The sequence below is a fragment of the Micromonospora sp. NPDC005979 genome (assembly GCF_040614415.1).
GTDB lineage: Bacteria > Actinomycetota > Actinomycetes > Mycobacteriales > Micromonosporaceae > Micromonospora.
This window is the reverse complement of sequence record NZ_JBEXUR010000003.1, coordinates 57,199-113,659: the sequence shown is the minus strand read 5'-3', so window position 1 is coordinate 113,659 and position 56,461 is coordinate 57,199. Positions and strand designations below refer to the sequence as shown.

Sequence of the window (56,461 nt, the reverse complement as noted above, 5' to 3'; positions counted from 1 at the left end):
TGGGGTCGCTCAGTGTCGGCGTCCGGCTGCCGGGCAGGACGGTTCCCGGGTCGGCGAGGGCATGTTGGACGTCCACGGCGCGGGCGGCGGAGAAGGCGTCGCTGTCGGCGTACTGGGTGGCGACCCGGTCGGCGACGGCGGCCAGGTGGCCGGTGGCGCCGCGGACGGCGTACACCATGTCGGTCGTGGCCTGCTGCGTCTCGTGGTGGGCGTGCAGGAAGGTGACCAGTTCGACGAACGCGTCGCAGGGGTTGGGCACCTTCGCGGACATGTCTTCGGCGATGTACGGCAGGTGGGGCGCGTAGTTGCTCTCGACCTCGGCGGCGAGCCGGTCGGCGAACTCGCGGAGTTGACGGATGTCGGCCTCGATGCCGCCGTAGCCGTGCAGCCAGGGTGCCGGCTGGTCCTCTTCGGGGATCATCGACCCTCCCTGTCCGTCACCGCACCGTTTCCCTCAGTGAGGTTAACGGCTACGCGCCATCCTGGCAGCCCCCGGAATGGGAACCGGGGTCAGCGAGGCAGACCGGAGGCGCGCCAGGTGTCGGGGCGGACCGGCCGGCCGCTGCGCGCCCAGGCGGACGTGGGCGCCGGCGCGGGTGCGGTGGCCGGTCGGGACCGCACGATGACCGCCCCGACCAGGGCGGCCAACTCCTCGGCGGTGGGAACGCCGCGGACGACCCGGAACAGCGGCTCTTCGGCAGGCATGCCGCCAGGGTACGCGGCCCGAAGTCACGTCACACGCACAGTGGCGTGCCGGCGGTGTGACGGTCGGCGGGTCCGGGTACCGTCTCAGCGATGTCGAACGCGCTTCCCCAACTCGTCGCTGACCGATACCGGCTTCTGTCGCCGCTCGGCCAGGGTGGCATGGGTCGGGTGTGGAAGGCGCGCGACGAGGTGTTGCACCGCGACGTCGCCATCAAGGAGTTGGTGCCGCCGCCCGGCCTCACCGACGAGGAACGCCGCGAGATGCGGGAGCGGTCGCTGCGCGAGGCGCGGGCCATCGCCCGACTCAACCACGTCAACGTGGTACGCATCTTCGACGTCCTGCGCACCGACGGCGACCCGTGGATCGTCATGGAGTACGTGGCGTCGAAGTCGTTGCAGGACACCCTCGCCGAGGACGGGCCCGTGTCGGTGGCCCGCACGATCGAGATCGGCCTGGGCGTGTTGGGCGCGCTGAACGCGGCCCACAAGGCGGGCGTCATGCACCGCGACGTCAAGCCGGGCAACGTGCTGCTGGGCGACGACGGCCGGGTCGTGTTGACCGATTTCGGTCTCGCCACGATCCCCGGTGACCCGAATGTCACCCGTACCGGCATGGTGCTCGGTTCGCCCGCGTACATCTCGCCGGAGCGGGCCCGCGAGGGCACCGCGGGTCCGGAGGCCGATCTGTGGTCTTTGGGCGCGACGCTGTACGCGGCGGTGGAGGGCAAGTCGCCGTACGCGCGGCCGTCCGCGATCGCCACGCTCGCCGCCTTGGCCACCGAGCCGATGCCGCCGCCGAAGAACGCCGGACCGCTCAAGGCGGTGCTCACCGGGCTGCTCCAGAAGGACCCGAACGAGCGGATCACCGCCGAGGTGGCGGAGCGGCTGCTGCGCCGCGCCGCCGGGAAGCGGGCGCGGGGGATCTCACTGCTCGACGGCGTACGCCGGCCGGGGCCGAACGGTCCACGGGAGCCGCGTCCGCCGCTCGTCCCGGCACCGCGTCCCGCCGAGGAGGTCACCGACCGCCCGGCGTCGCCGCCTGCTCCGCGTACCTCGGGACCGGTAGCCGTTGCCGCGTCCGGCCCGGCGGTCGCCGACGCGACGCCGACGGAGGTCGTGCCGGCCGGCGCGGACGCCGAGCCGACGGCCACGGTCCCGGCCGAGCCGACCGCGACGATCGACCGCCCGGTGTCGCCAGCGGCCGACCCGACCGCCGTGGTGTCCGCCGGGGGCGATGCCGGCGGCGACGGTACGCCGGCGGGCGACGACGAGCCGACGGCCGTCGACGGCCCGCCGCCGGTCGCGCCGGAGCAGCGCAAACCCTCGACGCCCACGTCGGTCATGCCGCCGGTGGGTCCGGCCGGGCGCGCGGCGGTGCCGCAGTTCGAGGGTACGAAGCCGAACAACACCCGCCGGAACGTGCTGATCGGGGCGCTGGTGGCCCTGCTGCTGGTCGGCCTCGTGGTGATCGTGCCGATGCTGACCAAGGGCGACGACAACGAGAGCCCGCAGGCCGACCCGACGACCGGGGCGGCCGCGACGTCGGCCCCGGCGCAGTCCTCCGCTCCGGCGGCGCCTCCGGCCCCCACAGGCGCACCGAGTGCGACGCCCTCGGCCACGCCGTCGGCCGACCCGAATGCGCTGCCGGCCGGCTGGAAGCTGTACGAGGGGCCGACCTTCTCCATCCCGCTTCCACCCGGCTGGAGCGGCCGTCAGACCGGCTCGGACACGGCCGTCTTCAACCAGTCCGGCGGGCCCGGCAAGATGCTGGTCCAGTGGACCCCCAGCCCGAAGAAGGACGCGGTCGTCGACTGGAAGGGCCAAGAACCGTACCGTCGGGGTCTGGTCAGCAACTACCAGTTGGTGGGCAGCATCAAGGCCTGCGACTGGTATCGGACCTGCGCCGACTGGGAGTGGTTGGAGACCCGGGACAACACCCGCATCCACGTGCGCAACCGGGGCTTCGTAACCGCCAGCAACCGGGGCTTCGCCATCCGGTGGGAGATCGCGGAGAAGGACTGGCAGGCAAACCTCGCCAACTTCGACCAGATAGTCAAGGGCTTCAAGCCCGACCGGGTCAACTGACCGGCCTTCCGTACCTGCGCGAACCTCTCTCGCATGTTCTTGCGTCGTTTGGGGTATCTGATCTCCAACGACGGAGGGAGGTGCGACATGGGTTACCGATACAGGAACGCCCGGCCCCGGCTGGCACTGTGGATGCTCGTCGCACTCGGCGATGTGGCACTGCTGCTGATCAGCGTTGGGCTTCCGGTACTCGTCGCGCTGTTCGGCGTCGTCGCCATCGCCGTTGGTGCGGTGGGCGTCCGGCGGCTCAGCCGGCGGGACGCGGTCGTCCGCGAGGACGCTCCGGTGATGGTGCCGGCGATGAGCCGACGGCGGGCCTGACCCGTACGCGGTGGCGTGGCGGCAGCCGGACCGATTGTCGACCGTGAGGTGACCGTCGATCCCGCTGCCGCCAACCGCCCGATCAGGTGTTGTTGGCCAGCGCGATCAGTCGGCTCCGGTCGCCGTTCCAGTAGTTGCGGTCCACGTTGCCGCTGATCCCGGAGACGGCGCCGCTGCTGGTGTACTGCCAGAAGCTCCACACCGGCGCGCCGGCCGGCAGGGCGCCCGGGGTGCTCGACCAGCGGGCCAGCCAGAGCGGGTGGTTGGCCCACGGGCCGGTCCAGCTGCCCGTGCATTGGTTCCACCAGCTCGTGGTGGTGTAGATGACCGCGTACCGGCCGGTGCGCGAGCGGTAGGTGTTCAGGAAGTCCTGCACCCAGTTGCGCATGCCGGTCGTGCTGAGGCCGTAGCAGTAGCCGCCGCTGTACGGGTTCGCCTCGATGTCCAGCGCGGCCGGCAGGGTGCGGCTGTCCGCCGACCAGGCGCCACCGTTGGACGCCAGGTAGTTCGCCTGGGTGGAGCCGGCGGAGATGTTCGGTCGGGCGAAGTGGTACGCCCCGCGGATCACCCCGGCGTTGTACGAGTTGACGTAGTTCGCGTTGAACGCGGAGTCCTTGACGCTGGTGCCCTCGGTCGCCTTGATGAAGGCGAACTCGATGCCCGCGTTGCGGACGCTGGTCCAGTTGATGCTGCCCTGGTAGTGGGACACGTCGACGCCGGCGGTGGTGGCCGCCGCCGCCGGACCGGCGGTCGCGACCAGGACGGCCGCCGCGGTGGCGAGGACGGTGAGGCCGGCCGCGAGCGCGCGGCGCAGCGATGATCGGGTACGGGCCATGAGTGCCTCCAGGGACGGCGGTCTATTGACGCCCATCTTTGGAGGTAAGTGCCCTTGATCGCAAGGGCTCTTGAAGAAAGTTTCATCGACGAGTGTCCGTCGCCCCGCTGTCCGGCTGTGGGTGGCTCAGTCCAGCATGGCCGGGTCGAGCTGCCAGCGGAACGGCTCGACCAGGGTCAACGTCTCGCCGGCCTTGGCGACCTGGTCCTCGACGTAGTGCTCGCCGTCAAGCCGGTACAGGCGCAGCGAGTGACCGTCGCCGTCCTGCTCGACCAGCAGGTACCAGGGGATTCGCGCGATCGCGTAGAGCTGCATCTTGAGTAGGCGATCGGCCGCTGCATTGCCGGGCGAAACGACCTCACCGACCAAGGAAACCCGGCCTGCGTCGAGAAAGGTGCCTTCGTCGTCGACGTCAGTGACCACGAGATCCGGGATGGCGACTCGATCGATGCCGAGCCGGACATTGATTGCGTCGTAGACCAGCAAGCCGTGCGGTTCTGCTGCCGCCTCGATACTGTTCGCCAGCCGACGTGACACGCGTTGGTGCCGTCGACTCGGGGCAGGGCTCACCAGCAGGCTCCCGTCGAGCAGCTCGATCCGGTCAGGCGTCTCGCCCAGGGCGAAGTAGTCGGCCTCGGTCCAGAGGCCGATGTGCGGCTCCAGGGGCGCTGCGCTCACCTGCGTCCACCTTCCGCATCCCTCGCCACCCGATCAGTCTCACAGGATACGAGCCGGTGCCTCGGGAGCGACACGGAACGCCGCCGGTAGGCTCGCGCCCCATGATGTCGATCGACGGACTGGGCGAGATGTGGGACACGCTGTTCGGCGCGCAGCCGGACCCGCCCCCGCTGCTGGTGTTGATCACCGCGGCCGTCGCGCTGGTGGTGGTGTCCACCCGGCTGCCGTGGCGGATCGCCCGCAACGCCATCACCATCGCTCATGAGGGCGGGCACGCGCTCGTCGCTCTGCTCACCGGCCGCAAGCTGCGTGGCATTCGGCTGCACTCGGACACGTCCGGGCTGACGCTCTCCGCCGGTCGGCCCACCGGGCCGGGCATGATCCTGACCCTGCTCGCCGGGTACGTCGCCCCGCCGCTGATCGGGTTGGCCGGCGCCTGGCTGCTCGGCGGTAACCGGATCACCCTGCTGCTCTGGGTCGCGGTGGCGCTGCTGCTCGCCATGCTGGTGATGATCCGCAATGCGTTCGGTGTGGTGTCGCTGCTGGTCACCGGGGCGCTGGTGTTCGCCGTCTCGTGGTACGCGACGCCGCAGGTGCAGGCCGCGTTCGCGTACACCGGGGTGTGGTTCCTGCTGCTCGGCGGGGTGCGGCCGGTGGTGGAGCTGCAACGCCTGCGCTCGCGTGGCCGGATGCCCGCCTCGGACGCCGACCAGCTCGCCGGGCTGACCCCGTTCCCGGCGTTCTTCTGGGTCACGTTCTTCGCCCTGGTCAACCTGGTCGCCCTGGTAGCCGGCGCCCTACTGCTGACCGGCCCCATCCTCACCAACGCCGGCCTAACCCTCTAAGCCCCGGGCCCCTCCCCGTCGATCATGGAGTTGTGGTGGGCTACCAAAGCCGCAATCCCTTTGCATTCGGGCACCATGACTCCATGATCGACGGGGTACGGCGGGACGGCGGGCAGAATGGGCCCATGCGATACGTGATCATCGGGGCGGGCGCGGTCGGCGGGACCATCGGCGTACGGCTGGCGCAGGCCGACCGGGACGTGACCCTGGTGGCCCGCGGCGCGCACCTGGACGCGGTCCGGGAGCGCGGCCTGACGCTGCGGCAGCCCGACGGCGACGTGACCGCCCGGCTCGCCGCCGTCGACGGCCCGGATGACCGGCCGCTGCCGGCCGACACGGTGCTGATGCTCACCGTCAAGTCGCAGGACACCGAGGCCGCGCTGGCGACGTGGGTGGACGCCCCGGTCGCCGGCGGTGGTACGGCCGGCGAGAGACTGCCGCTGGTCACCGCGCAGAACGGGGTGGCGAACGAGCGGGCCGCCCTGCGGCTCTTCGCCGACGTGCACCCGGTCTGCGTCTGGCTGCCGGCCACCCACCTGGACCCGGGCGTGGTGGTGGCGAACGGACACCCGCACCCCGGCATGCTCCACATCGGCCGTTATCCGGGCGGCGCCGACGACACCGACCGGGCGATCGCCGCCGACCTGACCGCCGCCGGCTTCGTCGCGCCGGTTCGCGAGGACGTGCTGCGCTGGAAGTACGGCAAGCTGCTCAGCAACCTCGGCAACGGCCTTCAGGCGCTGCTCGGGGAGGACATCCCGGACGCTCTTGTCGAGCGGGTACGCGCCGAGGGCGTCGCCGCGCTCGCCGCCGCCGGTATCCCACACACCTCCCCGGCGGAGGAGCGGGCCGAACGCGGTGACCTGGTCCAGCAGCGCCCGGTCGGCGGCGCCGACCGGTCCGGCGGCTCCACCTGGCAGAGCCTCGCCCGAGGCACCGGCTCGACCGAGGTCGACCACCTCAACGGCGAGGTCGCGCTGCTCGGCCGGCTGCACGACGTACCGACGCCCGCCAACGTGGCCGTGCAGCGGGCGGTACGGAGAGCGACCCGGCAGCGGATCGCGGCCGGCGCGTTCCCGCTCGCCGAGCTGGAGAAGATGATCGCCTGAACCGGGCAACCGGAGGCCCCGCACGGCGCGTGTTCCCTGCGACCGACACGGGGAGGTAACGGGTGCCGGACGTCGACGGGTTCGACGAGTTCTACCGGGGGAGCCGACAACGGCTGCTCGGTTTCGTCTACGCCCTCACCGGCGACCGGGTCGAGGCCCAGGACGCGGTGCAGGAGGCGTACATCCGGGCCTGGCAGCGGTGGTCGACGATCAGCGGGTACGACGACCCGGAGGCCTGGGTACGGGTGGTGGCCAGCCGCGTCGCCGTCAGCCGGTGGCGCAGCCTGCGCAGTCGCGCCCGGGCGTACCTGCGGCACGGGGCGACCGAGAGCGTCCCCGGGCCGGGCACCGACACCGTCGAGGTGGTCGCCGCGCTGCGTCGGCTGCCCGAGGAGCAGCGTGTCGCCATCGCCCTGTACTACCTGGTCGGCATGCCGGTCGCCGAGGTGGCGCGGGAGACCGCCGCCCCGGTCGGCACGGTCAAGGCCCGACTTTCCCGGGGGCGTACCGCGCTCGCCGGCCTGCTCGCCGTCTCTGATCTGGAGGAGGCCACCGATGCATGACGACCCGACATTCGTCGATCGGATCCAGCGCGACCTGAATGACGTGCAGTGGCCGGAGCCGCAGGAGATCCGGGCCCGTGCCCGGCACCGCAGCCGTCGTACGGTCGCGCTGGCGACTGTCGCGGTCCTCGCGGCGGCGACGGGCCCGGCGTACGCCCTGACGGAACGCACCTCGGCGCCGCCCCCTGCCGCCGCCCTACCTGCGTCGACGCAGAGCCCTGCCCGGGCGGAGATCCCACTCGACTCCCTGCTGCCGGTCACCGAGGTGCCGGTCAAGGGCGTTGTGCAGTTGGGCGACGCCGGCCTCGGTGAGGTCGTCCGGTTGGATCCGACGTTGCAGAGGTGCGGTGACGACCGGGGCGTGCCGGCGGCCCCCGCGTACTCGCGTTACTCGCGGTCGCAGACCCTGTTGTCGCCGACGAAGGACGGCCGCGCTCCGGTGCGGGTCGAACTCAGCCAGGACGTCTACCGGCTCGACCCGCTGGTGAGCGCGCGTCTCTTCACTCATCTGAGGGCACTACTCGACGCCTGCCCGGAGTGGTATCTCGCCGAACGCGTCATGGTGGCAAATGAAACGACGCCGAACGAGAGCAAGCACGCGTGGGAGACGGCGGCGAGCAACTTTGCCGGTGACGAGTCGATTCTGGTGCGGCACGTGCCATTCGCCCCCGGTGGCCCGGCCGACGGAAGGACGCTCCAGCGCTCCAGCCCGTTCGGGATGACCGTGGTGGTCCGGGTCGGCGACCTGGTCACCGTCCTTGAGCCCAATCCGGACCTCAGGCTGCACGATGCGGACCTCGAGGCGCTGGGCCGCACGGCCGCCCGGCTGCTGTGCCCCGCTGCCAATCCGGGCTGCTGACTGTCCTTGATCCGCGCAACTTCGGGGATGTTGCTGCCTCCCGACGCCGGGAAGCAGCAGTTTCCCCGAAGTTGCGCGGATCAAGCCCGACCAGGGGAGCAACGGTCAGAGCGGGATGTTGCCGTGCTTCTTCGGGGGCAGGGTCTCGCGCTTCGTGCGCAGGACGCGCAGCGCCCGGACGATCTGGGTACGCGTCTCGTGCGGCGCGATCACCGAGTCGACGTACCCGCGCTCGGCCGCCACGTACGGGTTGGCCAGGGTGTCCTCGTACTCGGCGATCTTCTGGGCCCGGACCGCCGCCGGATCCTCGGCGCCGGCCAGCTCGGAGCGGTAGAGGATGTTCACCGCTCCCTGGGCGCCCATCACGGCGATCTGCGCGGTCGGCCACGCGAAGTTCAGGTCCGCGCCGAGGTGCTTCGAGCCCATCACGTCGTACGCCCCGCCGTAGGCCTTGCGGGTGATCACGGTGACCTTCGGGACGGTCGCCTCGGCGTACGCGTAGATGAGCTTGGCGCCCCGGCGGATGATGCCGTCCCACTCCTGGCCGGTGCCGGGCAGGAACCCGGGAACGTCGACGAAGGTCAGCACCGGGATGTTGAAGGCGTCGCAGGTGCGCACGAACCGGGCGGCCTTCTCGGAGGCGGCGATGTCCAGGGTGCCGGCGAAGTGCATCGGCTGGTTGGCGACCACGCCGACCGGCCGGCCCTCCACCCGGCCGTAGCCGATGACGATGTTCTGCGCGTAGAGCGGCTGGACCTCCAGGAACTCCCCGTCGTCCAGGACGTGCTCGATGACGGTGTGGATGTCGTACGGCTGGTTGGCCGAGTCCGGGATGAGCGTGTCCAGCTCACGGTCCTCGTCGGTGACGTCGAGATCCGCGTCAACGGAGAAGACGACCGGCTCGTCGAGGTTGTTCGACGGCAGGTACGACAGCAGCGCCTTGACGTAGTCGACCGCGTCGTCCTCGTCGCTGGCGAGGTAGTGCGCGTTGCCGCTGCGCGTGTTGTGCGTACGGGCCCCGCCCAGCTCCTCCATCCCGACGTCCTCGCCGGTGACCGTCTTGATCACGTCGGGACCGGTGATGAACATGTGGGAGGTCTGGTCGACCATGACGGTGAAGTCGGTGACCGCCGGGGAGTAGACCGCGCCGCCGGCGCAGGGCCCCATCACCAGTGAGATCTGCGGGATGACCCCGGACGCCCGCACGTTCCGGAAGAAGATCTCCCCGTACCGGCCGAGCGACACCACGCCCTCCTGGATGCGGGCGCCGCCGGAGTCGTTGATGCCGATCACCGGGCAACCGATCTTCATGGCGAGGTCCATCACCTTGACGATCTTCTCGCCGAAGACCTCGCCGAGCGAGCCGCCGAAGACGGTGAAGTCCTGGGCGAAGACGCACACCTGCCGGCCGTCGACCGTGCCGTAGCCGGTCACCACGCCGTCGCCGTACGGGCGGTTGCGCTCCAGTCCGAAGGCGGTGGACCGGTGCCGGGCCAGCTCGTCCAGCTCGACGAAGGAGCCCTCGTCGAGCAGCATGTCGATCCGTTCGCGGGCGGTCTTCTTGCCCCGGGCGTGCTGCTTCTCGACCGCGCGCGCCGACCCGGCGTGCACCGCCTCGTCGACCCGGCGCTCCAGGTCCGCCAGCTTGCCGGCAGTGCTGTGGATGTTGGTCCCGGTCTCGGTAGTCACCCAGGGAATATAACGATGGTTCAGGTGGGAGCGTCTGTGCAGTACGCCTCAACGCCGGCACCGGTCGCCGCCGTAGGCTGACGGAATGCCGGGCTCCCCGTACACCGATCTGGACCGACCGCCGCTGTCGGCGGCCCGGCTGCGGCGCGCGCTGGTCGCGCCGAACGGACCCTGGGCCCGCCTGGAGCTGCACGCCGAGACGGGCTCCACGAACGCGGACGTGTCCGAGGCCGCCGCCGGGGGCGAGCCGGAAGGGCTGGTCGTGGTCGCGGAGCGGCAGACCGCCGGGCGGGGTCGGCGCGGTCGGATCTGGCAGTCGCCGCCGCGCGCGGGCATCGCCACCAGCGTCCTGCTGCGGCCCGGCGAGGCCGCGCCGGACCGTGGGTGGGCGGCCGTCGCACCCACGGGGTACGGCTGGCTGCCGCTTCTCGCGGGCGTCGCGCTGGTCGAGGCGGTGGCCCGGCTGGCGGAGCTGGACGCCGCTCTGAAGTGGCCCAACGATCTGCTCATCGGCGACGCGAAGTGTGCCGGTGTGCTGGCCGAGGCGGTGCCGGGGCGCTCGCCGGCCCAACCGCCCGCCATAGTCCTCGGCATCGGCCTCAACGTGACCCTGCGGGCCGACGAGCTGCCGGTGAACCCGACCGGGTTGCCGGCCACCTCGCTGCAACTGGCCGGCGCGGCGGCCACCGACCGGGATCCGCTGCTCCGGGCGCTGCTGCGCTCGGTGGCGGACTGGTACGACCGCTGGCGCACCGCCGGCGGGGACGCCCAGGCGAGTGGCCTGCGCGACGCCTACCTGGAGTCCTGCGCGACGATCGGTCGCGAGGTACGAGTCCTGCTGCCCAACGGCGAGACCCAGACCGGCACCGCAACCGGAATCGACAACGACGGCCAACTCCAGCTGAAAACCCCCACCGAAACCCGATCCATCGCCGCCGGAGACGTCCTCCACCTGCGCTAACCCTCCCCGCGCGGCGATCTTGCACTTTCTGTCGTGGCGTACCTGGCTCAAGGCCGCGTAACGGCGACCGAAAGTGCAAGATCGTGGAAGCTCGGGTGGGGCCGCGTGGCGGATGTCGCCGAGTGGCTTTCGGGGATTACGGTCGGCGCGTCAAAGTAAAGGCGTTGGAGGTTGCCGTGGCGTTCCCCGAAGACGTGCTCACGAAGGACGAGCACGTCGTGCTGCACCTACACCCGCACTGGAAGGCTCTGGTCCGGCCGATCCTGGTGCTGGTCCTCGCCATCGCCGCCGTGGTGGTCGGCGTGCTCCTGCTGCCCGAGAGTTCCGGCGGTTCGATCGCGTTGGCCGTGATCGGCGCGATCGGCCTGATCGCGGTCCTCTGGCTCGGTCTGTGGCCGTTCCTGGTCTGGCGTACCACCCATTACCTGTTCACCAACGAGCGCGTGCTGTTGCAGCAGGGTGTGTTCTCCCGGGACCGCCGGGACCTTCCGCTCACCCGGATCAACGACCACTCGATGAACCAGCACTTCTTCGAGCGGCTGCTCGGCTGCGGCACCCTCACCATCGAGTCCGCCGGCGAACGCGGCCAGTCGGTACTCAAGGACGTACCGGGGGTCGGCCGGGTGCAGACCACCCTCTACGAACTCGTCGAGGCGCAGCACGACAAGCACTCGCTCGGCGACGGGGAGATGCGCGACATCCTCGCCGACATGCGCGAGGGCAAGCCGCTGCGCGACACCACGAGCTGAGCCGATCGGCGTTGACCACTCCGGCCCGAGGACCGGGTCGGAGTGGTCAGGTGTGCTGAGCGGCCCCGGCCGCCGCCGGCCCCGCCGGAGCCGGTTCCGCCCCAGCCTGCTCCGCCCCAGCCTGCGCAGCCGCAGCCGCAGCCGGTTCGGTCGAGGACGGCCCGGCCTCGGGGTCTGTCTCGACCGGCCGTAGCGCGAACCAGCCACGGAAGCGCGTCCGCAGCACCTCCTGCTCGGGCCGGTTGTCCGGGCCGAGGCGGAGCATGGTGCCGGTGAGGATGACGGTGCCGAGCCCGGCGCGAGCGTCCGAGGGGCGCGCGCCCATCACGTCGACCCGGACGGCGAGGCGGTCGCCGGCACGGACCGGGGCGAGCCACCGCAACTCCTCCAGGCCGGGGGAGGCGTCCGCCGCCGCGCGGGACAGCAGGTGATCGACGTACGCCCGCATGAACAAGCTGACCGTGTAGAAGCCGCTGGCGATGACCCCGCCGTACTGACTGGCCTCGGCCAGCTCCGGGTCGACGTGGTACCACTGCGGGTCGAAGCGCCGGGCGAAGGCGCGCATCTCGTCGCCGTCCACGGTCACCGTCCCGAGGTCGACGGTGAGTCCCGGGACGAGGTCCTCGAAGAACAGCTCGGCGGGCGCTCCGGTGCCGGAGCGGGAGGCGGGAGCGGTCACCGGCGGGGTGCGCGACGCGTACCGGCGTGCAGCTCCGCGGCGAGTTCCGCGTCCAGGTCGGCGGTCATCGGTCGCCCCTGCGCGGGAGCGGCGCCGGTCGCTCCGGGTGTCGGGTCGGGGCGGTCGGCGGACTGCGCCTCTTCCAGCTCGGAGACCGATTCGGCAAGCTCGGCGACCGGGTCCATCTCGGCCATGGTGTCCCACTCGTCGCGCGGGATGTCGTGCCAGGTGGGCTCGGTCTTCGTGGCGTCCGTGGCCGGTGTGACGGGCTGGAAGACGAAGGTCCGGTAGGACCAGAACCGGAACAGGGTGCCCAGCAGGACACCAGCGGTCTTCGCCACGTTCAGCGCCAGCAGGCCGTGCACGCCGAGCCCGTACTTGGCCGCCGCGACGGCCCCCAGCTCGATGAGCAGGCCGATCCCGTTGAACAGGAAGAACAGGACGTACTCCCGACGCATCGCCGATTTCGGGCGATCCCGGTACGTCCAGTGACGATTCATCAGGTACGACGTGATCGTCGCGACGAGGGTCGCGATCACGTTCGCCTTCAACTGACCGTTGACGAAAACGGTAAGTGCAAGGACATTGAACACCGCGTAATTGATGACGGTGTTCACGCCGCCGACGATGCCGAATTTGAGCGCCTCGTGGATGAACTTCTGCCAGCGCTCAGGCAGCAGACGGACAAGACGCATGCGAAACACCTTAGGGCAGTCGGTAGAGCCGGCGGTCACCGGCCGGACGAGGTGGGCGGCAGGTCACGCCCCGTGATCCCGGTCGTCCTCCACCTGCGGAACGACCGGAGTTCCCGCTTCGACGAAGACGAACCGCCGGTAGGACCAGAATCGGAACAGCGTCCCGAGGCCGGTGCCCACGACGAAGCTGGCGATGTTGTCGGCCAGCTGGGTCTGGAAGACGGCAGGCCAGATGCTGCCAAGCCCGTAGCGGCTGATCGCGAGGCATCCCACCGCGATCCCCAAGCCGACAGCGTTGAAGAAGAAGAACAGCGCGTACTCCCGCGCCGGGTTGCTGCGCTGACGGTGCCGCCAGGTCCAGAAGCGGTTGCCCAGGAAGGCGAAGGTCGCGGCGATCACGGTCGAGATGGTCTTGGCCGTCACCTGCTCCATGCCGCGCGCCGTCGTCAGGTAGTTGAAGAGCGCGAAGTCGACGAGGAAAGCGATCCCGCCCACCGTGGCGAACTTGCTCAACTCGCGCACGAGGTGACCGAAACGGTCGACCAGTGCGCGGACCAGACCTGGTCGGGTCTGCCGGGGGCCCGGTTGCTCCCCGGTCATCGTGGCGGCCACGGGGCGAGCCTACCGGCTGTGGAGGTGTCGGCGGGGGAGCAACGGCGAGGGGGGATCGTCGCCCATCGCGGCCCTGTCAGCCGGTGTGCCGCGGTTGAACGCAGCGTAACCAGAAGGGAGGACTGACGCGCCTCGGAACGGGAATCCGTGAACCGGTCGGCAGGGTGGGTTGACGGCCCGACCGCAACACGCGTCGACCGGGGGTGCACAACAAGATTTGCGTGAAACTGCGCAGGAAAGCGGGTATCAGATCGTGATGCCGCAGCGTGGCCGTACCTTGTGCAGTTCTTCACAACCAGTCCCACTGACTCGGAAGGCTGCCCGGTTTACGCTGAGCCCAATCCCAGGTTTCCACGAAGGCGGCGCTTCGCGTCGCTGAGACTCGTGCATCCCATAGATCGGTCAGCGTCGACCACAAGGAGATGTGTCATGGTTGCTCCGGCTGTAGTGCGGGGTATCGATCAGGCCCCGACGTCCCACCCGAAACTGCTTGCCTGGGTCCGTGAGGTCGCGGAACTGACCACCCCCGACCGGGTCGTGTGGGTGGACGGGTCCGACGAGGAGTGGCGTCGCCTCACCGATGAGCTGGTCGAGGCCGGCACCCTCATCCGGTTGAACCCGGAGAAGAAGCCGAACTCGTTCTACGCGCGCACCGACCCGTCCGACGTCGCACGGGTCGAGGAGCGCACCTACATCTGTTCCGTCGACGAGGCGGACGCCGGCCCCACCAACAACTGGATGGCGCCGGCCGAGATGAAGCGGACTATGACCGACCTGTACCGCGGATCGATGCGCGGTCGCACCATGTACGTCATCCCGTTCGTGATGGGCCCGGTCGAGGCCGAGAGCCCGATGTTCGGCGTCGAGATCACCGACAGCCCGTACGTGGTGGCGTCGATGCGCATCATGACCCGGATGGGCGCGGCGATCCTCGAGGCGATGGGCGACGACGCGGACTTCGTGCACGCGCTGCACTCGATCGGTGCCCCGCTCGCCCCGGGCCAGCAGGACGTGCCGTGGCCCTGCAACGAGACCAAGTACATCTCGCACTTCCCGGAGACCCGCGAGATCTGGTCGTACGGCTCCGGTTACGGCGGTAACTCGCTGCTCGGCAAGAAGTGCTACTCGCTGCGTATCGCCAGCGTGATGGGCCGGGACGAGGGTTGGCTCGCCGAGCACATGCTCATCCTCAAGATCACCTCGCCGGAGGGCAAGGTCCACCACATCGCCGGGGCCTTCCCGTCCGCCTGCGGTAAGACCAACCTGGCCATGGTGGAGCCGACCATCCCGGGCTGGAAGGTCGAGACCATCGGCGACGACATCGCCTGGATGCGGTTCGGCCCGGACGGCCGGCTCTACGCGGTCAACCCGGAGTACGGCCTCTTCGGCGTCGCGCCCGGCACCGACTGGAAAACCAACGCCAACGCCATGCGCACGCTGGACCGCGGCAACTCGGTCTTCACCAACGTGGGCCTCACCGACGACGGTGACGTCTGGTGGGAGGGCATGGGGGAGCCCCCGGCGCACCTGATCGACTGGAAGGGCAACGACTGGACGCCGGAGAGCGACAGCCTCTCCTCGCACGCGAACAGCCGGTTCTGCACCCCGATCACGCAGTGCCCGATCCTCGCCGACGAGTACTTCGACCCGAACGGCGTACCGATCGACGCGATCCTCTTCGGTGGCCGCCGCAAGGACACCATCCCGCTGGTGACCGAGGCCCGCGACTGGGTGCACGGCGTCTACATGGGCGCGACGCTCTCGTCCGAGACGACGGCCGCCGCGTCCGGCGCGGTGGGCGTGGTCCGCCGCGACCCGATGGCGATGCTGCCCTTCATCGGCTACCACGCGGGCGACTACTTCCGGCACTGGATCGAGATGGGCAAGGGCACCGACGGCGACGAGGCCAAGCTGCCGAAGATCTACTACGTCAACTGGTTCCGCAAGGACCCGGACGGCTCGTTCCTGTGGCCGGGCTTCGGCGAGAACTCCCGGGTACTCAAGTGGATCGTCGAGCGGATCGAGGGCACGGCCGACGCGGTCGAGACCCCGGTGGGCATGGTCCCGGCGCAGGACGCGCTCGACGTCGAGGGACTGGACATGACCCCGGAGGACGTCCGGATCGCGCTGAAGGTCGACCCGGACGAGTGGCGCAACGAGCTGCCGATGATCACCGAGTGGTTCGAGAAGTTCGGTGACAAGCTGCCCGGCGTGCTGTGGGCCGAGTTGGACGCGCTGCGCGCCCGACTGGACGCGGCGCAACCCCAGCGCCAGGTGTGAACGTCGCCCGCCGCGGGCAACAACGGATTCCATGAGGACGGCCGCCGAGACCGAGGTCCGGCGGCCGTCCGCCGTCCGCGCGCTCACCCTCCTGCTCGCGACGACAGCGGCGGCCACCGTCGTGGTCGAGCTGCTCAATTGGTGGTACGCCCCGGAGCAGGGCTTCGGTCTGGCCGTACGCACCGGCTGGGCCATGCTGCGCTCGTTCGGCTTTCTGCTGCTGATCGGGCACGTGCGAAGGGGCCGGACGGCGGCCCGCCCGTTCGGGTTGATCCTCGCGGTCACGACGATCTTCGCCGTCGGCCGGCTGATCGTGCCCCGGCAGGGAGTGCCGCCGCTGCCGGGACTGCTCGGCTTCGCCGCGCTCACCGCGCTGTGTGTGGCGGTGGTCTGGCTGCTCTACCGCTCGTCGGCGCTCGCCGGGCACCTGGTTCGGCACCGACCCCGACTGGTCATCGACAAGACCGGCATCTCGTGGCGGGAGACGCCTCCGCGCCGGCCGCAGGCGAGCGCGTGGTTGTTGACCAGCCGCGTGGCGGCGTTCACCTACAGCCCGCTGATGCTGGTGCCGGCGCTGGTGGCCGGGGGCGCCATCCTGGACGATCGCCTCTCCGCCGTGCCGGCCGTGCTGTTCTGGTTCGGCGCCGGCATCGCGGCCAGCTACGCCGTGCTGTTCTGCACCGCGTTCCTGATGCGCGGCAAGGACTGGGCGCGGAGCCTGCTGGTCGTCGTCACGTTGGGCGTACTCGCGGTGGACCTGCCGCTGTGCTGGTGGCTGCTGGGCCTGGACGGCCTGATCCGCGACGGCGCCCCGCTGGTGGCCGCCGCGGCCCTGGCCCTCTACGGCCTACGCCGGGCGGCGCGGGCGTCCGACGCCGCCATCCCCGTCTGAGAGCCCGCGCGAGGCATTGGGGCTGGCGGGTTGGTGCGAGCCCTGTCGGGTTGCCCCCAGCGCACCAGACGGCACGGGTGCCGGTGCGAACCCGCCGGTCCGGGCGACAGGTCACCCGGTCGCGCCCGGGGGTGCGGGTGGTGGGTGCGCACCCTTTGCTCTGCTTCAACGGGCGCAACACCTGGCGTCCGGTAATCGGACGCGAAGTGTTGCGTGGGGGGAAGCAGAGCAAAGGACGACGGGGAGGCCGGCGGGCGGCAGTGCGGCAGCCGTGTGGGCGGGCGGCAGCCATGCGGCAGTGCGGCAGCCGTGCGGGTGGGCGGCCAGGGGGCAGGATGGCGGGTGACGTCGGTCACCGTGGCCGGTGTCGACGGCCCAGGGTGATCGCCGGGCGGGACGGGTCCGAGCCGTGCCACCCCGGTCGGAGGGAGGCGCGCGGTGAGCGACGAGTTCGACGTGGTGGTGGTCGGTGCCGGGCCGGCCGGGGCGGCCGCCGCCCTGACGGCCCGCCGGGCGGGCGCCAGCGTGTTGCTGCTGGACCGTGCCGACTTTCCCCGGGACAAGGCGTGTGGCGACGGGATCGCCGCGCATTCGGTGGACGTCCTCACCGAGTTGGGCGTGACCGAGGCGGTGGCCGGGTACGCCCCGCTGCCCGCGCTGCGGATGGTCGCGCCGGGCGGCCAGGCGGTGGCTCGGGCGCTGCCCCGGCCGGCGTACACCGTGCCCCGGGAGGTCTTCGACGCGCGGCTGGTGGCGGCGGCGGTGGCCGCCGGCGCGCAGCTGCGTCGGCACAGCGTCCGGCGGGTCCAGCCGCGTGGCGACCGGGTGGTGCTCGACGGGGAGCTGTCCGGCCGGGTGGTGGTGGGCGCGGACGGCGCCGGGTCGGTGGTGCGCCGGGCCCTCGGCCACCCCGTCAACCCCGACCGGCACCTCGCGCTGGCCATCCGTGGGTACGCGCCCGCGCTGCCCGGCCCACCCGAGCAGCTCATCGTGACCTCCAAGGCGCGCTGGCCGGCGTACGCCTGGTCGTTTCCGATCGGCGACGGGCGGGCGAACGTCGGGTACGGGGAGGTGCTGCGCGGCGAGCCGCTGAGCCGTGCCTACCTGCTGGATCGGTTGGCCGCGCTGCTGCCCGGCACCGACCTGTCGACGGTGACCGCGTTGCGCGCCCACCATCTGCCGCTGTCCACGCACCGGCCGGCGCCGGGTCGGGACCGCACCCTGCTGGCCGGCGACGCCCTGTCGCTGATCAATCCGTTCACCGGGGAGGGCATCTTCTACGCGCTGCTCTCCGGGGCGTTGGCCGGGGCCGCTGCGGCTCGGGAACCGGAGGCGGCGGCTCGACGCTACGCCGCGGGTCTGCGTCGCCGCCTCGGCACACATCTGCGCCACAGCTCGGTGGCCGCCTGGCTGGCGCGGCGGCGACGAGTGGTCGACGCCGCGGTCCGCGCGGCCCGTCGAGACGACCGGGTGTTCGACGACGTGGTCGAGTTGGGGCTTGGCGACGGGCGGCTCACCGCTCGTACGCTGGGCATGATCGGCATCGAACTGTCCGGCGGGGATCGCCCTCCGAAGGGGTGATCCGGCGGGCGGGTCGCTACGCTGCTAGGTGATGACGCTGCGGAACCTTATCTACTCCGTGTACGAGCGCCGGCTCACCGCGAAGCTCGCGGGCAAGCCGGTGCCCCGGCACGTCGGGGTGATGTGCGACGGCAACCGCCGGTGGGCCCGCGAGATGGGCTACGTCGACCCGAACGACGGGCACCGGGTCGGCGCCGCGAAGATCAAGCACGTCCTCGGGTGGTGTGACCAGGCCGGTATCGGCCACGTCACGCTCTACCTGCTCGCCACCGACAACCTGCGCCGCCCGGCCAGCGAGCTGGACCCGCTGCTGCAGATCATCGAGGACCTGGTGGTGGAGCTGGCGGAGGAGGGCAACCCCTGGCGGCTGCGCATCGTCGGCGCGCTCGACCTGCTGCCCGCCCAGACCGCCGCGGCGCTCAAGGGCGCCGAGGAGCGTACCCGGGACCGCAGCGGCGGCGCGGAGGTCAACATCGCGGTCGGCTACGGCGGCCGGCGGGAGATCACCGATGCCGTCCGCTCGCTGCTGCTGGAGCACGCGGCAACCGGCGGCACCCTGGAGGAGCTGGCCGAGGTGCTGGACGTCGAGCACATCGCCGAACACCTCTACACCCGTGGCCAGCCCGACCCCGACCTGGTCATCCGTACGAGTGGGGAGCAGCGACTGTCCGGGTTCATGCTGTGGCAGTCCGCGCACTCGGAGTTCTACTTCTGCGAGTTGAACTGGCCGGACTTCCGGCACATCGACTTCCTGCGGGCACTTCGCTCGTACGCCACCCGCCAGCGCCGCTACGGCGCTTGAGGGCCTCAGGGCAGCTGGTCCAGGGCCCGGGTCAGAAAGTCCCCCAGCGCGGCTGGTGACTCGATGGTCAGGTCGGCCGCGTCGGCCACCTCCTGGCCGGTCTCCGGGTTGGCCACGGCCACACAGACACCGAAGAAGTCCGGGTCGCCCTCGGCGCGGGCGCGCAGCGCCGCGAACGCCTTGATGTCGGAGACGTCGTCGCCGAAGTACCAGGCGCCGCTGGCACTCTGGACCACCTCGCCGATCACCATCCCCTTGTCCCGGTCGACCGGTGGCTTGAGCTCCAGCACCATCCGGCCAGCCTGCACCCGCAGCCCCAGGCGGTCGGCCTGCGCCTGCCCCCACTGCTGCACCGTCGCACCGAGCTGCGGGGCCGTACGCCAGTGCAGCGCGACGGAGAGCCGCTTGAACTCGACGAGGGCGCCGGGCGGCAGCTCCTCCCGAGCCAGGTCGGCCAGCTCGGCCATGGTGGGCACCCAGGGCAGGGCGGTGGGCTCGGTGACGGTCTCGCCACCGGAGTGGCTGTGCTCCAGGCCGTAGAGGCCGTACAGGTCCACGCCACTCAGCTCGCCGAGGCGGTCGCGGAGGAACTCGACGGGCCGCGCGGAGACGATCGCGATCCGCTGCACCACCGGGGCCAGCGCCTCGATCGCGGCGAGCGCGTTGGGCGCGGGACGGACCGCCGTCGGATCGTCGTCGACGGGCGCGAGTGTGCCGTCGAAGTCGAAGAAGAGCACGGTCCCGCCGGCCCGGCCGGCGGTTATCTGCCATGCCTGGTCGGCGTTCAACGGGGTCCTTGGCTGGTGGTTGCCCAGATTCAACGGCGGCACGCGCGTCAGCGTACCCCGGCGTTGGAGGCTCATTCCTGGCCGAGCGGACCCACTCGGCGGCGCTGTCGTCAGCGTTCGGCGGCTCCTCGTCCACGGCGTCCGAACGGCACCACCGCCGCCTCCTGTCCGTGGCTGAGCAGGTAGCCCTCCACGAACCCGGTGTTGCGATCCCCGGTGTGGGTCTCGATCTCGTTGAGGCGCGCCACCAGGAACTCGGTGAGCGCGCTGATCCGGTCGTTGAGCCGCTCGTGCAGTTCCGCGACGACGGCCAGGATGACCGCCGTGCCGGCGCTGGTGAGCGCGAGAAGGTTGACGAGCAGCGGCAGCTGCCCACCGTTGACCGCGAGGGTCACCACGTTGCCGGTCGCCCACAGTGTCATCGACACCGTGGCGACCACGACTCCCCACCACTTCAGGGTCATGGACAGACCCCTCCTTCTGTCCCGCAGGGCTAGGTTCGGCCTTGTCCCGTCCCCCCGCCGATGACGAGCCCAAGCAGTACGAATAGGGACGCTAGCGTGCCCGTTCCTGCCCCGGAGCGAAACGAATGAACCTGACCAGGCGTTCTTTCGCCATCTGAGGAACTACCCGGCCTGATCGCCTCTTTTTCGGACATCGACCGGCAACGTTGGGCGGTATGCGAGGTATCTAATGGTTTCGCGGATGTGGAACTTCTCCGCGTCCGACACGTTCGGGTCGACCAGACGGCGCAGCAGGGCCTCGACGTCCGGGTCCATCGGCGGGGCCGGCTGTCCGGCCCGGGGGCCGCTGGCGGTGCGGTCCCAACCCAGCGCGGCGAAGGCGGCTGCGGGGTTCAGTCCCAGGCCCTCGCAGAAGGCGACCACCCGTTCGGCCTCGGGGTCGCTGGCCCAGTCGCCCCGCACCCACCGGTTGATGGTCTGCCGGGAGACGCCGGTACGCCGTGACACCTCGGTGCCGCTCCAGGCGCGCGTGGCCCGCGCCTCGTCGAGGGCGCGCCGAACGAAGGTGGCGAAGGCGATTTTTCGCGCGTTGGCCGTCTCGGTCACCCCGTGACGGTACGACCAGCCGTCGGCGGGTGTTTGCCCAGGCACGCTGCTGTCACGCGGACGTGACGGCACTCTCGGATTCGGAACCAACGATCCAGCGCCGCTCTTGAGGGGTGTCACCCGGGCAGAATAGATGCCCGTCGTGGCGAATGTAAGGGGACGAAAAGCTGATACTGTCACGCTCATGGGACAATCTACGGTGTGTCACGTGCATGAGACGACTGGTGCTCACATGCGTCATGCCCCGGGTGCCGAGGGGGTGTGGTGACCGAGCTCGCCACCCGAGCCCAGGCCTTCGGGCTGATCGCCGAGGGAGTGGCGGCGGGGCTCAGTGCCCCGTGGCGCCTCTACCTTGCCCGAGGTTGCCGATACCTGTCGCTGAGCGTCGGCGACCGCACCGAGTGGAACGCCTGGCGTACCCACCTCGGCTGCCCCGAGTTGAGCGTCCGGGTCTACGACGCCGGCGGGGAGATCCGTCGATCCTCGGTCGCCGAGGTCGTGCTGGACGGCTGTCGGATCACCGTCGAGCTGGTCGAGGAGGTCAGCACCGACGACCTGGACCGGCTGCTGGTCGCGGACCCCACGGCCGACCCCACCACGGTCGAGCCGGAGGAGCGATGAGCCGGCGTCCGGGCCGGGCGGGGGGCGCCCGATGAGCCCGTTCCTCGTGGTCTTCCTCGTCCTGGTGCTCGGTGCCACCAGCTACGCCGCCGGCCGCCTGCACGGCCAGCTCAGCTACCGCATCGGCTATCGCTTCGGCTACCGCCAGGGTTACTTCGACGGGGATCGGGGCGCCTGGAACCGCCGCCGTCGCGACGCCCAGGCGGCGATCGCCTCCGCGTTGTCGGTCTCCTCCCCGGGGGCCGTCCGCTCCGCCGGTACGGTCGTCCGCCCCGACGCGGTGGCCCGCCCCGGCACCACCTACACCGGCTCGTCGTTCACCGCGCCGGCCGCCCCGATCACCGGGCGGCACCCGACCGGCACGCTCGTCCGACGAACCGGCTGAGCCGGCTGGCGGGTCGCCCCCGAGCGTCCCGCCGACCGGCCCGCGGGAACGCGGTGCGTCGTCCGTGGCGGACACGCACCGTCGGGGCCACGTCAGACCGGTGACGGCGGCCCCGCCGGCCGGGATGCGCGCAGGGGGCATGCATCCCGGCCGGCTCGCCGCGCCCGGCCGCCACGTTGACGGACACGCGCGTCGTCCCGCGCCGGCTCGTCCGTCCGGCGCTGTTCACACGGCCGTCTCCAGAGATCCACGATCGCCCCTAGCCGGGACGGTCCTGCGCCGCTAGCGTCTAGGCATGGCGCGGGGTTCTCCCGAGCCAGCCGGTCCACCCGGATCTGCGACCTCGCGCACGGGGTTCCGCATCCGACCCCTCCGGGCACCGGACGAGGCGGAAAACGGGTGGCCGGGTGCCCATCCGTCGGAGCAGGCCTGTGACGACTCGCCGTACCACCGCCGGTGCCGACCAGACCCCGGCCGCGACTGCCACGACCCGCCGCGCCGCCCGGAGCCGCCGTGCGGCGGACGCCGCGCCGGCCGAGAACAAGGAGCCCCGACCAGCGGGGCAGGCCTTCGTTCTCGACACCTCTGTGCTGCTGTCCGACCCGGCGGCGTTCCACCGCTTCGCCGAGCACGAGGTGGTGCTGCCACTGGTGGTCATCACCGAGTTGGAGGGCAAGCGGCACCATCCGGAGCTGGGCTGGTTCGCCCGGCAGTCGTTGCGGATGCTCGACGAACTGCGCGTCCGGCACGGCCGCCTCGACCGACCGGTACCCGCCAACGACGCGGGCGGGACGCTGCGGGTGGAGCTGAACCACACCGACGACGGCGTACTGCCCCCCGGGTTCCGCACCGAGAGCAACGACGCCCGGATCCTGTCGGTGGCGCTCAACCTCGCCGCCGAGGGGCGGGACGTCACGCTGGTCAGCAAGGACATGCCGCTGCGGGTCAAGGCCGCCTCGGTGGGTCTGCGCGCCGACGAGTACCGCCACGGTCAGGCCAGCGACCCGACCTGGACCGGCATGTCGGAGATGGAGTTGGGCGAGGAGCAGATCGGCCAGTTGTACGCGGGCGAGACGCTCGACCTGGACGAGGCGGCCGGGCTGTCCTGCCACACCGGGCTGGTGCTGCACTCGGCGCGCGGTTCGGCGCTCGGGCGGGTGCTGCCCGACAAGTCGGTCCGCCTGGTCCGGGGCGACCGTGAGGCGTTCGGGCTGCACGGCCGCTCGGCCGAGCAGCGAATCGCCCTCGACCTGCTGCTCGACGAGACGATCGGGATCGTCTCGCTGGGCGGCCGGGCCGGCACCGGCAAGTCGGCGTTGGCGCTCTGCGCCGGCCTGGAGGCCGTGATGGAGCGTCGCCGGCACAAGAAGGTGATCGTCTTCCGCCCGCTCTACGCCGTCGGTGGTCAGGAGTTGGGCTATCTGCCCGGGTCGGAGTCGGAGAAGATGTCGCCCTGGGCGCAGGCGGTCTTCGACACGCTCGGCGCGGTCGTGCACGAGAACGTGCTGGAGGAGGTCACCTCGCGGGGCATCCTCGAGGTGCTGCCGCTGACCCACATCCGGGGGCGCAGCCTGCACGACGCCTACGTGATCGTGGACGAGGCCCAGTCGTTGGAGCGCGGGGTGCTGCTCACCGTGCTGTCCCGGATCGGGCAGGGGTCCCGGGTGGTGCTCACCCACGACGTGGCCCAGCGGGACAACCTGCGGGTCGGCCGGCACGACGGTGTGACCGCGGTGATCGAGGCGTTGAAGGGGCATCCGCTCTTCGCCCACGTCACGCTCAGCCGTTCGGAGCGGTCGCCGATCGCCGCCATGGTGACGGATCTCCTTGAGGACATCCCGCAGTGATGGGGGTTTTGTAGCCTTTCGTCCCTATTTTAGATGTGGCGCAGGTCACAAACGGCGCGGTCGGTTTCCCATGTGCCTCACTGTGCGCGATGGTGTCCCACGAGCGCCCACGCACCACAGGCATCGCTGATGATCGCTTGCCCGAGGTCAGGGCGGCATCAGTGGCGATCGGTGCGTCGGCGCGACCGGCTCACCGGTCGGGGCGCTCACGGCACGGCTGAGGGCTGACGTGGCCCGGCGCCGCGCCGTGTCCTTGCCCCCGACGAAGGGACCACTTCGTGAGTCGGCTGTGGAGCCGGTTGGGTGCCCGTACGGCCGCTGTCGCGTTGCTCTCCGTGGGCGTCGCGGGTGGCTTCTACCTGGGCGAAGACCGGGAAACTCAGCAGCAGGGCCTGACCGCGCAGGTCGGCGTCGAGGTCGACCGCGTCGACCTCTCCTACCAGCGTGAGCGCCAGGCCAACCACCAGGTCGCGTTCGCCCGGCAGCGGGCCGCCGAGTACCAGGCCAAGCTGCGGGCGGCCCAGGCGGCCAAGGAGGCCGCCGAGCGGGCCCGCAGGGCCGAGGCCGCCGCCGCGTCGCGTAAGCGCGAGCGCGAGGCCGCGGAGAAGGCCGCCAAGCCGTACGACGGGCCGATCCCGGCGTCCTGCGCGGAGTACAGCGGCAACCGCAAGATCGGTTGTGCGCTGATGCTCGAGAAGGGCTTCGGCATCGCCGAGTTCCCCTGCCTGGAGAAGCTCTGGACCAAGGAGAGCGGCTGGAACCACAAGGCCGCCAACCCCATCGGCGCGTACGGCATTCCACAGTCACTGCCGGGCAGCAAGATGGGCACGGTCGCCGACGACTGGCGGACGAACCCGGCCACCCAGATCATCTGGGGCCTGGGCTACATCAAGGGTAAGTACAAGACGCCCTGTGGCGCCTGGACCTACTTCCAGAACAACAACCACTACTGACGACGTACGACGGCGGGGCGGGTGGGCGACCACCCGCCCCGCCGTCGTACGTACCCCGGTCGGGACGTGAGTGGCGGTCGGCCCCTTTTGCTGATAGCAGTTGGGGGGTGAGCCTGCACCCGCCAAGCGGCGACCCGTTCCGGTTCGGCACCGAGGCGTTCTACGCCTCCCTCGGCCGGGCCTTCGTCGCCATGTGCGCGGTGGTCCCGTTCCTCTTCCTCATCGAGGCGATCGACCAGGGGCTCGCGTTCGGTCTGGACGCGACCGCCGGCATCATCCCGCACCGCATCGACGGCCTCGACGGTGTCTTCTTCTCGCCGTTCCTGCACCATGGCTTCGACCACCTCTACAGCAACAGCATCCCGCTGATCCTGCTGGGCACCTTCGTGCTGGCCGCCGGCGCGCGCCGGTTCCTGTGGTCGACCCTGGTCATCATCCTGGTCTCCGGCCTCGGGGTCTGGTTCACCGGCTCGCCCAACTCGGTGGTGGTCGGCGCGAGCGGGGTGATCTTCGGTTACCTGGGCATCCTGCTCACCCGCGGCATCGTCGAGCGCAGTTGGTGGAACTTCGCCGTCTTCCTGCTCGTCGGCCTGCTGTACGGCTGGCAGCTCGTCGGCATCCTCCCCACCGACGAGCGGATCTCCTGGCAGGGGCACCTGTTCGGGCTGCTCGGCGGCGTGGTGGCCGCGATCCTGTTCCGCCGCCGTCGGCCGATGGTGGACGGTCCGGACTACTCGGGGTCGACCCTCAGCCTGCCCTGACGCGCTCGTCGGCGCGCCTCTGGGACATGCTTGCCCGACCGCTGTGCCCCGCCTACCGTCGAGATCAGCACGCGTTGATCCGCGAGCGGAAAGCGACGGTACGCCATGCGCGAGGTCGATGTCGCCGTGATCGGGGCCGGTCCCGCCGGTCTCTTCGCCGCGTACTACGCGGGGTTCCGGGGCCTGTCCGTGGCGGTGATCGACGCGCTTCCCGAGCCGGGCGGCCAGGTCACCGCCATGTACCCGGAGAAGCTGATCCTCGACGTGGCCGGCTTCCCCGCCGTCAAGGGTCGTGACCTGGTCGCCAACCTGGTCGCCCAGGCGGCGCCCTTCGCTCCGCGGTACCTGCTCGGCACGCGGGCCGAGAAGCTGTCGTACACCGATGACCGGCCGGTGCTCGGCCTGGCCGGCGGCGAGCAGCTGGGCTGCGGCGCGGTCGTGGTCACCGGCGGGCTCGGCAGCTTCAGCCCACGGCCGCTGCCCTGCGCCGACGGCGCCCCCGGTGCCGGCATCGTCTACTTCGTGACCGACCCGGCGGAGTTGACCGACCGGGACGTGCTCATCGTCGGCGGCGGCGACTCCGCCTTCGACTGGGCGCTGGCCCTGCAACCGCTGGCCCGCTCGGTGACCCTCGTGCACCGCCGGGAGAAGTTCCGGGCGCACGCCTCGACGGTCGCCCGGGTGCTGTCGCTGCCGGTGCGGGTGATCGTGAACGCCGAGGTCACCCGCCTGATCGGGGACGCCGCGGTGACCGGCGCCGAGGTGACCGTGCGCGGCGGCGCGGCCGAGACCCTTCCGGTGGACACGGTGGTCGCCGCTCTCGGCTTCACCGCCGACCTCGGCCCCCTCGCCGAATGGGGGCTCCGGCTCGACCGCCGGCACATCGTGGTGGACAGCGCGATGGCGACGAACCTGCCGCGGGTCTTCGCGGCCGGCGACATCACCGAGTACCCGGGCAAGGTGCGCCTGATCGCCACCGGCTTCGGCGAGGCCGCCACGGCGGTCAACAACGCGGCGGTCGCCATCGACCCGGGCGCGCACCTGTTCCCCGGGCACTCCTCCGACGCGGGCTGACCGTCGGTATCGGACACTGACCGGTCCGTGTCCGGATCGAGACGGGTCGAATGGACCCTGAGGAAATGACGGGGACCGGGAAGGCACCCGATGGCGCGCCCACGACGCTGGCGTGGCTCTGCCATCCGACGACTCTGCTCGCGTTGGTCCTGCTGGTCCTCAACGACCGTCTGTGGAAGGCGGCCTTTCCGGGCCTGGTGACGGGCAAGCTGAGCGACGTGGCGGGCCTGGTGCTCGCTCCGCCGCTGGTCGCGGTGCTGCTCACGCTGCTGGTGCCGCGGCTGCCGGCCCGCACGGCCGCGCTGGTCGGCCTGGTCGCGGTGGGTGCCGGGTTCGCGGTGGTCAAATCCAGTGGGTACGCCGCTGACCTGGCCTCCTCGGCCTGGACCGCGCTGGCGGGACCGTCACTGGTCCGGGCCGACCGGACCGACCTGTTCGCGCTGCCGGCGCTCGGCCTGGCGTGGTGGAGCTGGACCCGGGCCCGGGTGCGGCCGGTGCGGCACCGGACGGCCCGGCTGGTCCGACTGCTTGTCGTGTTGCCGCCGGCGGTGTTGGCGGTGGCCGCCACCAGCGCGGCCTGGTTTCCCTACGCGCTGGGTACGACGATGCTTGACGGCCGCCCGGCGATCTCGGTCGGCGAGGGCTCCGAAGACGCGTCGTACTGGCCGGACGACCCGGCCGACGGCCAGTGGGCGGTCAGCAACGACGGGGCGGTGACCTGGCAAGACGCCACCGTTGACGAGACGGGATGGCTGAACAGCCAGGACACCCCGCGTCAACGGGCGTGTGCGCCGGAAGACCCACGGCGCTGCTACCGGGTGATACCGGGGCACCTTCGGGTGGAGCAGAGCGACGACGCCGGCGTGACCTGGCAGGTTGCCTGGGAGGTGCCGGACCCGCGGCGCGACGAGTTGGCCCAGCGCTATCCGGCCCCCGGCGACGCCCGCCGCCACTTCTCCTCCCGGGAACTGGTCGTCTATCCACACCTGGGCGGCGGCCACGAGGTGCTGGTCGCGAACGGTCGGGACGGCTTCCTGCGTCGCCTGTCGGACGGCGGTTGGCGGCGGGTCGGGTTCCTCGGTGCGCAGCCGTCCGCGACTGATCCGCCCGAACTGCCCCCGCTGAGCGACGGCGGGCGGGTCCAACGCGGGGTCGACCTCTGGCTCGCGTTCGGGCTCGCGTTGCTGCTCGGCTGCGTGGTCACCGTATTCGCCGGTCATCTGGCGATCCGACGCGGCGGCGGCGGTCGCGGGTGGGGGATCGCCGGAGCCCTCACGATCGTGCTGGCCGGGCTCGTGCTGGATGCCAGCTGGCCCCGGGCCGACGCGACGAGCGTCGTGGTCACGGTGCTGTTCCTCGTCGTGCCGTTGGGAGCGTTGGCGGCGGGCGCGCTGCTCCTCGTCGCGTGGCTCAGCTTTGCTCCGGGACACTGGGTCGGGTTGGTGGTGGCTGACCTGCTGTTCACCGTGATCCTGGCCTCGCTGCCGCTGGCCGGCTGGCTGAACGGCACACTCGGGCAGACCTGGGTGGCCGTCGCGCTGGCCGGGCTGGCCACCGTGCCGGGCCTGCTGCTGGCCGTCCGGCTCGCCAGGCTGGCCGACCCGACCCGTGCGGAGAACCGGCGCGACACGCCGCCCTACCCGCCCTACCAACCCCCGCCGCCGCGGTTGCCGCTGCGCTGACCCCGACTGCCCCCAACTGCGCCGATCTTGCACTTTCTGTCGACGAAGTGTGTGCAGGTGCGGCTTATGTCGCGACAGTAACCGCAAGATCGGCGCGGGTAGGTGTGCCGTCGGCCCTGGTCAGGGTTTCTGGGCGGCGGGTGGGGCCAGGGCGGCTATCAGCACGGCCACCAACGTCAGCGCGGCCCCGAGCAGGCTGTTCACGCTGGGATGCGAGGCCGCTGTGGGCAGCACCAGGTCCAGCAGCACGGCCCCCACGATCTGGCCGGCGATGGTGGCCAGGCCGAGCAGCAGCACACCTGTCGTCCGTACGATCGCGGCGGCGATCGCGATGAACACGATGCCGATCGGACCGCCCAGGTAGAGCCACGGTTCGCTCGGCGCGTGACCGGTCGGCCAGCCGCGTACGACGATGTCGACCGTGAACGCGACCAGCAGGGTCGCCGTGCCCACGGCGAAGTTCACGAGCGTGGCGGTCAACGCGCTGTCGGCCGCCGCCCGGACCTGCCCGTTCACCGCCTGCTGCCAGGCGATGCCCACACCGGCCAGCAGGGGCAGCAGCGCCAGCGCCAGCCCGCCCGGGTCGCCGAGCCGGTCACCGACCGCCAGGACGACCGCGAGCACCGTGAGCACCGCGCCGGCCAGGCGCTGTCGGGTGACCGGCTGCCGACCGGTCGGGCCGATGCCGGCGCGGTCGACGGCGAGGCTGCTGCCGGACTGGCCGGCCACGACCGCCACGGTGAAGACCGCCACCCCCAGCGAGCCGATGGTGAGCCCCTGCGTGGCCACCAGCAACGCCCCGCACATACCCCCGAGGCACTGCCACGGGCGCAACGTGCCGGCCGTGAGGGCCCGCCGTACGGCGTGCAGCCCTCGCCGCCCACCAGGGGTGGCCGGCACCAGCACCAGCAGCACCACCAGGCCCAGCCCGAACGAGACCACCGCGGCCGCGAAGCCATCGGCCAGGCGTACGCCCAGCTCGCCGTTGATCCGAGACTGCGCCGCCACCGCGACCCCGGCGACCGACGCCAGCGCGACACCGATGATCCGGCGGGTGGCTGGCAGGGTCGGCGGAGCCGCGGTGCCGGTGCCGCTCACTCCTGTTCGGCGAGCGGACGACCGTCGAAGTCGACCGCGGAGTAGAGCGCCAGCTTCTCCAGCCGGTGGTACGAGTCGATGACCCGGATGGTGCCGCTCTTCGAGCGCATGACGATCGACTGGGTGTACGCGCCGCCGGCCCGGTACCGCACCCCGCGCAGCAGGTCACCGGAGGTGACACCGGTCGCCACGAAGAAGCAGTTGTCCCCGGTGACCAGGTCGTCGGTGCCGAGCACCCGGTCCAGGTCGTGCCCGGCGGCGAGGGCCTTCTCCCGCTCCTCGGCGTCGCGCGGCCAGAGCTTGGCCTGCATGGCGCCACCCATGCACTTGAGCGCGCAGGCCGAGATGATGCCCTCCGGGGTGCCGCCGATGCCCATGAGCACGTCGACGTCCGACTCGCCGCGGGCCGCCAGGATGGAGCCGGCGATGTCGCCGTCGGAGATGAACCTGATACCCGCGCCGGTCCGGCGGATCTGGGTGACCAGGTCGTCGTGGCGGCTGCGGTCCAGCACGCAGACGGTCACCTCGGAGACGTCGGTACCCTTGATCTTGGCGATCCGGCGCAGGTTCTCGCTGACCCCGGCGTTGATGTCGATCACGTCGACGTACGCGGGGCCGACCGCGAGCTTCTCCATGTAGAAGACCGCGCTGGGGTCGAACATCGCGCCTCGCTCCGAGACGGCGAGCACCGCGAGGGCGTTCGGCATGCCCTTGCTCATGAGGGTGGTGCCGTCCACCGGGTCGACCGCGACGTCCACCTCCGGGCCGGTGCCGTCGCCGACGTGTTCGCCGTTGAAGAGCATCGGGGCGTTGTCCTTCTCGCCCTCGCCGATCACCACGACACCGCGCATCTGGATCGAGTTGATCAGCTTGCGCATGGCGTCGACAGCGGCGCCGTCGCCGCCCTCCTTGTCACCCCGGCCGACCCAGCGGCCGGCGGCCATCGCCGCGGCCTCGGTGACCCGGACCAGGTCGAGGGCCAGGTTACGGTCGAGATCCTGTGGGATGCGGGTCCTGGTGTTCGTCATGACGGCTGCTCCTCCTCGCGACGGTGCGGGGACGGCCGGCGGCGAAGTGGCGTCGCTGCCGGCTTTGTCGCTGATCCTCACACGATGGCCGACCGAGCGCCGGTGCGGGGCGGTGATGGGCCGGATACCGCCGGTCGGGCGGCTGCGAAGATGGCAGGGTGGAACCCGCACAGCCTGCTGACCGCGTACCCGCCGACCAGACGCCGCCCGACGGCCAGCCGCCGGCCGACCTCCCGGACGCCCCCGGCGCCGGGCCCGCCGCGACGGGCCCGGCGGATCCGACGGCACCGACCACCGGCGAGCCGGCCCTGGTCGCCGACGAGGCGACGCCCGTGGCCGAGCCGGGGCCGGCGGCCCGGCCGTCGCCGCCCCGGGCGGCCGCGACGGCGGGCAGGGCCGAGCGGTCACCCAAGGACATGGCGATCTCGCTGCTGGTGCTGCTCGTCCCGATCGCGCTGCTGCTGGCGTTCTACCGGGGTTTCCTGGGCGGGGACCAGGCCACCACCGTCGACCCCGCGCCGGCCTTCGAACAGGCGCGGTCCGCGAACACGTTCCCGGTGAGCGAGCCGCAGGGGCTCGGCTCCGGCTGGCGTACGGTCAGCGCCCGCTATCAGAGCGTCGAGGGAGGCGCGACGCTGCGGATCGGCTACCTGACGCCGGAGGGCAGGGGTGTGCAGCTCGTGCAGAGCAGCGTGCCGGCCGAGCGGCTGCTCCCGGCCGAGCTGACCGACCAGGGTCAGCCACAGGGGCCGACCGAGTTGAGTGGGCGCACCTGGCAGCGGTACACGGCCCGGGGGAACCAGCAGGCGCTGGCCCTGCTGGAGCCGACCCGTACGGTGCTCGTGATCGGTGACGCGCGGGACAACGAGCTGCGGGAGTTGGCCGGCGCGCTGCGCTGAGGAGTCCACAGTCGATGGGGCGCACGCCGAGGGGTCGGTCCGGTACGCTCCCTCGGCTCGGTCCGGCGCGTACGCCGTGGCCGGGCCCTGTCCCCCTTCGTGAAGTGAGAACTCAGTGAACATTCGACGGTGGAGCTTCGGCTTCCTCGCCGCCACCCTGCTCGTCCCCGGCCTGGCGGCGTGCAAGTCCGACGCTGCCGAGCCGGCCGCCGCCCCCAGCGCGTCCGCTCCGGCCGTACCGGCCGACCCGAAGGAGGCGCTGCTCGCCTCCACGAAGGAGATGGCCAAGGGCGACTTCACGTTCACCATTGCGGGCGCCGACCTGACCGGCGGTGGCCTGGTGCACAAGCCCAGCAACAGCGCGCAGTTGACCATGAAGATGGGTGACGCCTCCCAGGACGTGTCGATGGAGATGGACCTCATCTACATCGACTCGGAGAGCTGGGTGAAGATGGAGCTCGGCGGCGAAATGGCGGCCATGGTCCCCGAGCTGGCGAAGAACAAGGGCAAGTACCAGCACCTCGACAAGACCAAGGCCAAGGAGATCAAGGACTTCCAGCTCGACCCGGAGACGTTCGACCCGGTCGACAGCGAGACCCTGGTCAAGGGTGTGACCGAGGTGCAGAAGACCGGCGAGGGCAGCTACGCCGGCAAGATCGACATCAGCGCCTCCGCGGAGTCGGTCGCCCTCGACGAGGACGTGGTCAAGGCGCTCGGCGCGCAGGCCAAGTCGCTGCCGTTCACCGCCAAGCTGGACCCGCAGGGTCGCCTCACCGAGCTGGTCATCTCGGTGCCGGCCGCCGGCGAGACCGCCGCGCACGACATCAAGATCGGGTACGCGGGCTACGGCGCCGGGACCGGCGCGCAGAAGCCGCCGGCGGACAAGGTGGTCGAGGCCCCGGCGGAGACGTACGAGATGTTCAAGTAAGCCGCACGGCGGGCCGGGGCGACCACGGGTCACCCCGGCCCGCTCTGTTCCGCACCGGTTGTTTGCAACAACCGGACAACAAGGGTGATTGTCCGACGCGTCGACAGGGAACAAGAAGGGAGCGATCCGGGCGCGCCGCTCGGCCCGGATCGTGCGACGTGGCCGAAGGGCTGCCGCGTCGCCCGGTTTCCGGCGCCGACCAGGTCGTCGGGTGACCTCCTTGGGAGACACGTATGACTGTTCGACGACTGGGTGCCGGCCTGGTAGCCGCCGCCCTGTTCACGCCCGCCCTGGCCGCCTGCGCCGGTGGCACGACCGGCACGGCCGGGTCAACCGCGTCCCCGACGGTGAGCGCGTCCGGGGCGCCGAGCCAGTCCGGCGGTGCGCCGGTGTCCGGCGACGCCAAGCAGGCCCTGCTCGACTCCACCAAGGCGATCAGCGACGGCAACTTCCGGTTCACCCTCTCCGGGGCCGGGTCCACGGCCGAGGGGCAGGTGCACCAGCCGAGTCAGAGCGCCGCCCTGAAGTTCGCCATCGGTGGTCCCTCCTCCGACCTGGCCATGAAGCTCGACGTGATCCACGCCAAGCCCGACAGCTGGGTGAAGCTCGAACTGACCGGCCCCACCGCCGACAGCCTGCCCGCCATCAAGCAGCTCAACCTCGGTAAGTACCAGCACCTCGACCAGGCCCGCGTCAAGGGCAACAAGAACCTCGGATTCGACTTCGACAAGGTCGACCCGGCCGGCAGCGCGGTGCTGACCCAGGGCATCACCGAGGTCCGCAGCACCGGCACCGGCACGTACGCCGGCACCATCGACGTCACCAAGGCCGCCGAGGCGGGCTCGCTGAACGCCGCCACGATCGCCGCGCTGGGCACCCAGGCGAAGACGGTCCCGTTCACCGCGAAGGTCGACCCGCAGGGCCGGCTGAGCGAGCTGGCGCTGCAACTTCCGGCCTCCGGCCAGACCGCGGCCCAGGAGATCAAGATGACGTACTCCGACTACGGCTCCGCCACCCCGGCCCAGAAGCCGCCGGCGGACCAGGTCGTCGAGGCGCCCGCCGAGCTGTACAGCCTGTTCAGCTGACCGTTCCCCGGGTGGGGTGGCTCCGGCCATCCCACCCGACGATCAGGCGGACGGTTCCTGGCGGGCGGCGTCGATCCGCGCCCGGGCACCGTCCAGCCAGCGCTGGCAGATCACCGCCAGCGCCTCGCCGCGCTCCCACAGCGCCAGCGACTCCTCCAGGGACGTGCCGCCGGCCTCCAGCCGCTCGACCACCGAGGCCAGTTCGGCGCGGGCCTGCTCGTAGCTGAGCCGCTCGTCCGGCCCGGCCTTCGTGTCGTCAGTCATCGCGTCCATCTCAGCACACCCCGGTCGGTGTCACCGCGTCGCCACGTCCCCGTCGACCGTCGCGGCCAGCTCGCCCTCGGCGAGGCGTACCCGTAGCGGGTCGCCCTTGCCGACCTCGGCCGCCGCCCGGACGACGTGCCCGTCGGCGCGCTGCACGATCGCGTACCCCCGGTCGAGCGTCGCGGCGGGGGAGAGGGCGCGCAGTCGGGCGAGGGTGTGCCGGAGGTCGTCGTCGGCGGCCGCGAGCCGGTGGTCCAGGCAGCGCCCGGCGCGTTGACGCAGTGCGGCCAGCTCGGTCGCGCGGTGCTCCACCATCACCTGCGGCCGGGCCAGCACCGGCCGGGACCGCAGGCTGTCGAGGCGGTGCGACTCCCGGTCGACCAGGTTGCGCACCGCCCGCTGGAGGCGGTGCCGGGCCTGACCGATGAGGCGTACCTCCTCGGTGAGGTCGGGGACCACCCGCTTGGCCGCGTCGGTCGGGGTGGAGGCCCGCAGGTCGGCGACGTAGTCGATCAGCGGCGTGTCGGTCTCGTGGCCGATCGCGCTGACCACCGGGGTACGGCAGCCGAAGACGGCCCGGCACAGTGCCTCGTCGGAGAACGGCAGCAGGTCCTCGATGCCGCCACCACCCCGGGCGATGATGATCACATCGATGCTCGGGTCCGCGTCCAGGACCTTGAGCGCGTCCACGATCTGCGGCACGGCGGACGGGCCCTGCACGGCCACGTTGACCGTCCGGAACTCCACGGCCGGCCAGCGCCGCCGCGCGTTCGTCAGCACATCCCGCTCGGCGGCGGACGCACGGCCGGTGATCAGACCGATCCGGCCGGGAAGGAACGGCAGCCGGCGCTTGCGGGCCCGGTCGAACAGCCCTTCGGCGGCGAGCAGCTTCTTGAGCTTCTCCAGCCGGGCCAGCAGCTCACCGAGACCCACCTGGCGGATCTCGTCGGCCCGCAGGCTCAACGTGCCCCGGGCCGCGTAGAACTCCGGCTTGGCGTGCAGCACCACCCGGGCGCCCTCGCGCAGCTCCGGCGCACCGGCGTCGAGCACGTCCCGGTTGGTGGTGACGGTCAGGCTCAGGTCGGCGGACGGGTCACGCAGGGTCAGGAAGACGGTGGTTGCCCCGGGACGGCGGCTGATCTGCGCCACCTGCCCGTCCACCCACACCCAGCCCAGCTTGGCGATCCACGCCCCGACCTTCTGCGAGACGACGCGAACAGGCCAAGGCTCCTCAGCGCTGCTCCTGCCCTCACTGCCCCCACCACTGCCCCCACCCACACCACTCACCCCCCAACCCTACGGAGGCCCCCGGTGATCAAGAAGTTTGCGTCAGATCCGGGCGCGTTCCTGACGCAAACCTCTTGATCACCGGGATTTGGCCCGGGAGGCGGAACAGGGGTGGGGACGTACGATGGGGGAGTGACTGATCTCGGGACTGGTAAGCGCGTGCTCCTAGCCAAGCCTCGTGGCTACTGCGCGGGTGTGGACCGTGCGGTGCAGACCGTCGAGGAGGCGCTGAAGCTGTACGGCGCCCCGATCTACGTCCGCAAACAGATCGTGCACAACAAGCACGTCGTGCAGACCCTGGAGTCGCAGGGCGCGATCTTCGTGGAGGAGAACGAGGAGGTGCCGGAGGGCTCGACCGTGATCTTCTCCGCGCACGGCGTGGCGCCCGAGGTCTACGAGCAGGCGCGGGAGCGTTCGCTGAAGGCCATCGACGCGACCTGCCCACTGGTCACCAAGGTGCACCAGGAGGCGAAGCGGTTCGCCGCCGAGGACTACGACATCCTGCTGATCGGCCACGAGGGGCACGAGGAGGTCGTCGGCACCGCCGGTGAGGCGCCCGCGCACATCCAGCTCGTGGACGGCCCGGACGGCGTCGACAAAATCACCGTGCGTGACCCGGAGAAGGTGGTCTGGCTCTCCCAGACCACGCTCTCGGTGGACGAGACCCTGGAGACGGTCGCCCGCCTCAAGCAGCGGCTGCCACTGCTCCAGTCCCCGCCCAGCGACGACATCTGCTACGCCACCTCCAACCGGCAGCACGTGGTCAAGGAGATCGCCCCGGAGTGCGACGTGGTGATCGTCGTCGGCTCGACGAACTCGTCCAACTCGGTGCGCCTGGTCGAGGTCGCCCTGGACGCCGGCGCCCGCGCCGGGCACCTCATCGACTTCGCCCACGAGATCGACGACGCCTGGCTGACCGACGCCCGCACGGTCGGCGTGTCCTCCGGCGCGAGCGTCCCCGAGGACCTGGTCCGCGATGTGCTGGCGCACCTGGCCGAGCGCGGCTTCGCCGACGTCGAAGAGATCACCACCGCCAACGAACGGCTCACCTTCTCGCTTCCGCAGGAGCTGAAGCGGGACATGAAGGCCGCCGCGGCCCGCGGCTGACGAGCCGGGCTCCGACAGGACCGCCGCACGTCGACCACGCCACCGGCCGCGCGTCGCGCCACGGCCGCCCGCCGGCCAGTTCGCAGGCGTCGCGGTGGAACGCCGGGCCCGTGCCGTACGTCGAAGACGGCATGAGGACCCTTCGGCTCGTCGTCCCCGCCCTGGTCGTCTGCGCGGCGCTGAGCGCCTGCGGTGAAACCGGCGGTCCCGCCACCCCCGGCGGACCGTCGGCGACGACCGGGCAGCCCGCCTCCGCGTCGCCGAGCACCCCCGAGTCGCCCAGCACCCCCGAGTCGCCCAGCACCCCGGCCCCGCCGATCAAGTCGCCGGGCGGGCCCACCGTCCCACCGCCGGTCGGCGCCACCGAACTCACCGGCACGATCACCGCCGGAGTGGAGCCGAACTGCGTGCTCCTCGACGGGTACCTGCTGGTGGGCGGGCCCCGGGACGTGCTGACCGCCGGCGCCCAGGTGACCGTCACCGGCCGGGTGGAGAAGGGCACGATGACCACCTGCCAGCAGGGCATCCCGTTCGTCGTCGAGAGCGCCAACCGGCGTTAGGGCGTGTGTCGGAAGCCCCTGGCCGGCTGCGGCGGGCCCAGACGACGGCCGGCCGCGTTGGAGATGGGTTCGGAGACAACACCGGTGTCCGAACCCATCTCCGCCTTGCCGGACCGCCGCCTGGACTCCGCCTCGGCTCGACCGAGGACTTCGACAACACGCCCTGGCGTGTGAGCCCCCGTCAGCGGTCGACGTCGTTGAGCAGCTCCGGGGCCTGCGGCTGGCGCGGGGTCAGCTCGACCTGGGCGGGGGCCGCCAGCTCCTCGTCCGAGACGCCCAGCTCGGCGAGCTTGCGGGCGCTGACCAGCACCCGCGCCTCCAGTGAGCCGACCGCCCGGTTGTACGCGGTCACCGCGCCGGTCAGCGACGATCCGAGCTTGCCCACGTGGTCGCCGAGGGTGGCGAGCCGGCCGTACAGCTCCCGGGCGAGGGTGTGCACCGCCACCGCGTTGCGGGCCAGCGCCTCCTGCCGCCACGAGTAGGCCACCGTGCGCAGCAGCGCGACCAGGGTGGCCGGCGTGGCCAGCACGATGTTGCGGGCAAACGCGTGCTCCAGCAGCGTCGGATCGCGTTGGAGCGCGACGTCGAGGAACGGGTCGGCCGGTACGAACAGCACCACGAACTCGGGCGAGCTGTCGAACGCGGCCCAGTACGACTTGGCGGCCAGGGCGTCGACGTGCCCGCGCAGGTGTCGGGCGTGCGCGTCGAGGTAGGTGTCCCGGCCGCGCTCGTCGCGTGCCTCCATGGCCGTCAGGTACGCGTCGAAGGGCGCCTTCGCGTCCACCACCACCGACCGGCCGCCGTGCAGGCGTACCACCAGATCCGGGCGGACGACCTGGTCGTCGGTGGCGGCGGTCACCTGCTCGGAGAAGTCGCAGTGCTCCAGCATGCCGGCGGCCTCGACGATCCGGCGCAGTTGGTGCTCGCCCCAGCGGCCCCGCACCTGCGGCGCGCGCAGCGCGGCCACCAGTTGCTTGGTCTCGGTGCGCAGCTCACCGGAGACGACGTTCATCGAGCGGACCTGCTCGCGCAGCTCGGCGTACGCGTCGACGCGGTCGTGTTCCAGCTCGGCCACCCGCTGCTCGTAGCGGCGCAGGCTGTCGTGCAGCGGCGCCACGGCCCGGGCCACCGCCTCCTGCGACTGGGCCGTCGCCTCGTAGCTCAGCGCCCGCATGGACTGCTCCAGCCTCCCCTCGCCCTCGCGGGTGGCCGTCAGGGTGGCGTCGAGCCGGGCGATGTCGGCCGCCGACCGGGAGCGGGCCGCGTACCAACCCACCGCCCCGCCGGCACCGAGGCACACGACCACCACCAGCAACGTCGAGACGTCCATCACCGGAGCTTGCCAGACGGGTGCGACGTGACACCCGGGGGTACGTTCGTTGACATGGAAGCTCTGCTGTGCCTGCTGGTCGTCTTCGCCGCCGTGGTGGGTGCCGGCCTGCTCGCCTACTCCCGGTCCAACGCCCAGCGGCGTGTGGCGCTCGGCGACGCCCGCGCCGAGGCGCAACGGTGGTACGAGCGCCTCGGCGGCCAGTTGATGACCCTGCAGGGTGAGGAGCCCGCCGTGCGGCAGGCGCTCGCCGATGCGGGGGAGCGCTACAACGCGGCCGGCTCGCAGTTGGAGCAGGCGCGGACGCCGAACCAGTTCGCGCTCGCCCGGGAGACCGCGCTGGAGGGGTTGGCGTACATCCGGGCGGCGCGGACCGCGCTGGGCATCGACCCCGGGCCGGAGGTGCCGGCGCTGGCCGCCGCGCGGGGCGTCGGGCAGCTCACCAAGGAGCGCGAGGTCGACGTGCAGGGCCAGACCTTCCGGGCCGGCCCGCAGCCCGGCCGGGACACTCCCTACTACTACCCCGGCGGCCGGTACCAGGGTCGGCCGGTGCCGGCCGGTTGGTACTCGACGCCCTGGTGGAAGACCGCGCTGGGCGCGGGCGCCGGCGTGCTCGGCGGCATGCTGATCGCCGACGCGCTGTTCTCGCCGGCCTTCGCCGATCCGGGGTACGGCTACGACCAGGGCTACCAGGAGGGCTTCGGCGACGGCGCCGACTACGCCGGCGACCAGGGCGGCGACGCCGGCGACCAGGGCGGCGATTTCGGTGGCGGCGACCAGGCGGGTGACTTCGGCGGCGGCGACTACGCCGGCGGCGACTTCGGCGGCGGAGGTTTCGGCGGCGGCGATTTCGGCGGCGGCGATTTCGGTGGTGGCGATTTCGGCGGCGGCGATTTCGGCGGCGGCGACTTCTGACACCGCTCGATCCGGCGATCATGGAGTTGTGGTGGCCGCTTCGCCGCTGTTGGCGGCTTTTGTGGGGCACCACAACTCCATGATCGGCCGGGCCTGATCGGCCGGGCCTGATCGGCCGGGCCTGATCGGCCGGGCCTGATCGGCCGGGCCTGATCGGCCGGGCCTGATCGGCCGGGCCTGAAGCTGGTTTTTGTTCCTCTGGTCAGCCGGTGTTGCGCATGCCGGCGGCGATGCCGTTCACGGTGGTGAGCAGCGCCCGTTCCAGGGCCGTGCCGTCGCTGGGAGCGCGTCGACCACCCGGTGCGGTGGCGACCGCCCGGCCCGCCGCCCCGGACTCCCGGTACTGGCGCAGCAGCGCCACCTGGAGGTGGTGCAGCGGCTCCAGGTAGGTGTCCCGCACGGCCAGGGTGCGCTGGAGCACCGGGGAGTTCTCCAGCAGGGCCGGTGAGGCGGTCACGGCCAGCACCTCGCGCTTGGTCAGCTCGTACTCCTGCTCGATCTTCTCGAAGATCGGGTGCAGCTTCTTCGGCACCAGCGTCTCGACGTAGCGACGGGCGATGCTCAGGTCGGTCTTGGTCAGCATCATCTCGACGTTCGACAGGAACGTGCGGAAGAAGTGCCAGTTGCGGTGCATCTCGGCCAGCACGTCCGCGTGTCCGGCCTCGCGGGCGGCGGCCAGGCCCGAGCCGACGCCGAACCAGCCCGGCACGATCTGTCGGGTCTGCGTCCAGCCGAACACCCACGGGATGGCCCGCAGCCCGGACAGGCCGGCGCCGGTGTTGGGACGCTTCGCCGGCCGGGAGCCGATGTTCAGCGCGCCGAGCAGTTCGGTGGGGGTGGACGCCCAGAAGTACGCCGGCAGGTCCGGGTCCTCGACGAGCGACCGGTACGACCGGAACGCCGACTCGGACACCACGTCCATCGTCGCGTCCCAGCGTTCCAGCATCTCGGCCGGCTGCCGGGGCGCGGTGTGCAGCAGCGTCGCCTGGAGCACCGCCGCGAGGGTCAGCTCCAGGTTCTCCCGGGCCAGCGAGGGCAGCGTGTACTTGTCGGAGATGACCTCGCCCTGCTCGGTCACCTTGATCGCGCCGTCCAGCGTGCCGTACGGCTGGGCCAGGATCGCCTCGTGGGTCGGGCCACCGCCGCGCCCGACCGTACCGCCGCGACCATGGAAGAGCCGCAGGTGTACGCCGTGCCGGGCGGCCACGTCACGCAGCGCGCGCTGGGCCCGGTGGATCGACCACTGGCTGGTGGTGATCCCCGCCTCCTTGTTGGAGTCGGAGTAGCCGAGCATGACCTCCTGCACATCGCCACGGGCCGCGACCAGCGCCCGGTACGCGGGCAGCGACAGCAGCTCGTCGAGGATCTCGCCGCCGGCGTTCAACTCGGCCGGGGTCTCCAACAGCGGCACGAAGCCGATGCGGGCCCGGCCGCTGTGCACGTCGACCAGTCCGGCCTCGCGGGCGAGCACCACGGCGGCCAGCACATCGTCCACCCCGAGGGTCATCGAGATGATGTACGACTCGATGACCTCCGCGCCGAACCGGTCCTGCGCCTCGCGGATCGTGCTGAACACGTCGAACGTCTTGCGGGCCGACTCGGTCAGCGGGGTGTCCAGGGTGGACAGCGGCCGCCGGCCGGTCAGCTCGTCGGCGAGCAGCTTGGTGCGCTCCAACCGGCTCAACGCCGGGTAGTCCGGTACCTCGCCGACTGCCTCGTAGAGCTGGGTGAGCACCTCGTGGTGCTTCTCGGCGTGCTCCCGCACGTCCATGGTCGCCAGGTGCAGGCCGAACGCGGACACCGTACGGATGGTGGAGGCCAGCCGGCCGACGGCCGTGAGCTGCCCCGAGTTGCGGGCCAGCGACGCGCGCAGCAGGTCCAGGTCGGCGATCAGCTCGGCCGAGCCGCGGTAGTCCCGACCCGGTACGTGGGCCGTGCCCTGGCGCAGCCGCTGCCGGGTGTTGGCCAGCTTGGCCTTCACGCAGCGTGCCTTCAGCCGGTAGGGCTCCTCGGCGTTGACCCGGCGGAACCGGGGCGCCACCTCGGGCAGCGCGTCGAGGTCGGCGGCGAGGCTGGCGGAGAGGTCGAGCGACACCCCGCGCAGCCGGCGCGAGACCGAAACCTCGTTGATCAGGTGGTCCATCGCCTTCTCGGTGGCGGCGATGCCGTGTTCGTGCTGGATGGTCAGCACCTCGCGGGTGACCGCCGGGGTGACGAACGGGTTGCCGTCACGGTCGCCGCCGATCCAGGTGCCGAAGCTCAGTGGGCGGGCCGTCGGCGACGTCTCCACACCGAGGGTGCGCAGCGTGTCGGCCAGGTCGTCGAGCACCTGCGGCGCGGCCTCGGCGTACAGGTCCCGCAGGTAGTAGATGGCGTTGCGGGCCTCGTCGGTCGGATCCGGCCGGTCCAGCCGCAGCTCGTCGGTCTGCCACATGAGGTCCAGCAGCTCGGCCAGCCGGCGGTTGGCCGGGCCCTCGTCGCTCGCGCCGTAGAGGATCGCGTTGGCGGTCTCGGTGTCCAGCTCGTCGGCGATGGCCCGCAGCTTCGACAGGATCGAGCGTCGGGCCGCCTCGGTGGGGTGGGCGGTGAAGACCGGCCGGACCGCCAGCCGGCGAGCGACGGCGGCGATCTCCTCGGCCGGGACGCCCCGCTCGGCGATCATCTTGGCTGCCTGGTCGAGCCAGCCGCCCTGTACGGCGCGGCGGCGGCGCAGGTCGCGTGCGCGGTGTACCTGCTCGGTGATGTTGGCCAGGTGGAAGTAGGTGGAGAAGGCGCGGGCCAGCTTGGTGCCGGTGGTCACGTCGAGCCCGCCGAGCCGCTGGGCGGCGGCGGGGACGTCGGAGCGTACCTGGGCGCGGATCTCCTCGACGAGGTCGAGCAGCGGGCGGCCCTCCTGGCGGGCCAGGGTCTGGCCGAGGAGGGTGCCGAGCCGGCGGATGTCGGCGCGCAGCGCGGCGTCCGGGCCGTCGTGGTCGTGCTGGTCGGTCACGATGCGCTCCTTACGTGAGTACGAAGGACAGCGCTGTCCGACTCCCTGGATGGTATCCGCGTCTGGCCCTCCGGTAGGAGGGGCTTCGGGCGTGCCGCGTCGTGAGACGGAACACCCCGGAGATCACCTCAGGGTCTTGCGCGGTTGAATCCCCGACCTCCCCGCACCACCGTCGCGGCGAGCAGGGCCGCCAGGGCGAGCACCGCCCACAGCGCCAACCCGGTCAGCGGCCAGCCGATCGAGCGCCGGTCGAAGTACACCGCCGACTTGACCAGATCGGTGGCGAGTCCGGGCACGTTCCACCGGTGCATACCGCGCAGCCAGGTGGGCAGGAACTCCGGGGCGTAGATGCCGCCGGAACCCGGATTGCCGAGCACCACCAGCAGCAGGATCACCAGTCCGGTGCCGAGCACGCCCAACCATCCCTGCACGGCGGCGGCCACCATCGCGGCGGCGAAGGCGGCGAGCATACCGGTGCCGGCGACGGCCGGCAGGTCGTGGTGCCAGACGTCCAGCACCGGGCCGACGATCACCGCGCCGGCGATGCCGAGCACGACGCTGTAGACGGCGAGCGCCCCGATCCGGACGCCCGCGCGGCGCAGGGTGCGCGGAGTGGTGCCGACGGAGATGCCGAGCGCGGTCGAGGCCAGGTACCCGCCGAGGACGCACCCGATGGCCAGGTAGAACGGGACCAGACCGCGCGGGTCGGTGTCGGCGACCGGCACCTCGTCGGCCACCCGCAGGGGCATCCGGGCCTGCTCGGTGGCGGCGGTGAGGACCTGGACGACGACCTCGGTGGCGGCCGGCGCGCTGGCGCTGGCGGTGGTCAGGACGAACCCGCCGTCGGGGGTGGAGCTGACTACCCCGTACACCTCGCGGCTGGTCAGACCGTCGTCGGCGGCGCCCGGATCGGCGTACTCGATGGCCTTGATCGTGTTGGTCCGGTCGCGAACGGCGGTCAGGACCGTTCGTGCGGCCTGGTCGCCGCTCGCCACGCCGACCGGCACGTCGCGGGGGTGGGGTTGGTGCAGGGCGCCGACGTAGGCGGCGATGAACCCGACGGCCAGCGCCAGGGTGCCGAGCAGCAGGCCGGCGGTACGGGGGATCTGGTCGCGTATCCGGACCTCCGGCGACTCGTCCACCAGCCCAGCCTAGGGTGCGTTTTGTCCTGATCGAGACGTTTCTGCCGGTGGGCGTCCGATCCTGACCGCCGTCCGGCGCAGACGAGCAATTTTCTTCAAGACCTGTTCAAGCTTTCGCGGCGACGATGGTTCTCGTCGGTCCGGAGGTCGCCCCGCCCAGGGTGGCCGACCCGGAGCACGCGGGCCTGTTCGGGGAGGCCCGAAGCTCGGTGCGGACCCGCGCCCGTGGAGGTGCCGTACGCCCCCAGGTACGGCACCTCCACGCCGCGGTCCGAGGTCAGGCGTTGACGGTCGGGTCCTTCCCGGCGGTGGCCAGCAGTCGACGAAGGCGCGCGGGAGGATGACCCACCTGCTCGCTCACCACCCGGGTCAGGTGCGCCTGGTCGGCGAAGCCGTACTCGGTGGCGAGCGCGCCCAGCGGACGACCGTCGGGTTCGGCGAGGGTGTCCAGTACGGCGCGCACCCGCAGGCGGTTGCGGTAGGCGGTCAGGCTGCCGCCGGTCACCCGCTGGAACACCCGGCTGAGGTGGTGCGGTGAGCTGCCGACCTCCCGGGCCACCTCGCTCAGGCCCAGCGTGAAATCGGAGTGGGCCAGCACCTCGCGCGCCCGGTCGGCGAGCCGCCGGTGCGCGGCCAGCGTCGCCGGCCGTCGGCGGACGGCCCGCTCGACCTCCGCGTCCACCTCGTCGGCGGCGAGGTCGCTGTGGTGCAGCAGGCGGGCCAGGAACCGCTGGAGCCGTTCGGCCATCTCGAACCGGTCGAGCCCGCGCCGGAACTCGGCCACCAGCAGCCGGTGCGCCAGGTCCAGCGTGGCGTCCGAGGTGCCCGCCCATCCGCTCCGGTCCATCCAGCGCTGGGCGTCCGGCCGTTCCGCCAGCACCGACGGATCGATCTCCAGGCAGGTGTACGAGTCGCCGCAGCCGAACGGGTGCGCCACGGCCAGGTCGTCCCCGGGCCGGGTGAGCAGCACCGAGGTGGCGTCGGAGAGCTCGACCCGCCCGTTGAGCCGACGCCGGTACGCCCCGGACCGGCCCAGCATGATCTTGTGATGGTCCTGGGTGACGGTCTCCGTCCACCCGTGGTTCTCGACGATGCAGCGCGCCTGGTAGATCAGCATCCCGTCCGGGTGCCCGAGCACCCGCCAGCGGGCCGGGGTGGTGTGCCGACGCGGATCACTGCCGATCCCCTCAGCGGGCACAGCTACCCCCGACTCCCGACCGGGTCGGCATCGCACAGCGTCCCGTGACCGCCACGGCGTCAGCTCTCGAACACGGCGAAGGCGCGAACCGGGAAGGTGCCCATCCCGGCCACCATCGGCGGCGCCGCGGTGAACCGGAACCCGGTCGGCGGCAGCGCGTCCAGGCCGGTCAGGTGCTCCACGACCGGGATACCGGCGGCGAGCAGGACGCTGTGCGCGGGGCGTACGCCGTTCGCCGCCGGGGTCATGTCGTCGATGTTGATCGAGTCGATGCCGACGAGGGTCGCGCCCGCGTCGGCCAGTGCCCGGGCGCCGTCCTCGCTCAAGTACGGCGCCTCCGGCGCGGCGTACCGCTCGGTGCCGAAGTGCGCGTCCCACCCGGTGTGCAGCAGCACCGCACGCCCGGTCACCTCGTACGGCGCCAGCATCAGCCGATCCACGGCTCGGGTGTCGGCCGGTACCCGGACCACCACCCCGGGCAGGTCGGCGAGGCGGTCCAACGACACCCCGGTCAGATCCTCGCGACCGGCCCAGCGGTGGGCGGGGGTGTCCACGTACGTGCCGGTGTTGGCGATCATGTCGATCCGGGCCACGTGGAACTCGGTGCCCGGCGCGTACCGCTCCCGGGACGCCGCGTACGTCAGCCAGTCGGTGATCCGTGGGCCCGGCCACCCGGGCAGGGTGGTCATCCCGTCGCTGATGACGTGGCTCAACTCCACCAGCCGACGACCACCGCCGGCCGTGGCGACGGCGCGACCGCCCTTGTGCGGCTCTCGGATCATCGTCTTCGCGCTGATCCGGACCTCGGCGACCATGAGCAGCCCGAGGTGCCGGACGAAGAGTGCGGCGAGGTTGTCGTCGCTGATCTCGTGCCCCGGGACGTCCAGCCGGAACCCCTCGGTGCGCAGTCCGCCGCCGTTGGCGAAGCTCACCTCCGCGTCGAACTGCGCCCGCCACTGCTCACCCATACACGCACTCGACCACGGCGTCCGGCGGCGGTCAAGATCCGTGCGTCGATGGTGGCTGGGGGGCCGTGTTCGGCGGGATCGCGTGCGCCGGGATGCTGGGCCACAGGTCGTCCCGCCCCCAAGATCGCGCAAGAACCAGGAAGTAGTGGTGAAGACGGCTCGGCGAGGCCACTACATCCAGGATTGAGCACGATCATGGCGTGGGCCACCCGCGCCGGCGCTCGTCCTCAAGATCCGCGCAACATCAGGGATGTTGCTGCTTCCGACGCGTCTGAGGCAGCAGCATCCCCGATGTTGTGAGGATCTTGGGCGCGGGGCGCGGGGCGCGGGGCGCGGGGCGCGCGGGACCTGGGCGGAACGGGGTGGGTGTCGGTGGACGGAGATAGGCTTGGTCAGGCGCGTACCCCCCGTCCGGCTGGGCGAGGGGCCCGCCGTCGTGTGCGTCGACTCCCTCGGAAGGACTCCCTTGCTCACCGGTCTGTTCTCCGCCGCCCTGGCCGATCCCGGGCTGGCCCGGGCGCGTGACCTGGCGCGCTCCGGTGCCGCCCAGGTCGACGGCCTCGACATCACCGCTCCCGCCGCGCTGCGCCCGTTCGCCGTCGCGGCCGTCGCCGCGGACCCCACCGACGCCGGCCCCGGCAGCACCGCCGCGGGCAGCGGTGGCGGCGCCGGGCGACCCGTGCTGGCCGTGACCGCCACCACCCGCGAGGCCGACGACCTGGCCGCCGCGCTCGGCGGGCTGCTGCCGCCGGAGCAGGTGGTCGTCTTCCCCTCCTGGGAGACGCTGCCGCACGAACGGCTCTCCCCCCGCTCGGACACGGTGGGCCGACGGCTGGCCGTGCTCCGCCGCCTCGCGCACCCCGAGTCGGCCGACGCGCACGGCCGCACCGGCCCCCTGCGGGTGGTGGTCGCCCCGGTCCGGTCGCTGCTGCAACCGCAGCTCAAGGGCCTCGGTGACCTGGAACCGGTGCAGCTCGCGGCCGGCGAGGAAGCGGACCTGGAGGAGGTCGCCCGCCGACTCACCGACATGGCGTACGCCCGGGTCGACCTGGTCACCAAGCGCGGCGAGTTCGCGGTGCGCGGCGGCATCCTGGATGTCTTCCCGCCCACCGACGAGCACCCGTCCCGGGTCGAGTTCTGGGGCGACGAGGTGGAGGAGATCCGCACCTTCGCGGTCGCCGACCAGCGCACCATCGAGCAGGTGCCACTGCTGTGGGCGCCGCCCTGCCGGGAGCTGCTGCTGACCCCGGCGGTGCGTGAGCGGGCCGCCGCGCTCGCCGAGCAGCACCCCGAGCTGGCCGAGATCCTGGACAAGCTGGCCGAGGGCATCCCGGTGGAGGGGATGGAGTCGCTGGCCCCGGTGCTGGTCGGCCCCGACTCGCTGGAGCTGCTGCTGGACGCGATGCCGGCCGGCACCCACGTCCTGCTGTGCGACCCGGAGCGCATTCGCACGAGGGCGCACGATCTGGTGCGTACCTCTGAAGAGTTTCTGCAGGCCTCCTGGGCCGCCGCCGCGGTCGGCGGCCAGGCCCCGGTGGACGTCGGCGCCGCCGCCTTCCGCACCCTGGCCGAGGTACGCGCCACCGCCGGAACGCTCCGCCAGCCCTGGTGGACGCTGTCCCCGTTCGGCCTCGTCGAGGCGGAGACCGCCGAGGCGCGGCAGCCCTGGGAGGACGCTCCCGAGCAGGCCAGCGTCACCCCGGACGACGCCATCGCGGTGACCCTCGCCGCCCAGCCCGCCCCGCTCTACCACGGCGAGACCGCGCGGGTCGTCGACGACCTCAAGCGCTGGGCCGGCGAGGGCTGGTCGATCGCGCTGGTCTTCGAGGGGCACGGCCCGGCCCAGCGTGCCGTGGAGGTCCTGCGCGACGCCGGCCTGGGCGCGCGGCTCACCGAGGAGGTGCCCACCGCACCCGCGCCCGGCGATCTGGTCGTCACCTGCGGCGCGCTGACCAGCGGCTTCGTCGACGAGGCGTCCCGTTTCGTGCTGCTGACCGGCAACGACGTGACCGGTGGCCGGGGCACCTCGACGCGGGACATGCGCAAGATGCCGAGCCGCCGGCGCAACACGATCGACCCGCTGGAGCTCAAGGCGGGCGACTACGTGGTGCACGAGCAGCACGGCATCGGTCGGTACGTCGAGCTGGTGCAGCGCACCGTCAACGGCGCCAGCCGGGAATACCTGGTCATCGAGTACGCGGCCAGCAAGCGCGGGCAGCCCGGCGACCGGCTGTTCGTCCCCACCGACCAGCTCGACCAGCTCTCCCGTTACGTGGGCGGCGAGCAGCCGGCCCTGCACAAGATGGGCGGCTCGGACTGGCAGAAGTCCAAGGCCCGGGCCCGCAAGGCGGTCCGGGAGATCGCCGCGCAGCTCATCCAGCTCTACGCCGCGCGTAAGGCGTCCAAGGGCCACTCGTTCGGCCCGGACACCCCGTGGCAGCGCGAGTTGGAGGACGCCTTCCCGTGGCAGGAGACGCCCGACCAGCTCGCCGCGATCGACGAGGTCAAGCGGGACATGGAGCAGACCGTCCCGATGGACCGGCTGATCTGCGGCGACGTCGGCTACGGCAAGACCGAGATCGCGGTGCGGGCGGCGTTCAAGGCCGTGCAGGACGGCAAGCAGGTGGCGGTGCTCGTACCGACGACCCTGCTGGTGCAGCAGCACTACAACACGTTCGCCGAGCGGATGAGCCAGTTCCCGGTGCAGATCCGGCAGCTCTCCCGGTTCCAGACCGCCAAGGAGACCGAGCGGACGCTGGAGATGGTCGCCGACGGCACCGTGGACATCGTCATCGGTACGCACCGGCTGTTGCAGACCGCCACCCGGTTCAAGCAGCTCGGGCTGGTGATCGTCGACGAGGAACAGCGGTTCGGCGTCGAGCACAAGGAGCACCTGAAGACGCTGCGCGCCTCGGTCGACGTGCTGAGCATGTCGGCGACCCCGATCCCGCGCACCCTGGAGATGGCCATCACCGGCATCCGGGAGATGTCCACCATCGCCACCCCGCCGGAGGAGCGGCACCCGGTGCTCACCTTCGTGGGCGCGCAGGACGACCGGCAGGTCGCCGCGTCCATCCACCGTGAGCTGCTCCGCGACGGGCAGGTCTTCTACCTGCACAACCGGGTCGAGTCGATCGACCGGGCGGCGCGGCGGCTGCGCGAGCTGGTGCCCGAGGCGCGGGTCGCCGTCGCGCACGGGCAGATGGGCGAGGAGGCGCTGGAGAAGGTCATGGTCGGCTTCTGGGAGAAGGAGTTCGACGTCCTGGTCTGTACGACCATCGTGGAGTCCGGCATCGACATCCCGAACGCCAACACCCTGATCGTCGAGCGGGCCGACCTGCTCGGCCTGGCCCAGCTGCACCAGATCCGGGGTCGGGTCGGCCGGGGGCGGGAGCGGGCGTACGCGTACTTCCTCTACCCGCCGGAGAAGCCGCTCACCGAACACGCCCACGAGCGGCTGGCGACCATCGCGCAGCACACCGAGCTGGGCGCGGGCATGTACGTCGCGATGAAGGACCTGGAGATCCGCGGCGCGGGCAACCTGCTCGGCGGCGAGCAGTCCGGGCACATCGAGGGCGTGGGCTTCGACCTGTACGTGCGGATGGTCGGCGAGGCGGTCTCCGCGTTCAAGGGCGAGCGGCAGGAGGAGGAGACCGACGTCAAGATCGACCTGCCGGTCGACGCGCACCTGCCGCACGACTACGTGGGCGTGGAACGGCTGCGCCTGGAGATGTACCGCAAGCTCGCCGAGGCACGCGACGAGGAGCGTCTGCGCGAGGTCGTCGCCGAGATGACCGACCGGTACGGCGAGCCGCCCGCCCCGGTGCAGAACCTGGTGGCGGTGGCGCGGTTCCGCCTGCTGGCCCGGCGGTACGGCCTCAGCGACGTGTCCGTGCAGGGCAAGCACGTGCGGTTCGGTCCGCTGCCGCTGCCCGACTCGAAGCAGTTGCGGCTCAAGCGCTACCACCCGGACGCGGTCTACAAGCTGGCCACCGACCAGGTCAGCGTGCCCCGGCCGAGCACCCGGCGGATCGGTGGCGAACCGCTGCGCGACCAGGCGCTGCTCGAATGGTGCGCGCAACTGCTCTCCGACGTCCTGGGCGCCCCCGCCCCGCTCGCCGCCGCGGGTGCGTCCACCTGAGCCGGTGGTGTCTCCTCGATCAGGGGCGGTGTCGCGCGGGCGCCGTCCCTGGTCGCCGTCGAGCGGAGGTGGGGGGCGTCACAACCTCGGGTGACGGCGTGAGAGAGTGACGGCTATGCGTGCTCGCCGTCTTGCCGCCGTCGCCACTGTGGCGCTCGGCCTCGTCGCCCTCTCAGGTTGCCGTGCCGAGCCTGGTGTCGCCGCTTACGTCGGTGGCCAGCGGATCACCGAGCTCCAGGTCGCCGACGTGATCAAGGACCTGCGGACCAAGAACCCGACGCCGAGCGCCGAGCCCTCCGCCAGTGGCCAGCCGGCTGCACCGCAACCGACCCTGCCCGAGGCCGCCGACGTGGTTCGGACGATGGTGCTGACCAAGGTTTGCGAGCGGCTCTCCGCCGAGAAGAACTATCAGCCGCGCGGCCAGGCGACGGCCGACCAGGCCGCTCAGCAGCTCGGCCTCAACCCGGAGACCGGATACGCGCGCGAGGTGGCGAAGTTGTTGACCTGCATGTCCGGGTTGCCGACCGAGCCGGTCGAACCGACCGCGCAGGAGATGGCCGACGTGATCGCCGCCGGACGCGCATCCGGCAAGATTCAGCCCCAGGTGACCGACGAGCAGGCCGCCGGTCAGCTCAACGGCGAGCAGTTGCAGGGTGCGCTGGCGACCAAGCATCTCCTGAACGACGCGGCCGAGCGGTACGACGTCACCGTGAACCCCCGGTACCGTCCTCTGGAGTTCCCGCTGCTCAGCTTCACCGAGGACACCGCTGCGGTGAGCATTCCGCTGGGTGGGGCGGGTTCCGGAACGGTCACCGACGTCTCCACCCCGGACGCGTCGCCGTCCAGCCCCAACCCGAACGCCGAGGGCACGGCAAGCTGAGCATGACGGCGCGGATCGTCCTGCTGGTCACCTCGCCCCGGCTGCCAGCCGGTCTGCTGACCTCGGCCGCCTGGGACGTCGTACGCGAGCATCCGGTGCTGACCGGCGCGGAGAGCGAGTTGACCACGGCCGTGCGGCAGGCGGGCGCCGAGGTGACCGTCGTGGCCGGCCCGGCCACGCAGGCGCTGCTGGACACGGTCGCGGCGCACGGTACGGCGGTCTGGCTGGCCGGACCGGCCGGGGACGAGTCGCTGGCCCGGGAGTTGGGTCTGCGGCTGGCCCGGGAGCCGGGGCTCGCCGAGATGGAGCTGATGTACGGCTCGTGGGATCCGCCGGGGGCGCGGCTGCTCGACGCGGTGGCGGTGCTGGACCGGCTGGCCTCGCCGGGCGGCGACCCGTGGAAGCGGGCGCAGACGCACCGTAGCCTCGCCGGCTACCTGCTGGAGGAGAGCTACGAGGCGTACGACGCGATCGGCGCCGACGACACCGACGCGCTCCGCGAGGAGTTGGGCGACGTGCTGCTCCAGGTGGTGCTGCACGCGCGGCTCGCCGAGGAGCTGCCCGAGGGTGAGCGGTGGAGCATCGACGACGTGGCCGGCGGCCTGGTCGACAAGATGATCCGGCGCAACCCGCACGTCTTCGCCGGTGCGGAGGCGGGCACGCTGGAGGAGATCACCGCCAACTGGGAGCGGATCAAGCGGGCCGAGAAGGCACGTGACTCGGTGCTCGACGGGGTGGCGTTGAGTCAGCCCGCGCTGGCCCTGGCCGCGCAGATCCTCGACCGCGCCGCCCGCGCCAACCTGACCGTCCCTCCGGCACCTCCCGAAACCGAGGCGGACGAGGAGGAGCGCCTGGGCGCCACCCTCCTGACCTTGGTTACCGAAGCCCGCAAGGCCAACCTCGACCCCGAGGCAGCCCTCCGCCGCGCGACCCTGGCCCACGCCGCCACCATCCGCGCCGCCGAGCGAGGTTGATCAAGAAGTTTGCGTCAGGATCGGGCCGGATCCTGACGCAAACCTCTTGATCAACACGGCTGGGTGCGGGGTGGTCGGTAGGGTTGGCGGGTGGAGGAGTTTGGGGTTCTTGCCGAGCGGGTTGTCGAGGCACTGCTGGAGGCGCGGCCGGGGGTTGCCACGTCCGCCGGGGATCACCGGTACGACGACCGGCTTCCGGATCTGTCCGCCGACGCGTTGGCCGCCGACCGGGTGATGCTCACCGACGCGGCGAACGCGCTCTCCGAACTGGACCCCGACGCGCTGGACGTCGACGAGCAGGTCGACCACGCGCTGCTCACCTCCTTCGTCGATCGGGAGCTGTTCGAGCTGACCGAGATCCGGTCGCACGAGTGGGACCCGCTGGCCCACAACCCCGGCCCGCTGTTGCACCCCCTGCTGGCCCGCCCGTACGCCCCGGCCGAGGTGCGCCTGACGCAGCTCGCCGGCCGGCTCGCCGCCGTACCGGATGCTCTCGCCACCGCACGCGCCACGCTGCGGGACATGCCGCGGATCCACGCGGAGACGGCGGTCGGGCAGTTCACCGGCACGGCCGCGCTCATTCGTGATGAGCTACCGGGGCTGATCGCGCAGGCGCCGGGCGGCTTCGAGAGGGTCGAGCCGGCGGCGACCGACGCGATCGCCGCGCTGGACGAGTTCGTGGCCTGGCTGCGGACTCGGTTGGCCGCCGACAGCGGTCAGGGCCGCGACCCGCGCCTGGGCCGCCGCCGCTGGGAGGCGCGGCTCTGGCACACCCTCGACACCGAGCTGGGCGCCGCCGAGATCCAGCGCCGGGCCTGGGCCAACCTGGATCGGGTCACCGAGGAGATCCGCGCGGCGGCCGTCGAGCTGGTCGGTGGTCCGGCCGACGACGAGACGGTACGCCGGGCGCTGGACCTGCTCGCCGCCGAGCACCCGGACAACTCGACGATCGTCGAGCTGGCCGGTGTGACCCTGGACGAGGCGACCGACTTCGTCCGGCTGCACGACCTGGTCACCCTTGTCGACGACCGGTGCGTGATCCAGGAGATGCCGGAGTTCGCGCGGGGCGTCGCGGTGGCGTACTGCGACTCGCCCGGCCCGTTGGAGACCGCGGCGGTGCCGACGTTCTACTGCATCGCGCCCACCCCGGCGGACTGGTCGGCGCAGCGTGTCGACTCCTTTTACCGTGAGTACAACGATCACATGGTTCGTAACCTGACCGTGCACGAGGCGATGCCCGGCCACTTCCTCCAGCTCGCCCACGCCCGGCGTCACGTGGGCGGCACGCGCGTCCGGGCGTTGGCCCGCTCCGGCCCGTTCGTCGAGGGCTGGGCCGTGTACGCCGAGGAGCTGATGGCCGGTCTCGGCTTCGGCGGTCTGCCGGTGCGGATGCAGCAGCTCAAGATGCAGCTCCGGATGACCATCAACGCGCTGCTCGACCAGTTGGTGCACGCCGAGGAGCTGCCCGAGGCCGAGGCCATGGCGTTGATGACCGGTCGTGGCTTCCAGGAGGAGGGCGAGGCCGCCGGCAAGTGGCGTCGGTCCCTGCTCACCTCGACGCAGCTCTCCACGTACTTCGTCGGGTACAGCGAGGTGGCCGAGATCGCCGCCGCCCGCCCGGAGGGCGTGCCGGCGCGCGACTGGCACGACGCGATGCTCGCCCACGACTGCCCGCCGCCGCGCCATCTGCGCGCCCTGCTCGGCGTCTGACGCGCGCCGGGCCGCCGGACGGTCACCCGCCGCGTCGGCACAACCCGCAGGAGCCGGGGGTACGGGGTTCAGGAGCCGCCGGGGCGGTTGTCGAGGACGCCTGCTCCGGCGGGCGGGTCGAACGCGTCCTTCTCGACCGACTCGGAGTAGTCGCTCAACGCCAGCTCCATCGGTTTGCCGTCGACCGAGCCGAGGAAGCTGCCGAGCACACCCTCGGTGGTGACGCAGGCACTGAAGTCGCCGTCCGAGCGCTGCACCTCGACGCAGGCGGCGTGGTGCCCGGCGACGGTGGTGTCGCTCTGCTTGATCACTGCCTGCGGGTCGAGGGCGGCGGCGGTCAGCAGGCCGACCACCACGGGTGGGGTGACGAGGCCCTGCTGGTTCGCCTCGTCGAACAGCGCCACGGTGGGCTTGGTGCCGGGGGTGGGTGGCGCGACGAGCGTGCACACCGTCCGGCCGCCGGCCGCCGTGCAGCGGGTGACGGCGTCGGGGGTGACGGTGAGCCGCCCACCCGGGTAGGTGTAGGCGGAGCGGGCCGGGTCCTGCGCCTGGACGATCGCGGCGGTCTGGCCGCCGGGCAGTTGGTAGTCGGCCGTGTAGGTCAACTCCAGTGCCCGGTCGAGGCGGGCGGCGAGGTCGTTGACGAGATCCGAGCGACCCATGGCGCTGCCGGCGTCCTCGACTGTTTGACAGCCGGTCACCGTGAGCGACGCGATGACCGACACGGCGAGCATGCGGAGGGTGGTCGTGGCGGCGGGCATGGCGACCAGCCTGGTGGATCTAGTCGGCGCAGCGCAAACCCGTTGCCGGTTGACGCCCGGAAATACGGGAATGTCCGTCACTGCGGGGCGACTCGGGTGCGCGGGCGACGCCGTGTCCGATCTCGTCGCCCGATACGCTGCGTTCAACACCTGCCTCAGCCGCACCGTCGCGGCCCACCCACGGACCGGATCACAACAACGAGGAGCGACTCAGTGGCAACCATCGAGGGAATCGTCGCGCGGGAGATTCTCGACTCGCGGGGCAACCCGACGGTCGAGGTCGAGATCGGCCTGGACGACGGCACGGTGGCCCGCGCCGCGGTGCCCTCCGGCGCCTCCACCGGCGCGTTCGAGGCGATCGAGCTGCGCGACGGTGACGCCGACCGTTACCAGGGCAAGGGCGTGGAGAAGGCGGTCTCCAACGTCGAAGACAAGATCGTCGACCAGCTCATCGGCTACGAGGCCAGCGAGCAGCGGCTCATCGACCAGAAGATGCTCGACATCGACGGCACCGACAGCAAGTCGGAGCTGGGCGCGAACGCCATCCTCGGGGTCTCCCTCGCGGTGGCGAAGGCCGCCGCCAGCAGCGCCGAGCTGAGCCTCTTCCGCTACCTGGGCGGCCCGAACGCGCACCTGCTGCCGGTGCCGATGATGAACATCCTCAACGGTGGCGCGCACGCCGACTCCAACGTCGACGTCCAGGAGTTCATGATCGCGCCGATCGGCGCGCCCACCTTCCGCGAGGCGCTGCGCTCCGGCGCGGAGGTCTACCACGCGCTGAAGTCGGTGCTCAAGAAGAAGGGCCTGTCGACCGGGCTCGGTGACGAGGGTGGCTTCGCGCCGAACCTGCCGACCAACGCGGCTGCCCTGGACCTGATCGCCGAGGCGGTCGAGAAGGCCGGCTACCGGCTCGGCACCGACATCGTGTTCGCGCTCGACGTGGCGGCCACCGAGTTCTTCGAGAACGGCACCTACACCTTCGAGGGCGCGGCGAAGTCCGCCGAGGACATGAGCACCTACTACACCAAGCTCGCCGACGAGTACCCGATCGTGTCGATCGAGGACCCGCTGGCCGAGGACGACTGGTCCGGCTGGCAGACGCTGACGGCGTCGATCGGCGACCGGGTGCAGATCGTCGGTGACGACCTGTTCGTGACCAACCCGCAGCGCATCGCCCGTGGCATCGCGGAGAAGGCCGCGAACGCCGTCCTCGTGAAGGTCAACCAGATCGGTTCGCTGACCGAGACCCTGGACGCGGTGGACCTGGCCCACCGGGCCGGCTTCAAGTGCATGATGAGCCACCGCTCCGGCGAGACCGAGGACACCACCATCGCCGACCTGGCGGTCGCCACCGGCTGCGGTCAGATCAAGACCGGCGCTCCGGCCCGCTCGGACCGGGTCGCCAAGTACAACCAGCTGCTCCGGATCGAGGAGGAGCTGGCCGACGCGGCGCGCTACGCGGGCGCGGGTGCGTTCCCGCGTTACCGTTCGGCCTGAGTGTGGTTGCCGGGAGGCCCCACGTGGGGCCTCCCGGCGCACGTACGCGACAGACGTAGCCTCGGGGGAGGGGTGTGACGATGCAGCGCCGCACACCGGGTGGTCAACGGCCCGCCCGCCGACCGGGTCAGGCCGGCCGGCCGGGTGCCGGGCGGGCCACCCGCGGGTCGCTCCGGGACGCCGGCGTACGCGCCGAACCACGCGGTGCCGCCGGTCGCGCCCCGGGCACGGTCCGGGGCGCCGAGGGCGGGCGGTCCGCGAGTCGTCCGGCCGCCGCCCGGCGTACCGCCGCCGGTGGCGGTGCCGTCAAGCGGCTCGCCGCACCCCATCCCCGTCGCTTCACCGGCCGGGCCACCGTCCTGTTCGCGGTGCTGATCGCGCTCGCCCTGGCGTACACCTACCCGGTGCGGGTCTACCTCGACCAGCAGGCCGACATCGAACGGATGGAGGCCGCGCAGACGGCGCAGGAGAAGGAGATCGCCAAGCTCGCGGCCGAGGCCGCCAAGTGGCAGGACGACGAGTACAAGATCACCCAGGCCCGGGAGCGGTTCTTCATGGGTCGTCCGGGCGAGAAGATGATGGTGGTCATGAACGACGCCGAGGGCGCGGCCCGCGACGCCGGCAAGCCCGCCGGTTCGGGTGCCACGGCCGGGCCTTCGACCTGGTACGACACCCTCTGGTCGAGCGTGCGCGCGGCGGACAGCCAGCAGCCGGGCAAGTGACCCACCGACCAGCACACCAGGAGAGACGAGCACCGTGACTGTCGTACCCCCGTCGGAGCCGGCGGCGGATTCCGTACCCCTGCCGCAGCGGGAACCGGCGAACGAGGCCGACCTGGCCGCGGTGGCCGCGCAGCTCGGCCGCCCGCCCCGGGGCACCCGGGCGGTGGCCCACCGCTGCCCGTGCGGCCTGCCCGACGTGGTGGAGACGACGCCCCGCCTCGCCGACGGCACCCCGTTCCCGACGCTGTTCTACCTGACCTGCCCCCGGGCCACCGCGGCGTGCAGCCGGCTGGAGTCGGCGGGTCTGATGAAGGAGATGGCCGGCCGGTTGGCGACCGATCCGGAGCTGGCCGCCCACTACCGGGCGGCGCATGAGGACTACCTCGCCCGCCGGGACGCGATCGGCGAGGTTCCGGAGATCGCCGGCATCTCGGCCGGCGGAATGCCGGGCCGGGTGAAGTGCCTGCACGTGCACCTCGGCCACGCCCTGGGCGCCGGCCCCGGCGTGAACCCGCTCGGCGACGAGACGTTGGCGCTGGTCGAGCCCTGGTGGACGGCCGGACCGTGCGTGGACCTGCCCGACAGCGAATGACCACACAGGCCGAGGGGCAGATCCTGGTGCGGCGGGCCCGCACCCGGGACGTGCGGGGCATCCGCCGGCTGGTCGACACGTATACCGACGACCGGCGCCTGCTCAGCAAGGCCACCGTGACCCTGTACGAGGACGTGCAGGAGTTCCGGGTCGCGGTCCGGGCCGACGACGGCGTCGTGGTGGGCTGCGGGGCGCTGCACGTGATGTGGGAGGACCTGGCCGAGATCCGTACGGTGGCCGTGGATCCGTCCTGCCGGGGCCAGCG

General features: G+C 71.8%; 53 protein-coding genes and 1 pseudogene (2 of these 54 running past the window's edge). 33 read left to right on the top strand and 21 right to left on the bottom strand.

All coding sequences use genetic code 11. From position 1 onward, the window contains the following. Positions 1-421: the 5' portion of a hypothetical protein gene (locus ABZ272_RS06645; RefSeq protein WP_355048897.1), read on the bottom strand. 38 nt of this gene lie to the left of the window's left edge; 421 of the gene's 459 nt are visible here — the first part of the coding sequence; its start codon is at positions 419-421; its stop codon lies beyond the left edge, outside the window. 89 nt (positions 422-510) lie between these two features. Beyond that, positions 511-705 (bottom strand): acyl-CoA carboxylase subunit epsilon, encoded by a 195-nt coding sequence (locus tag ABZ272_RS06640; protein ID WP_355048896.1) that lies wholly within the window; start codon positions 703-705, stop codon positions 511-513. Positions 706-795: 90 nt separating this feature from the next. Between ABZ272_RS06640 and ABZ272_RS06635 the strand changes: the two genes are divergently transcribed. After that, a complete protein-coding gene (locus tag ABZ272_RS06635) occupies positions 796-2,790 on the top strand; it encodes a protein kinase (protein WP_355048895.1) in 1,995 nt (664 codons plus the stop codon). Positions 2,791-2,877: 87 nt separating this feature from the next. Continuing rightward, positions 2,878-3,111, top strand: coding sequence for a hypothetical protein (locus ABZ272_RS06630; RefSeq protein WP_141907885.1), 234 nt, complete (start codon positions 2,878-2,880; stop codon positions 3,109-3,111). An 82-nt stretch (positions 3,112-3,193) separates the two neighbouring features. Here the strand turns inward: ABZ272_RS06630 and ABZ272_RS06625 are convergent, their stop codons facing one another. Next, positions 3,194-3,946, bottom strand: a complete 753-nt coding sequence (locus ABZ272_RS06625) for a GH25 family lysozyme (RefSeq protein WP_355048894.1) — start codon at positions 3,944-3,946, stop codon at positions 3,194-3,196. Between the two features lie 126 nt (positions 3,947-4,072). Beyond that, positions 4,073-4,624, bottom strand: coding sequence for a Uma2 family endonuclease (locus ABZ272_RS06620; RefSeq protein ID WP_355048893.1), 552 nt, complete (start codon positions 4,622-4,624; stop codon positions 4,073-4,075). A 101-nt stretch (positions 4,625-4,725) separates the two neighbouring features. On the opposite strand from ABZ272_RS06620, the gene ABZ272_RS06615 reads away from it, so the two are divergent. The 4 genes from ABZ272_RS06615 (at position 4,726) to ABZ272_RS06600 (ending at position 8,000) form a co-directional block, all read left to right on the top strand. Next, positions 4,726-5,469 carry a M50 family metallopeptidase gene (locus ABZ272_RS06615; RefSeq protein ID WP_355048892.1) on the top strand — a complete coding sequence of 248 codons (744 nt, stop codon included), beginning with the start codon at positions 4,726-4,728 and terminating at the stop codon, positions 5,467-5,469. A 125-nt stretch (positions 5,470-5,594) separates the two neighbouring features. Further along, a complete protein-coding gene (locus ABZ272_RS06610; protein WP_355048891.1) occupies positions 5,595-6,578 on the top strand; it encodes a 2-dehydropantoate 2-reductase N-terminal domain-containing protein in 984 nt (327 codons plus the stop codon). A gap of 62 nt (positions 6,579-6,640) precedes the next feature. Next, entirely contained in the window at positions 6,641-7,141 is a 501-nt protein-coding gene (locus ABZ272_RS06605; RefSeq protein ID WP_355048890.1) for a sigma-70 family RNA polymerase sigma factor, read from the top strand. After that, complete coding sequence (locus ABZ272_RS06600) at positions 7,134-8,000, top strand: hypothetical protein (protein WP_355048889.1); 867 nt, start codon at positions 7,134-7,136, stop codon at positions 7,998-8,000. The genes ABZ272_RS06605 and ABZ272_RS06600 overlap by 8 nt, the downstream gene beginning before the upstream one ends. A 105-nt stretch (positions 8,001-8,105) precedes the next feature. On the opposite strand, the gene ABZ272_RS06595 is transcribed toward ABZ272_RS06600, so the two are convergent. Then, positions 8,106-9,689 (bottom strand): acyl-CoA carboxylase subunit beta, encoded by a 1,584-nt coding sequence (locus ABZ272_RS06595; protein WP_355048888.1) that lies wholly within the window; start codon positions 9,687-9,689, stop codon positions 8,106-8,108. 85 nt (positions 9,690-9,774) lie between these two features. Here ABZ272_RS06595 and ABZ272_RS06590 point away from each other — a divergent pair, with 85 nt between their 5' ends. Beyond that, on the top strand, positions 9,775-10,650 hold the full coding sequence (locus ABZ272_RS06590; protein WP_355048887.1) for a biotin--[acetyl-CoA-carboxylase] ligase: 876 nt from the start codon (positions 9,775-9,777) through the stop codon (positions 10,648-10,650). Between the two features lie 176 nt (positions 10,651-10,826). Then, a complete protein-coding gene (locus tag ABZ272_RS06585) occupies positions 10,827-11,399 on the top strand; it encodes a PH domain-containing protein (protein ID WP_355048886.1) in 573 nt (190 codons plus the stop codon). A gap of 46 nt (positions 11,400-11,445) precedes the next feature. Here the strand turns inward: ABZ272_RS06585 and ABZ272_RS06580 are convergent, their stop codons facing one another. The 3 genes and pseudogenes from ABZ272_RS06580 to ABZ272_RS06570 form a co-directional block, all read right to left on the bottom strand. Then, on the bottom strand, positions 11,446-12,078 hold the full coding sequence (locus ABZ272_RS06580; protein WP_355048885.1) for a MaoC/PaaZ C-terminal domain-containing protein: 633 nt from the start codon (positions 12,076-12,078) through the stop codon (positions 11,446-11,448). Continuing rightward, entirely contained in the window at positions 12,075-12,773 is a 699-nt protein-coding gene (locus ABZ272_RS06575) for a GtrA family protein (RefSeq protein ID WP_355048884.1), read from the bottom strand. Before ABZ272_RS06575 ends, ABZ272_RS06580 begins: the two co-directional genes overlap by 4 nt. A gap of 63 nt (positions 12,774-12,836) precedes the next feature. Beyond that, positions 12,837-13,678: pseudogene (locus ABZ272_RS06570) on the bottom strand (GtrA family protein). Between the two features lie 136 nt (positions 13,679-13,814). On the opposite strand from ABZ272_RS06570, the gene ABZ272_RS06565 reads away from it, so the two are divergent. From ABZ272_RS06565 to ABZ272_RS06550, 4 genes are all read left to right on the top strand, one after another. Further along, positions 13,815-15,665, top strand: a complete 1,851-nt coding sequence (locus ABZ272_RS06565) for a phosphoenolpyruvate carboxykinase (GTP) (RefSeq protein ID WP_355048883.1) — start codon at positions 13,815-13,817, stop codon at positions 15,663-15,665. A gap of 31 nt (positions 15,666-15,696) precedes the next feature. Then, positions 15,697-16,557 (top strand): hypothetical protein, encoded by an 861-nt coding sequence (locus tag ABZ272_RS06560; protein WP_355048882.1) that lies wholly within the window; start codon positions 15,697-15,699, stop codon positions 16,555-16,557. A gap of 438 nt (positions 16,558-16,995) precedes the next feature. Then, entirely contained in the window at positions 16,996-18,138 is a 1,143-nt protein-coding gene (locus ABZ272_RS06555) for a geranylgeranyl reductase family protein (protein ID WP_355048881.1), read from the top strand. Between the two features lie 31 nt (positions 18,139-18,169). Further along, positions 18,170-18,940, top strand: a complete 771-nt coding sequence (locus ABZ272_RS06550; protein WP_355048880.1) for an isoprenyl transferase — start codon at positions 18,170-18,172, stop codon at positions 18,938-18,940. Positions 18,941-18,945: 5 nt separating this feature from the next. Here ABZ272_RS06550 and otsB read toward each other — a convergent pair whose 3' ends face one another. The 3 genes from otsB to ABZ272_RS06535 form a co-directional block, all read right to left on the bottom strand. Next, positions 18,946-19,770 (bottom strand): trehalose-phosphatase, encoded by an 825-nt coding sequence (gene otsB / locus ABZ272_RS06545; RefSeq protein ID WP_355048879.1) that lies wholly within the window; start codon positions 19,768-19,770, stop codon positions 18,946-18,948. Between the two features lie 68 nt (positions 19,771-19,838). Further along, positions 19,839-20,192, bottom strand: coding sequence for a hypothetical protein (locus tag ABZ272_RS06540; RefSeq protein WP_355048878.1), 354 nt, complete (start codon positions 20,190-20,192; stop codon positions 19,839-19,841). 162 nt (positions 20,193-20,354) lie between these two features. Beyond that, positions 20,355-20,798, bottom strand: a complete 444-nt coding sequence (locus ABZ272_RS06535; RefSeq protein WP_355048877.1) for an XRE family transcriptional regulator — start codon at positions 20,796-20,798, stop codon at positions 20,355-20,357. Positions 20,799-21,062: 264 nt separating this feature from the next. Here ABZ272_RS06535 and ABZ272_RS06530 point away from each other — a divergent pair, with 264 nt between their 5' ends. From ABZ272_RS06530 to ABZ272_RS06500, 7 genes are all read left to right on the top strand, one after another. Beyond that, complete coding sequence (locus ABZ272_RS06530) at positions 21,063-21,419, top strand: hypothetical protein (RefSeq protein WP_355048876.1); 357 nt, start codon at positions 21,063-21,065, stop codon at positions 21,417-21,419. Positions 21,420-21,450: 31 nt separating this feature from the next. Then, positions 21,451-21,804 (top strand): hypothetical protein, encoded by a 354-nt coding sequence (locus tag ABZ272_RS06525; protein ID WP_355048875.1) that lies wholly within the window; start codon positions 21,451-21,453, stop codon positions 21,802-21,804. A 431-nt stretch (positions 21,805-22,235) separates the two neighbouring features. Beyond that, positions 22,236-23,651 (top strand): PhoH family protein, encoded by a 1,416-nt coding sequence (locus tag ABZ272_RS06520; protein WP_355048874.1) that lies wholly within the window; start codon positions 22,236-22,238, stop codon positions 23,649-23,651. Positions 23,652-23,929: 278 nt separating this feature from the next. Continuing rightward, the gene (locus tag ABZ272_RS06515) at positions 23,930-24,604 is read left to right on the top strand and encodes a lytic transglycosylase domain-containing protein (RefSeq protein ID WP_355048873.1); all 675 of its coding nucleotides are present in this window, start codon (positions 23,930-23,932) and stop codon (positions 24,602-24,604) included. A gap of 107 nt (positions 24,605-24,711) precedes the next feature. Continuing rightward, a complete protein-coding gene (locus ABZ272_RS06510; protein WP_355048872.1) occupies positions 24,712-25,365 on the top strand; it encodes a rhomboid family intramembrane serine protease in 654 nt (217 codons plus the stop codon). A 105-nt stretch (positions 25,366-25,470) separates the two neighbouring features. Then, positions 25,471-26,439 carry an NAD(P)/FAD-dependent oxidoreductase gene (locus tag ABZ272_RS06505; RefSeq protein WP_355048871.1) on the top strand — a complete coding sequence of 323 codons (969 nt, stop codon included), beginning with the start codon at positions 25,471-25,473 and terminating at the stop codon, positions 26,437-26,439. Positions 26,440-26,504: 65 nt separating this feature from the next. After that, complete coding sequence (locus ABZ272_RS06500; protein WP_355048870.1) at positions 26,505-28,121, top strand: hypothetical protein; 1,617 nt, start codon at positions 26,505-26,507, stop codon at positions 28,119-28,121. 120 nt (positions 28,122-28,241) lie between these two features. Here the strand turns inward: ABZ272_RS06500 and ABZ272_RS06495 are convergent, their stop codons facing one another. Next, complete coding sequence (locus ABZ272_RS06495; RefSeq protein ID WP_355048869.1) at positions 28,242-29,219, bottom strand: DMT family transporter; 978 nt, start codon at positions 29,217-29,219, stop codon at positions 28,242-28,244. After that, entirely contained in the window at positions 29,216-30,247 is a 1,032-nt protein-coding gene (gene glpX, locus ABZ272_RS06490; protein ID WP_355048868.1) for a class II fructose-bisphosphatase, read from the bottom strand. The genes ABZ272_RS06495 and glpX overlap by 4 nt, the downstream gene beginning before the upstream one ends. 158 nt (positions 30,248-30,405) lie before the next feature. Between glpX and ABZ272_RS06485 the strand changes: the two genes are divergently transcribed. From ABZ272_RS06485 to ABZ272_RS06475, 3 genes are all read left to right on the top strand, one after another. Then, on the top strand, positions 30,406-31,146 hold the full coding sequence (locus ABZ272_RS06485) for a DUF4245 family protein (protein ID WP_355048867.1): 741 nt from the start codon (positions 30,406-30,408) through the stop codon (positions 31,144-31,146). A gap of 115 nt (positions 31,147-31,261) precedes the next feature. Continuing rightward, positions 31,262-32,074 carry a hypothetical protein gene (locus tag ABZ272_RS06480; protein WP_355048866.1) on the top strand — a complete coding sequence of 271 codons (813 nt, stop codon included), beginning with the start codon at positions 31,262-31,264 and terminating at the stop codon, positions 32,072-32,074. A 233-nt stretch (positions 32,075-32,307) separates the two neighbouring features. Beyond that, positions 32,308-33,159 carry a hypothetical protein gene (locus ABZ272_RS06475; RefSeq protein WP_355048865.1) on the top strand — a complete coding sequence of 284 codons (852 nt, stop codon included), beginning with the start codon at positions 32,308-32,310 and terminating at the stop codon, positions 33,157-33,159. Positions 33,160-33,201: 42 nt separating this feature from the next. On the opposite strand, the gene ABZ272_RS06470 is transcribed toward ABZ272_RS06475, so the two are convergent. Together ABZ272_RS06470 and xseA are read right to left on the bottom strand one after the other, a co-directional pair. Then, positions 33,202-33,423 (bottom strand): exodeoxyribonuclease VII small subunit, encoded by a 222-nt coding sequence (locus tag ABZ272_RS06470; protein WP_355048864.1) that lies wholly within the window; start codon positions 33,421-33,423, stop codon positions 33,202-33,204. Between the two features lie 30 nt (positions 33,424-33,453). Further along, a complete protein-coding gene (gene xseA / locus ABZ272_RS06465; protein WP_355049306.1) occupies positions 33,454-34,701 on the bottom strand; it encodes an exodeoxyribonuclease VII large subunit in 1,248 nt (415 codons plus the stop codon). A gap of 141 nt (positions 34,702-34,842) precedes the next feature. Here xseA and ABZ272_RS06460 point away from each other — a divergent pair, with 141 nt between their 5' ends. Continuing rightward, positions 34,843-35,817: a 4-hydroxy-3-methylbut-2-enyl diphosphate reductase gene (locus tag ABZ272_RS06460; RefSeq protein ID WP_355048863.1), complete on the top strand. Its 975-nt coding sequence runs from the start codon at positions 34,843-34,845 to the stop codon at positions 35,815-35,817. Between the two features lie 131 nt (positions 35,818-35,948). Beyond that, positions 35,949-36,377: a hypothetical protein gene (locus ABZ272_RS06455; RefSeq protein ID WP_355048862.1), complete on the top strand. Its 429-nt coding sequence runs from the start codon at positions 35,949-35,951 to the stop codon at positions 36,375-36,377. A gap of 181 nt (positions 36,378-36,558) precedes the next feature. Here the strand turns inward: ABZ272_RS06455 and ABZ272_RS06450 are convergent, their stop codons facing one another. Further along, positions 36,559-37,707 (bottom strand): DNA recombination protein RmuC, encoded by a 1,149-nt coding sequence (locus tag ABZ272_RS06450; RefSeq protein WP_355048861.1) that lies wholly within the window; start codon positions 37,705-37,707, stop codon positions 36,559-36,561. 54 nt (positions 37,708-37,761) lie between these two features. Here ABZ272_RS06450 and ABZ272_RS06445 point away from each other — a divergent pair, with 54 nt between their 5' ends. Further along, positions 37,762-38,622, top strand: coding sequence for a hypothetical protein (locus ABZ272_RS06445; RefSeq protein WP_355048860.1), 861 nt, complete (start codon positions 37,762-37,764; stop codon positions 38,620-38,622). A gap of 202 nt (positions 38,623-38,824) precedes the next feature. Here ABZ272_RS06445 and ppc read toward each other — a convergent pair whose 3' ends face one another. The 4 genes from ppc to ABZ272_RS06425 all read right to left on the bottom strand — a co-directional run bounded on the left by ppc (position 38,825) and on the right by ABZ272_RS06425 (position 44,919). Then, a complete protein-coding gene (gene ppc / locus ABZ272_RS06440; protein WP_355048859.1) occupies positions 38,825-41,611 on the bottom strand; it encodes a phosphoenolpyruvate carboxylase in 2,787 nt (928 codons plus the stop codon). 128 nt (positions 41,612-41,739) lie between these two features. Beyond that, the gene (locus tag ABZ272_RS06435) at positions 41,740-42,753 is read right to left on the bottom strand and encodes a hypothetical protein (RefSeq protein WP_355048858.1); all 1,014 of its coding nucleotides are present in this window, start codon (positions 42,751-42,753) and stop codon (positions 41,740-41,742) included. Positions 42,754-43,030: 277 nt separating this feature from the next. Next, positions 43,031-43,951, bottom strand: a complete 921-nt coding sequence (locus ABZ272_RS06430) for an AraC family transcriptional regulator (protein WP_355048857.1) — start codon at positions 43,949-43,951, stop codon at positions 43,031-43,033. A gap of 59 nt (positions 43,952-44,010) precedes the next feature. Next, positions 44,011-44,919 carry a cyclase family protein gene (locus ABZ272_RS06425; RefSeq protein WP_355048856.1) on the bottom strand — a complete coding sequence of 303 codons (909 nt, stop codon included), beginning with the start codon at positions 44,917-44,919 and terminating at the stop codon, positions 44,011-44,013. 466 nt (positions 44,920-45,385) lie between these two features. Between ABZ272_RS06425 and mfd the strand changes: the two genes are divergently transcribed. From mfd to ABZ272_RS06405, 4 genes are all read left to right on the top strand, one after another. Further along, positions 45,386-49,060 (top strand): transcription-repair coupling factor, encoded by a 3,675-nt coding sequence (gene mfd / locus ABZ272_RS06420; RefSeq protein WP_355048855.1) that lies wholly within the window; start codon positions 45,386-45,388, stop codon positions 49,058-49,060. A gap of 115 nt (positions 49,061-49,175) precedes the next feature. Continuing rightward, positions 49,176-49,940 (top strand): hypothetical protein, encoded by a 765-nt coding sequence (locus ABZ272_RS06415; RefSeq protein ID WP_355048854.1) that lies wholly within the window; start codon positions 49,176-49,178, stop codon positions 49,938-49,940. Between the two features lie 2 nt (positions 49,941-49,942). After that, a complete protein-coding gene (locus ABZ272_RS06410) occupies positions 49,943-50,914 on the top strand; it encodes a nucleoside triphosphate pyrophosphohydrolase (protein WP_355048853.1) in 972 nt (323 codons plus the stop codon). 90 nt (positions 50,915-51,004) lie between these two features. Beyond that, entirely contained in the window at positions 51,005-52,624 is a 1,620-nt protein-coding gene (locus ABZ272_RS06405; protein WP_355048852.1) for a DUF885 domain-containing protein, read from the top strand. A 68-nt stretch (positions 52,625-52,692) separates the two neighbouring features. On the opposite strand, the gene ABZ272_RS06400 is transcribed toward ABZ272_RS06405, so the two are convergent. Further along, a complete protein-coding gene (locus tag ABZ272_RS06400) occupies positions 52,693-53,385 on the bottom strand; it encodes a hypothetical protein (RefSeq protein ID WP_355048851.1) in 693 nt (230 codons plus the stop codon). Between the two features lie 213 nt (positions 53,386-53,598). Here ABZ272_RS06400 and eno point away from each other — a divergent pair, with 213 nt between their 5' ends. The 4 genes from eno to ABZ272_RS06380 all read left to right on the top strand — a co-directional run. Beyond that, positions 53,599-54,882 (top strand): phosphopyruvate hydratase, encoded by a 1,284-nt coding sequence (gene eno / locus ABZ272_RS06395; protein ID WP_355048850.1) that lies wholly within the window; start codon positions 53,599-53,601, stop codon positions 54,880-54,882. A gap of 80 nt (positions 54,883-54,962) precedes the next feature. After that, the gene (locus ABZ272_RS06390) at positions 54,963-55,604 is read left to right on the top strand and encodes a septum formation initiator family protein (protein ID WP_355048849.1); all 642 of its coding nucleotides are present in this window, start codon (positions 54,963-54,965) and stop codon (positions 55,602-55,604) included. A 34-nt stretch (positions 55,605-55,638) separates the two neighbouring features. After that, positions 55,639-56,196 (top strand): DUF501 domain-containing protein, encoded by a 558-nt coding sequence (locus tag ABZ272_RS06385; RefSeq protein WP_355048848.1) that lies wholly within the window; start codon positions 55,639-55,641, stop codon positions 56,194-56,196. Continuing rightward, positions 56,193-56,461, top strand: the 5' portion of a protein-coding gene (locus ABZ272_RS06380) for an amino-acid N-acetyltransferase (protein WP_355048847.1). It continues 253 nt past the right edge of the window; only the first 269 of its 522 coding nucleotides appear in the window; the start codon lies at positions 56,193-56,195; its stop codon lies beyond the right edge, outside the window. The genes ABZ272_RS06385 and ABZ272_RS06380 overlap by 4 nt, the downstream gene beginning before the upstream one ends.

What these genes read in the sequence shown, in the direction of transcription:
- ABZ272_RS06565 (WP_355048883.1), top strand. Translation starts at nt 13,815, where the DNA reads ATGGTTGCTCCGGCTGTAGTGCGGGGTATCGATCAGGCCCCGACGTCC.
- ABZ272_RS06455 (WP_355048862.1), top strand. Translation starts at nt 35,949, where the DNA reads ATGAGGACCCTTCGGCTCGTCGTCCCCGCCCTGGTCGTCTGCGCGGCG.
- ABZ272_RS06500 (WP_355048870.1), top strand. Translation starts at nt 26,505, where the DNA reads ATGACGGGGACCGGGAAGGCACCCGATGGCGCGCCCACGACGCTGGCG.
- ABZ272_RS06625 (WP_355048894.1), bottom strand. Translation starts at nt 3,946, where the DNA reads ATGGCCCGTACCCGATCATCGCTGCGCCGCGCGCTCGCGGCCGGCCTC.
- ABZ272_RS06525 (WP_355048875.1), top strand. Translation starts at nt 21,451, where the DNA reads ATGAGCCCGTTCCTCGTGGTCTTCCTCGTCCTGGTGCTCGGTGCCACC.
- ABZ272_RS06445 (WP_355048860.1), top strand. Translation starts at nt 37,762, where the DNA reads ATGGAAGCTCTGCTGTGCCTGCTGGTCGTCTTCGCCGCCGTGGTGGGT.
- ABZ272_RS06505 (WP_355048871.1), top strand. Translation starts at nt 25,471, where the DNA reads ATGCGCGAGGTCGATGTCGCCGTGATCGGGGCCGGTCCCGCCGGTCTC.
- ABZ272_RS06610 (WP_355048891.1), top strand. Translation starts at nt 5,595, where the DNA reads ATGCGATACGTGATCATCGGGGCGGGCGCGGTCGGCGGGACCATCGGC.
- ABZ272_RS06590 (WP_355048887.1), top strand. Translation starts at nt 9,775, where the DNA reads ATGCCGGGCTCCCCGTACACCGATCTGGACCGACCGCCGCTGTCGGCG.
- ABZ272_RS06410 (WP_355048853.1), top strand. Translation starts at nt 49,943, where the DNA reads ATGACGGCGCGGATCGTCCTGCTGGTCACCTCGCCCCGGCTGCCAGCC.
- ABZ272_RS06415 (WP_355048854.1), top strand. Translation starts at nt 49,176, where the DNA reads ATGCGTGCTCGCCGTCTTGCCGCCGTCGCCACTGTGGCGCTCGGCCTC.
- ABZ272_RS06640 (WP_355048896.1), bottom strand. Translation starts at nt 705, where the DNA reads ATGCCTGCCGAAGAGCCGCTGTTCCGGGTCGTCCGCGGCGTTCCCACC.
- ABZ272_RS06400 (WP_355048851.1), bottom strand. Translation starts at nt 53,385, where the DNA reads ATGCCCGCCGCCACGACCACCCTCCGCATGCTCGCCGTGTCGGTCATC.
- ABZ272_RS06390 (WP_355048849.1), top strand. Translation starts at nt 54,963, where the DNA reads ATGCAGCGCCGCACACCGGGTGGTCAACGGCCCGCCCGCCGACCGGGT.
- ABZ272_RS06470 (WP_355048864.1), bottom strand. Translation starts at nt 33,423, where the DNA reads ATGACTGACGACACGAAGGCCGGGCCGGACGAGCGGCTCAGCTACGAG.
- ABZ272_RS06635 (WP_355048895.1), top strand. Translation starts at nt 796, where the DNA reads ATGTCGAACGCGCTTCCCCAACTCGTCGCTGACCGATACCGGCTTCTG.
- ABZ272_RS06425 (WP_355048856.1), bottom strand. Translation starts at nt 44,919, where the DNA reads ATGGGTGAGCAGTGGCGGGCGCAGTTCGACGCGGAGGTGAGCTTCGCC.
- ABZ272_RS06475 (WP_355048865.1), top strand. Translation starts at nt 32,308, where the DNA reads ATGACTGTTCGACGACTGGGTGCCGGCCTGGTAGCCGCCGCCCTGTTC.
- ABZ272_RS06450 (WP_355048861.1), bottom strand. Translation starts at nt 37,707, where the DNA reads ATGGACGTCTCGACGTTGCTGGTGGTGGTCGTGTGCCTCGGTGCCGGC.
- glpX (WP_355048868.1), bottom strand. Translation starts at nt 30,247, where the DNA reads ATGACGAACACCAGGACCCGCATCCCACAGGATCTCGACCGTAACCTG.
- ABZ272_RS06540 (WP_355048878.1), bottom strand. Translation starts at nt 20,192, where the DNA reads ATGACCCTGAAGTGGTGGGGAGTCGTGGTCGCCACGGTGTCGATGACA.
- ABZ272_RS06575 (WP_355048884.1), bottom strand. Translation starts at nt 12,773, where the DNA reads ATGCGTCTTGTCCGTCTGCTGCCTGAGCGCTGGCAGAAGTTCATCCAC.
- ABZ272_RS06560 (WP_355048882.1), top strand. Translation starts at nt 15,697, where the DNA reads ATGAGGACGGCCGCCGAGACCGAGGTCCGGCGGCCGTCCGCCGTCCGC.
- ABZ272_RS06550 (WP_355048880.1), top strand. Translation starts at nt 18,170, where the DNA reads ATGACGCTGCGGAACCTTATCTACTCCGTGTACGAGCGCCGGCTCACC.
- ABZ272_RS06630 (WP_141907885.1), top strand. Translation starts at nt 2,878, where the DNA reads ATGGGTTACCGATACAGGAACGCCCGGCCCCGGCTGGCACTGTGGATG.
- ABZ272_RS06600 (WP_355048889.1), top strand. Translation starts at nt 7,134, where the DNA reads ATGCATGACGACCCGACATTCGTCGATCGGATCCAGCGCGACCTGAAT.
- ABZ272_RS06615 (WP_355048892.1), top strand. Translation starts at nt 4,726, where the DNA reads ATGATGTCGATCGACGGACTGGGCGAGATGTGGGACACGCTGTTCGGC.